The sequence below is a fragment of the Pseudomonas sp. AAC genome (assembly GCF_000725445.1).
GTDB lineage: Bacteria > Pseudomonadota > Gammaproteobacteria > Pseudomonadales > Pseudomonadaceae > Pseudomonas > Pseudomonas citronellolis.
Genome location: NZ_KL647096.1, coordinates 54704 through 111463, shown reverse-complemented (window position 1 = coordinate 111463; position 56760 = coordinate 54704). Strand labels below are relative to the sequence as shown.

51 protein-coding genes and 1 tRNA gene (2 of these 52 only partly in view) are annotated in these 56760 nt (G+C 63.6%); 17 read left to right on the top strand and 35 right to left on the bottom strand.

Features of this window, described 5'->3' with window-relative positions; all coding sequences use genetic code 11:
- The 5 genes from FG99_RS10345 to FG99_RS10325 all read left to right on the top strand — a co-directional run.
- Window positions 1–89, top strand: the end of a protein-coding gene (locus FG99_RS10345; protein WP_043269352.1) for a phenylacyl-CoA dehydrogenase. It extends 1717 nt beyond the left edge of the window; only the last 89 of its 1806 coding nucleotides appear in the window; the start codon falls outside the window, past its left edge; the stop codon is at window positions 87–89.
- Window positions 90–311: 222 nt separating this feature from the next.
- On the top strand, window positions 312–617 hold the full coding sequence (locus tag FG99_RS10340; protein ID WP_197674184.1) for a type II toxin-antitoxin system RelE/ParE family toxin: 306 nt from the start codon (window positions 312–314) through the stop codon (window positions 615–617).
- Window positions 610–930 (top strand): helix-turn-helix domain-containing protein, encoded by a 321-nt coding sequence (locus tag FG99_RS10335; protein WP_043269347.1) that lies wholly within the window; start codon window positions 610–612, stop codon window positions 928–930. Before FG99_RS10340 ends, FG99_RS10335 begins: the two co-directional genes overlap by 8 nt.
- A 169-nt stretch (window positions 931–1099) precedes the next feature.
- Window positions 1100–2896, top strand: coding sequence for an acyl-CoA dehydrogenase C-terminal domain-containing protein (locus tag FG99_RS10330; RefSeq protein ID WP_043269345.1), 1797 nt, complete (start codon window positions 1100–1102; stop codon window positions 2894–2896).
- 218 nt (window positions 2897–3114) lie between these two features.
- Window positions 3115–4893 (top strand): acyl-CoA dehydrogenase C-terminal domain-containing protein, encoded by a 1779-nt coding sequence (locus FG99_RS10325; RefSeq protein WP_043269343.1) that lies wholly within the window; start codon window positions 3115–3117, stop codon window positions 4891–4893.
- Window positions 4894–5574: 681 nt separating this feature from the next.
- Here FG99_RS10325 and FG99_RS10320 read toward each other — a convergent pair.
- Window positions 5575–6465 (bottom strand): LysR family transcriptional regulator, encoded by an 891-nt coding sequence (locus tag FG99_RS10320; protein ID WP_009615504.1) that lies wholly within the window; start codon window positions 6463–6465, stop codon window positions 5575–5577.
- 100 nt (window positions 6466–6565) lie between these two features.
- Between FG99_RS10320 and FG99_RS10315 the strand changes: the two genes are divergently transcribed.
- Window positions 6566–7267: an MOSC domain-containing protein gene (locus FG99_RS10315; RefSeq protein WP_043269341.1), complete on the top strand. Its 702-nt coding sequence runs from the start codon at window positions 6566–6568 to the stop codon at window positions 7265–7267.
- A gap of 325 nt (window positions 7268–7592) precedes the next feature.
- On the opposite strand, the gene FG99_RS10310 is transcribed toward FG99_RS10315, so the two are convergent.
- Window positions 7593–8294, bottom strand: a complete 702-nt coding sequence (locus FG99_RS10310) for a transcriptional regulator FNR (RefSeq protein ID WP_009615508.1) — start codon at window positions 8292–8294, stop codon at window positions 7593–7595.
- A gap of 227 nt (window positions 8295–8521) precedes the next feature.
- Here FG99_RS10310 and FG99_RS10305 point away from each other — a divergent pair, with 227 nt between their 5' ends.
- From FG99_RS10305 to FG99_RS10295, 3 genes are read left to right on the top strand one after another with little or no spacing between them, the layout of a single operon-like run.
- On the top strand, window positions 8522–9811 hold the full coding sequence (locus FG99_RS10305) for an NAD(P)/FAD-dependent oxidoreductase (RefSeq protein WP_043269338.1): 1290 nt from the start codon (window positions 8522–8524) through the stop codon (window positions 9809–9811).
- A gap of 19 nt (window positions 9812–9830) precedes the next feature.
- A complete protein-coding gene (locus tag FG99_RS10300) occupies window positions 9831–10379 on the top strand; it encodes a helix-turn-helix domain-containing protein (RefSeq protein ID WP_043269336.1) in 549 nt (182 codons plus the stop codon).
- Window positions 10380–10415: 36 nt separating this feature from the next.
- Window positions 10416–11765 carry a glutamine synthetase family protein gene (locus FG99_RS10295; protein WP_043269334.1) on the top strand — a complete coding sequence of 450 codons (1350 nt, stop codon included), beginning with the start codon at window positions 10416–10418 and terminating at the stop codon, window positions 11763–11765.
- 335 nt (window positions 11766–12100) lie between these two features.
- Here the strand turns inward: FG99_RS10295 and putA are convergent, their stop codons facing one another.
- Window positions 12101–16036 carry a trifunctional transcriptional regulator/proline dehydrogenase/L-glutamate gamma-semialdehyde dehydrogenase gene (putA, locus tag FG99_RS10290; protein WP_043269332.1) on the bottom strand — a complete coding sequence of 1312 codons (3936 nt, stop codon included), beginning with the start codon at window positions 16034–16036 and terminating at the stop codon, window positions 12101–12103.
- A 355-nt stretch (window positions 16037–16391) separates the two neighbouring features.
- Between putA and FG99_RS31295 the strand changes: the two genes are divergently transcribed.
- Window positions 16392–16550 (top strand): YqaE/Pmp3 family membrane protein, encoded by a 159-nt coding sequence (locus FG99_RS31295; protein ID WP_009615518.1) that lies wholly within the window; start codon window positions 16392–16394, stop codon window positions 16548–16550.
- A gap of 286 nt (window positions 16551–16836) precedes the next feature.
- Here FG99_RS31295 and FG99_RS33080 read toward each other — a convergent pair whose 3' ends face one another.
- A complete protein-coding gene (locus FG99_RS33080; RefSeq protein WP_009615520.1) occupies window positions 16837–17325 on the bottom strand; it encodes a BRO-N domain-containing protein in 489 nt (162 codons plus the stop codon).
- Window positions 17326–17783: 458 nt separating this feature from the next.
- Between FG99_RS33080 and FG99_RS10275 the strand changes: the two genes are divergently transcribed.
- From FG99_RS10275 to FG99_RS10260, 4 genes are all read left to right on the top strand, one after another.
- The gene (locus tag FG99_RS10275; protein ID WP_043269330.1) at window positions 17784–17966 is read left to right on the top strand and encodes a type II toxin-antitoxin system HicA family toxin; all 183 of its coding nucleotides are present in this window, start codon (window positions 17784–17786) and stop codon (window positions 17964–17966) included.
- Window positions 17967–17998: 32 nt separating this feature from the next.
- Window positions 17999–18403 (top strand): type II toxin-antitoxin system HicB family antitoxin, encoded by a 405-nt coding sequence (locus FG99_RS10270; RefSeq protein WP_009615524.1) that lies wholly within the window; start codon window positions 17999–18001, stop codon window positions 18401–18403.
- Window positions 18404–18497: 94 nt separating this feature from the next.
- On the top strand, window positions 18498–18752 hold the full coding sequence (locus tag FG99_RS10265) for a type II toxin-antitoxin system Phd/YefM family antitoxin (RefSeq protein WP_043270302.1): 255 nt from the start codon (window positions 18498–18500) through the stop codon (window positions 18750–18752).
- Window positions 18752–19177, top strand: a complete 426-nt coding sequence (locus FG99_RS10260) for a type II toxin-antitoxin system VapC family toxin (protein ID WP_043270300.1) — start codon at window positions 18752–18754, stop codon at window positions 19175–19177. Before FG99_RS10265 ends, FG99_RS10260 begins: the two co-directional genes overlap by 1 nt.
- A gap of 4 nt (window positions 19178–19181) precedes the next feature.
- Here the strand turns inward: FG99_RS10260 and FG99_RS10255 are convergent, their stop codons facing one another.
- From FG99_RS10255 to rpsU, 19 genes are all read right to left on the bottom strand, one after another.
- Complete coding sequence (locus tag FG99_RS10255) at window positions 19182–20342, bottom strand: Fic family protein (protein ID WP_043269328.1); 1161 nt, start codon at window positions 20340–20342, stop codon at window positions 19182–19184.
- Window positions 20343–20828: 486 nt separating this feature from the next.
- Window positions 20829–21626, bottom strand: coding sequence for a hypothetical protein (locus FG99_RS32070; protein ID WP_156060068.1), 798 nt, complete (start codon window positions 21624–21626; stop codon window positions 20829–20831).
- Window positions 21627–22057: 431 nt separating this feature from the next.
- Window positions 22058–22264, bottom strand: a complete 207-nt coding sequence (locus tag FG99_RS32065; RefSeq protein WP_156060067.1) for a hypothetical protein — start codon at window positions 22262–22264, stop codon at window positions 22058–22060.
- Window positions 22265–22747 (bottom strand): hypothetical protein, encoded by a 483-nt coding sequence (locus FG99_RS32060; protein ID WP_156060066.1) that lies wholly within the window; start codon window positions 22745–22747, stop codon window positions 22265–22267.
- A 252-nt stretch (window positions 22748–22999) separates the two neighbouring features.
- Window positions 23000–23362 carry a hypothetical protein gene (locus FG99_RS10250; RefSeq protein ID WP_156060065.1) on the bottom strand — a complete coding sequence of 121 codons (363 nt, stop codon included), beginning with the start codon at window positions 23360–23362 and terminating at the stop codon, window positions 23000–23002.
- A 61-nt stretch (window positions 23363–23423) separates the two neighbouring features.
- Window positions 23424–25346, bottom strand: a complete 1923-nt coding sequence (locus FG99_RS32055; RefSeq protein ID WP_156060064.1) for a hypothetical protein — start codon at window positions 25344–25346, stop codon at window positions 23424–23426.
- On the bottom strand, window positions 25343–25603 hold the full coding sequence (locus FG99_RS10245; protein ID WP_043269324.1) for a hypothetical protein: 261 nt from the start codon (window positions 25601–25603) through the stop codon (window positions 25343–25345). Before FG99_RS10245 ends, FG99_RS32055 begins: the two co-directional genes overlap by 4 nt.
- 83 nt (window positions 25604–25686) lie before the next feature.
- Window positions 25687–26631 (bottom strand): phage integrase N-terminal domain-containing protein, encoded by a 945-nt coding sequence (locus FG99_RS31290; protein WP_079386517.1) that lies wholly within the window; start codon window positions 26629–26631, stop codon window positions 25687–25689.
- A 2270-nt stretch (window positions 26632–28901) separates the two neighbouring features.
- Complete coding sequence (locus FG99_RS10230; protein ID WP_043269318.1) at window positions 28902–29822, bottom strand: XamI family restriction endonuclease; 921 nt, start codon at window positions 29820–29822, stop codon at window positions 28902–28904.
- Entirely contained in the window at window positions 29819–31405 is a 1587-nt protein-coding gene (locus FG99_RS31285) for an Eco57I restriction-modification methylase domain-containing protein (RefSeq protein ID WP_081884607.1), read from the bottom strand. The genes FG99_RS10230 and FG99_RS31285 overlap by 4 nt, the downstream gene beginning before the upstream one ends.
- Window positions 31402–31590 carry a plasmid-related protein gene (locus FG99_RS31280; protein ID WP_081884606.1) on the bottom strand — a complete coding sequence of 63 codons (189 nt, stop codon included), beginning with the start codon at window positions 31588–31590 and terminating at the stop codon, window positions 31402–31404. Before FG99_RS31280 ends, FG99_RS31285 begins: the two co-directional genes overlap by 4 nt.
- A 225-nt stretch (window positions 31591–31815) precedes the next feature.
- A complete protein-coding gene (locus tag FG99_RS32050; RefSeq protein ID WP_256204851.1) occupies window positions 31816–32436 on the bottom strand; it encodes a helix-turn-helix domain-containing protein in 621 nt (206 codons plus the stop codon).
- Window positions 32429–32662, bottom strand: coding sequence for a hypothetical protein (locus tag FG99_RS10220; protein ID WP_043269316.1), 234 nt, complete (start codon window positions 32660–32662; stop codon window positions 32429–32431). The genes FG99_RS32050 and FG99_RS10220 overlap by 8 nt, the downstream gene beginning before the upstream one ends.
- A gap of 124 nt (window positions 32663–32786) precedes the next feature.
- Window positions 32787–33848, bottom strand: coding sequence for a tyrosine-type recombinase/integrase (locus FG99_RS10215; protein WP_043269314.1), 1062 nt, complete (start codon window positions 33846–33848; stop codon window positions 32787–32789).
- Window positions 33849–34323: 475 nt separating this feature from the next.
- Window positions 34324–34400, bottom strand: a tRNA-Ile gene (locus FG99_RS10210).
- Between the two features lie 16 nt (window positions 34401–34416).
- Entirely contained in the window at window positions 34417–38151 is a 3735-nt protein-coding gene (locus FG99_RS10205) for a bifunctional diguanylate cyclase/phosphodiesterase (protein ID WP_043269312.1), read from the bottom strand.
- A gap of 119 nt (window positions 38152–38270) precedes the next feature.
- The gene (rpoD, locus tag FG99_RS10200; protein ID WP_009615539.1) at window positions 38271–40121 is read right to left on the bottom strand and encodes an RNA polymerase sigma factor RpoD; all 1851 of its coding nucleotides are present in this window, start codon (window positions 40119–40121) and stop codon (window positions 38271–38273) included.
- A gap of 78 nt (window positions 40122–40199) precedes the next feature.
- Window positions 40200–42218: a DNA primase gene (gene dnaG / locus FG99_RS10195; protein WP_043269310.1), complete on the bottom strand. Its 2019-nt coding sequence runs from the start codon at window positions 42216–42218 to the stop codon at window positions 40200–40202.
- Between the two features lie 189 nt (window positions 42219–42407).
- Complete coding sequence (gene rpsU, locus FG99_RS10190) at window positions 42408–42623, bottom strand: 30S ribosomal protein S21 (protein ID WP_003085057.1); 216 nt, start codon at window positions 42621–42623, stop codon at window positions 42408–42410.
- A gap of 203 nt (window positions 42624–42826) precedes the next feature.
- Here rpsU and tsaD point away from each other — a divergent pair, with 203 nt between their 5' ends.
- The gene (gene tsaD / locus FG99_RS10185) at window positions 42827–43852 is read left to right on the top strand and encodes a tRNA (adenosine(37)-N6)-threonylcarbamoyltransferase complex transferase subunit TsaD (RefSeq protein ID WP_043269309.1); all 1026 of its coding nucleotides are present in this window, start codon (window positions 42827–42829) and stop codon (window positions 43850–43852) included.
- A gap of 93 nt (window positions 43853–43945) precedes the next feature.
- On the opposite strand, the gene plsY is transcribed toward tsaD, so the two are convergent.
- A complete protein-coding gene (gene plsY / locus FG99_RS10180; RefSeq protein ID WP_009615562.1) occupies window positions 43946–44515 on the bottom strand; it encodes a glycerol-3-phosphate 1-O-acyltransferase PlsY in 570 nt (189 codons plus the stop codon).
- An 82-nt stretch (window positions 44516–44597) separates the two neighbouring features.
- Here plsY and folB point away from each other — a divergent pair, with 82 nt between their 5' ends.
- Window positions 44598–44951 (top strand): dihydroneopterin aldolase, encoded by a 354-nt coding sequence (folB, locus tag FG99_RS10175; RefSeq protein WP_043269307.1) that lies wholly within the window; start codon window positions 44598–44600, stop codon window positions 44949–44951.
- Window positions 44942–45478 (top strand): 2-amino-4-hydroxy-6-hydroxymethyldihydropteridine diphosphokinase, encoded by a 537-nt coding sequence (gene folK, locus FG99_RS10170; protein WP_043269305.1) that lies wholly within the window; start codon window positions 44942–44944, stop codon window positions 45476–45478. Before folB ends, folK begins: the two co-directional genes overlap by 10 nt.
- Before the next feature lie 157 nt (window positions 45479–45635).
- On the opposite strand, the gene FG99_RS10165 is transcribed toward folK, so the two are convergent.
- The 11 genes from FG99_RS10165 to surA form a co-directional block, all read right to left on the bottom strand.
- On the bottom strand, window positions 45636–46862 hold the full coding sequence (locus FG99_RS10165; protein WP_043269303.1) for a multifunctional CCA addition/repair protein: 1227 nt from the start codon (window positions 46860–46862) through the stop codon (window positions 45636–45638).
- A 444-nt stretch (window positions 46863–47306) separates the two neighbouring features.
- Window positions 47307–47816 carry a DUF4136 domain-containing protein gene (locus tag FG99_RS10160; protein WP_043269301.1) on the bottom strand — a complete coding sequence of 170 codons (510 nt, stop codon included), beginning with the start codon at window positions 47814–47816 and terminating at the stop codon, window positions 47307–47309.
- Window positions 47817–47874: 58 nt separating this feature from the next.
- Window positions 47875–49428, bottom strand: a complete 1554-nt coding sequence (locus FG99_RS10155) for a SpoVR family protein (protein WP_043269299.1) — start codon at window positions 49426–49428, stop codon at window positions 47875–47877.
- On the bottom strand, window positions 49425–50696 hold the full coding sequence (locus FG99_RS10150) for a YeaH/YhbH family protein (protein WP_043269296.1): 1272 nt from the start codon (window positions 50694–50696) through the stop codon (window positions 49425–49427). The genes FG99_RS10155 and FG99_RS10150 overlap by 4 nt, the downstream gene beginning before the upstream one ends.
- Window positions 50697–50812: 116 nt before the next feature.
- Window positions 50813–52735: a PrkA family serine protein kinase gene (locus tag FG99_RS10145; RefSeq protein WP_009615576.1), complete on the bottom strand. Its 1923-nt coding sequence runs from the start codon at window positions 52733–52735 to the stop codon at window positions 50813–50815.
- Window positions 52736–53010: 275 nt separating this feature from the next.
- A complete protein-coding gene (glpE, locus tag FG99_RS10140; protein ID WP_043269294.1) occupies window positions 53011–53340 on the bottom strand; it encodes a thiosulfate sulfurtransferase GlpE in 330 nt (109 codons plus the stop codon).
- Window positions 53341–53362: 22 nt separating this feature from the next.
- Window positions 53363–54187 (bottom strand): symmetrical bis(5'-nucleosyl)-tetraphosphatase, encoded by an 825-nt coding sequence (locus FG99_RS10135; protein WP_043269293.1) that lies wholly within the window; start codon window positions 54185–54187, stop codon window positions 53363–53365.
- The gene (gene apaG, locus FG99_RS10130; protein WP_009615581.1) at window positions 54187–54567 is read right to left on the bottom strand and encodes a Co2+/Mg2+ efflux protein ApaG; all 381 of its coding nucleotides are present in this window, start codon (window positions 54565–54567) and stop codon (window positions 54187–54189) included. The genes FG99_RS10135 and apaG overlap by 1 nt, the downstream gene beginning before the upstream one ends.
- Window positions 54568–54595: 28 nt before the next feature.
- Window positions 54596–55405 carry a 16S rRNA (adenine(1518)-N(6)/adenine(1519)-N(6))-dimethyltransferase RsmA gene (gene rsmA, locus FG99_RS10125; RefSeq protein ID WP_043269291.1) on the bottom strand — a complete coding sequence of 270 codons (810 nt, stop codon included), beginning with the start codon at window positions 55403–55405 and terminating at the stop codon, window positions 54596–54598.
- Window positions 55406–55575: 170 nt separating this feature from the next.
- Entirely contained in the window at window positions 55576–56574 is a 999-nt protein-coding gene (gene pdxA, locus FG99_RS10120) for a 4-hydroxythreonine-4-phosphate dehydrogenase PdxA (protein WP_043269289.1), read from the bottom strand.
- Between the two features lie 131 nt (window positions 56575–56705).
- Window positions 56706–56760, bottom strand: partial view of a peptidylprolyl isomerase SurA gene (gene surA, locus FG99_RS10115; protein ID WP_009615587.1) — the end only. The gene runs 1238 nt beyond the window's last position; the window shows 55 of its 1293 coding nt (coding positions 1239–1293); its start codon lies beyond the right edge, outside the window; its stop codon occupies window positions 56706–56708.

The following is a 56760-nucleotide window of genomic DNA, read 5'->3' as shown; positions in this document are numbered from 1 at the left end:
CGCGTACCCGCGCCCACGTCGCCGCCATGCTGTCCGGCGCCGGCAACCTGATGGACATGGCCGAGGAAGATTTCTCCCTCGGTTACTGATCCTGCCGCTGCCGTCAGCCCGCTGCATGGCGGGTTGCTCAGAAAGCACCCTGCGAGCCCAGTGCTCGCAGGGTGTTTTCGTTTCCACGCCTGCACTTCTTGGCGCATGGCTTGATCGCTATACCAATATAGGTATAGAGTCGTCCGGCCATTCACAAGGAAGCCGAGCCATCAGTGAAGTCGTTGATCTGGATGGGCAGCAGCAAGAGGGATCTTCTGGATATGCCTGACGATGTCCAGGATGTGTTCGGCTTTGCCCTGCACCAGGCGCAGGAAGGTGGCAAGCATCCCCAGACCAAGCCGATGAAAGGCTTCTCGGGGGCCGGCGTGCTGGAGGTTGTCGAAGACCATGATGGCGACACCTATCGAGCGGTCTATACAGTGAAATTTGCAAGGGCGGTCTATGCTCTGCACTGCTTCCAGAAGAAATCGACCAAGGGCATAGAGACTCCGCAGCACGACCTGGAGCTGATCAGGAAAAGGCTGAAGGATGCGCAAGCCCATGCGAAGAGCGTAGAGAATGATTGAGTTCGAAGAAGGCAGCGGCAACGTCTATGCCGACCTCGGCAGGGCCGATGCAGGCGAGATGCAGGTCAAGGCCAGGCTGGCATCCAAGATCGGTAGCATCATCAAGGCCCGCCACTTGACCCAGACCCAGGCGGCGGAAATCCTCGGGCTCCCTCAACCCAAGGTTTCCGACATGTTGCGTGGGAAATTCAGAGGCATCAGCGAGGCCAAGATGATCGACTGCCTGGCCCGGCTCGGACGTGACGTGCAGATCGTGGTCAAGGCCGCACCCCGTTCACGCCGTGAGGGCCGGGTGGAAGTAGTCTTCGCCTGATCGAGCCCGCCCTCCGGCGGGCTTTTTCGTGTGTGGCCGCAGTGTCGGCCAGGCGCCGGTTATGGCCGCGCATTCATCGCGTGCAGAGTGATTGCCGGGGCTTTCCGGCGCACAGTAGGTTCGGGGTTGATCCGCGCCGCTTTGGCGCCGAACCGACTGGAGAACCGCCATGCCCGAGTACAAGGCACCCCTGCGCGACATGCGCTTCCTGATCGACGAAGTCTTCGATTTCGCCGGCCGCTACCAGGCCCTGGGGGCGACCGATGCCAGCCCGGACATGGTTTCCGCCATCCTCGAGGAGGGCGCCAGGTTCTGCGAGCAGGTGCTGGCCCCGCTGAACCGCTCCGGCGACGAGGAAGGCTGCCACTTCGACAACGGCGTGGTGACCACGCCCAAGGGCTTCAAGGAGGCCTTCGCGCAATACGTCGAGGGTGGCTGGAACGGTGTTTCCTCCGACCCGGCCTACGGCGGCCAGGGCCTGCCGCATTCCCTCGGCCTGCTGGTCAGCGAGATGATCGGCGCGGCCAACTGCTCCTGGGCCATGTACCCCGGGCTGACCAAGGGCGCCATGGCCGCCATCCATGCCCACGGCAGCGCCGAGCAGAAGCAGGCCTACCTGCCGCGCATGACCGCCGGCACCTGGACCGGCACCATGTGCCTGACCGAACCGCACTGCGGCACCGACCTGGGCATCATCAAGACCCGCGCCGTGCCCAATGCCGACGGCAGCTACGCCATCAGTGGCACCAAGATCTTCATCTCCGCCGGCGAGCACGACCTGAGCGAAAACATCATTCACCTGGTACTGGCCAAGCTGCCCGACGCGCCGGCCGGCACCAAGGGCATCTCGCTGTTCATCGTGCCCAAGTTCCTGCTCGACGCCAGCGGCGAGGCCGGGGCGCGCAACGCCGTAGCCTGCGGCTCCATCGAGCACAAGATGGGCATCAAGGCCTCGGCCACCTGCGTGATGAACTTCGACGGCGCCACCGGCTACCTGATCGGCGAGGCCAACAAGGGCCTGGCCTGCATGTTCACCATGATGAATCACGCGCGCCTGGGCACCGGCATGCAGGGCCTGTGTCTCGGCGAAGTGAGCTACCAGGGCGCCGTGAAGTACGCCCAGGAGCGCCTGCAGATGCGCGCCCTGACCGGACCCAAGGCGCCGGACAAGCCGGCCGACCCGATCATCGTCCATCCCGACGTGCGGCGCATGCTGCTGACCATGAAGGCCTTCAACGAGGGCAACCGCGCCCTGGCCTACTTCACCGCGCAGCTGCTGGACATCGAGCACCTGTCCGAGAACGCCGAGGAGCGCGAGCAGGCGGCCAACCTGCTGGCCTTCGTCACCCCGATCTGCAAGGCCTTCATGACCGACACCGGGCTGGAGGTGACCAACCACGGCATGCAGGTGTTCGGCGGCCACGGCTTCATCCGCGAGTGGGGCATGGAGCAACTGGTGCGCGACTGCCGCATCGCCCCGATCTACGAAGGCACCAACGGCATCCAGGCCCTGGACCTGCTGGGCCGCAAGGTGCTGGGCAGCCAGGGCAAGCTGCTGCTGGGCTTCACCAAGCTGGTCCACCAGCTGTGCCAGGCCAATGCCGAGCACCCGCAGCTCAAGGCCCAGGTGGCGCAACTGGCGGCGCTGAACAAGCAGTGGGGCGAGTTGACGCAGAAGGTCGGCATGGCGGCCATGAAGAACCCCGACGAAGTGGGCGCGGCGGCGGTGGACTACCTGATGTTCTCCGGCTACGTCACCCTCGGCTACTTCTGGCTGCGCATGGCCCTGGTGGCCCGGCAGAAGCTGGAGGAGGGCGCCGCCGAGGCGGACTTCTACCAGGCCAAGCTGGCCACCGCGGACTTCTACTTCGCCCGCCTGCTGCCGCGCGCCGCGGCGCACCTGGCGGCGGTGGAAGCCGGCGGCGAGACGCTGATGCGCCTGTCCGCCGAGCAGTTCGCGCTCTGATCGCGGCGCCAGCGGCCCCGGTTGCCCCAGGGTGGCCGGGGCCGCTGGCTGTCCGGTGAATAAATATTGTGACCAATAATTAATTATTCGTTCACAACATGACGCTATGTCTCTGAAGTGTTTGCGGAGTAAGCTCCGCCGGCGTACCCTTGCGTACCTTCTATCCTGAATACCGCTGGCTGCTTGTTCAGCCGTTGTTTCGCTCGAGGATTCCCAACATGGCTGACTACAAAGCACCCCTGCGCGACATGCAATTCGTCCTCAACGAAGTCTTCGAGGTCAGTAAGCTCTGGGCCGAACTGCCCGGCCTGGCCGAGATCGTCGACGTCGATACCGCCGGCGCCATTCTCGAGGAAGCCGGCAAGGTCACCGCGGGCGTGATCGCCCCGCTCAACCGCAGCGGCGACGAGGAAGGCTGCAGCTGGAGCGCCGAGGGCGTGAAGACCCCGGCCGGCTTCCCCGAGGCCTACCGCACCTACGCCGAAGGCGGCTGGGTGGGCGTGGGCGGCTCGCCGGAGTTCGGCGGCATGGGCATGCCCAAGGTGATAGGCGCGCAGGTCGAGGAAATGGTCAACTCGGCCAACCTGTCCTTCGGCCTGTACCCGATGCTTACCGCCGGCGCCTGCCTGTCGCTGCTCAACCACGCCAGCGAAGAGCTCAAGGCCAAGTACCTGCCGAACATGTACGCCGGCACCTGGGCCGGTTCCATGTGCCTGACCGAGCCCCACGCCGGCACCGACCTGGGCATCATCCGCACCAAGGCCGAGCCCCAGGCCGACGGCAGCTACAAGATCAGCGGCACCAAGATCTTCATCACCGGCGGCGAACACGACCTGACCGAGAACATCGTCCACCTGGTGCTGGCCAAGCTGCCCGACGCGCCGGCCGGCTCCAAGGGCATCTCGCTGTTCCTGGTGCCCAAGGTGCTGGTCAACGAGGACGGTTCCCTGGGCGAGCGCAACGCCGTGTCCTGCGGCTCCATCGAGCACAAGATGGGCATCAAGGCCTCGGCCACCTGCGTGATGAACTTCGACGGCGCCACCGGCTGGATCGTCGACGCGCCGAACAAGGGCCTGGCGGCCATGTTCACCATGATGAACTACGAGCGCCTGGGCGTCGGCATCCAGGGCCTGGCCACCGGCGAGCGTTCCTACCAGAGCGCCGTGGAATACGCCCGCGAGCGCATCCAGAGCCGCGCGCCGACCGGCCCGGTGGCCAAGGACAAGGCCGCCGACCCGATCATCGTCCACCCGGACGTGCGCCGCATGCTGCTGACCATGAAGGCGCTGAACGAGGGCGGCCGCGCCTTCTCCAGCTACGTCGCCATGCAGCTGGACACCGCCAAGTACAGCGAAGACACCGCTGTGCGCCAGCGCGCCGAGAGCCTGGTGGCGCTGCTGACCCCGGTGGCCAAGGCCTTCCTCACCGACATGGGCCTGGAAACCACCGTGCACGGCCAGCAGATCTTCGGCGGCCACGGCTTCATCCGCGAGTGGGGCCAGGAGCAACTGGTGCGCGACTGCCGCATCACCCAGATCTACGAAGGCACCAACGGCATCCAGGCGCTGGACCTGATGGGCCGCAAGATCGTCGGCAGCGGTGGCGCCTTCGCCAAGCTGTTCAGCGACGAAATCCGCGCCTTCACCGCCTCGGCCGGCGCCGAGCTGGCCGAGTTCACCGGCCCGCTGAACGCCGCCGTGCAGAACCTGGAAGAACTGACCGCCTGGGTGCTGGACCGCGCCAAGGCCAACCCCAACGAGATCGGCGCGGCCTCGGTCGAATACCTGCACGTGTTCGGCTACACCGCCTACGCCTACATGTGGGCGCTGATGGCCCGCGCGGCGCTGGACAAGGAAGGTCAGGACGACTTCTACGCCAGCAAGCTGGGCACTGCGCGCTTCTACTTCGCCCGCCTGCTGCCGCGCATCCACTCCCTGACCGCCTCGGTGAAAGCCGGCAGCGAGTCGCTGTACCTGCTCGACGCTGCGCAGTTCTGATCGGCGCAACCTGACAAGGCCCCGCTTCGGCGGGGCCTTGTCGTTTCAGGGGTGCAACGGTTTTGTAAGCCTAGGCTTACACGTCGTGGTGTCATTTGGCGTCTATCGGCTCGTCGGCGCGAGGGGTAACCTTCTTCTCAGTCAGGACATTGCGCAGGAAGCGCCGACGACAAAACGGAAAGAAAGGGATTCCACCACGGACGGTGGCCAGCACGGACGTCAGGATATCGGTCTGCAAAACCCCGCTCGCAAGGCGGGGTTTTCTTTTGCCTGCGATTTTTCCTGCCCGGCCAACTGTAGCGCGCCCTGCCCGCGATTCGCGCGCAGGGCGCGCTCCTACAGGGGAATGGCGTGGGTGGGGCAGCGTAGGAGATCTCATCCGCGAAGCGCGCCGATATACCCGGCCATCGCGGACAAGGTCCGCTCCTACGGGGGAGGAATACCGTGCCTCCCGGCAACCTGTAGGAGCGGGTGGAGCGGCGTAGGGGATCTCATCCGCGATCCGCGCCGGGACATCCGGCTATCGCGGACAAGGTCCGCTCCTACGCCCTCCGGCAAACACAACGACCCGTAGGATGGTGTTGAGCGAAGCGATACCCATCGCCACAACCGCATGGGTTTCGCCAAGGCTCAACCCATCCTACGAAGAGCACTCTGGCGCGGCCTGCAAGACCTGTGCGCCTACGAAAAGCTCTGCACCACGCCTTCCAGCAGCGAGCGCAGCAACTCCACGGTGCTGTGCTGGCGTTGCGCATCGCGGTACACCAGCCCCACGCTCAGCGCAATGCGCGGCTCGCTCAACGGTTTCCACAGCAGGTCGCGGTTGCTGTGCAGTTGCCGCGCGCGGCCCGGCAGCACCGTGGCGAAGCGGCTGTGGGGCAGGCTGTCGAGGATGCCGCTCATGTGGTTCAGCTCGGCCTGCACCCGCGGCCGGCGGCCGATGGCGGCCAGTTGTTCCTGCCAGATCTGCCGGGCGCGGAATTCCTCGCCGAGCAGCAGCATCGGCAGCTCCGCGGCCTGGGCCAGGGACACCTTCTTGAATTCGCGCAACGGGTGGTCGGCGGGGATCACCAGTTGCAGCTCGTCCGGGTACAGCTCCACGCCGTGCAGCGCCGGCTGGCGTGGCGGCAGGAAGCCGATGCCGATGTCCAGTTGCCCGGCCAGCAGCCGCCGCTCGATCTCCACCCCGGACAGTTCGTAGATGCGCACCTGCAAATGCGGCTGCGCGGCGTGCAGGCGCTCCACCAGATAGGGCACCAGGCTGGCGTTGACCGTTTGCAGCACGCCGATGGCCAGGCTGCGCGCGGCCTGGCCGCGGAAGCCGCGCAGGGCCTCGTGGGCGCGCTCCAGGCCTTCGAGCAGGGGCACGGCATGGTTGTACAGAGTGTGCGCCGCCACCGTCGGCACCAGGCGCTTGCCGACGCGCTGGAACAGGGCCACGTCCAGGCTCCGCTCCAGCTGGCGGATCTGCTGCGACAGCGCCGGCTGCGACAGGGCCAGGCGCTCGGCGGCGCGGCCGACGTGGCCTTCCTCGTAGAGCGCGACGAAATAGCGGAGCTGGCGGAAATCCATAAGCGCGGCTTATCAACGAAACTGGAAAATCGAAATGGATAGGAGCCTATCCGAGGCTCTAGTCTAGTGCCTGTCCGCTGCTGCAGACGGGTAGACAAAGGTGGAAGGCATCGTCATCCAGGGTGTTTTCATAGGCAAAGTCGAAGAGTGCTGGGGCGGCCTGGTCAGCGCCATCGACAAGCTGGAAAACCGCGAGGAAGTCTGGCTGGGCAGCGAAGGCCTGCCCGGCGACGAACAGGCCGACCTGCGCCACCACGGCGGCCTCGACCGCGCGCTGCACCACTACCCGGCCGAGCACTACCGCCACTGGCGCAAGCAGCACCCGCAACAGCGCTGGCAGCAACCGGCCTTCGGCGAGAACCTCTCGACCTTTGGCGTCAGCGAGGCGGATGTGTGCATCGGCGACCTGTTCCGCTGGGGCGATGCGCTGATCGAAGTCAGCCAGCCGCGCTCGCCGTGCTACCGCCTGGGGCGCCGCTGGAACCTCCCGGAACTGCCGCTGGAGTTGCAGCAGCAGGGCCGCTGCGGCTGGTTCTACCGGGTGCGCCGCGCCGGCATGGTCAGCGCCGCCGCGCCGCTGGAGCTGGTGCAGCGGCACTACCCGCAGCTGAGCGTCGCCAGCCTGTTGCGCTGGTACTTCGGCGAACCGCTGGAGCGTTGCGGCCTGCGCCAGATGATGGCGTGCGACGCGCTCTCGCTGCGCTGGCGCAAGACCGCCGCTCAACGCCTGGCCAGTGGCGTGGTGGAAGACTGGACGGCCCGCCTGCAGGGCCCTGAATGCCTGGGCAGCGGCCCCGCCTGACGCGGCGGCTGCCCACAACCTGCCTCGCGCCCGCCCCCGGACGTCGTTTTGGTCCATCGGGGCGGCTTTTATTCCCGGCCGGGGCCTTGCGCCCCGGGGCCAGAGGCGGCCTGCCGGCCGCATCGCGGATGAATCCGCTCCTACGCTGCATCAGCCATGGCGTATCCCATGTAGGAGCGCGCCCTGCGCGCGAATCGCGGGCAGGGCCCGCTTACACCCTCAGGCGAACACGCACCGTAGGATGGGTTGAGCGGAGCGATACCCATCGCCAATGACCGCATGGGTTTCGCAGGCTCAACCCATCCTACGAGGGAAAGACAGGGCTTCAGAGTTCGATCTCGCCGCCCGCCAGCGCGCACAGCTCGGTGAAGTCGACGATCTCCGTCTCCCGCCCGTTGACCCGCAACAGGCCGTTCTTCTGCAGGCGGGTGAAGCTGCGCGACACGGTCTCCACCGCCAGCCCCAGGTAGTCGCCGATCTCGTGGCGCGACATGCTCAGGCGAAAGCGCAGGGCGGAGAAGCCGCGCTCGCGGAAGTGCGCGGAGATGTTCAGCAGGAAGGCGGCGATCCGCGAGTCGGCGTTGAGCCGCGAGAGCAGCAGCTTCATCTGCTGGTCCTCGCGGATCTTGCGGCTCATCATCAGCAGCAACTGGTGCGACAGCCCGGGAATCTGCTGCGACAGCAGCTCCAGCTGGTCGAAGGGAATCTCGCTGCACAGGGTGCTTTCCAGGGCGATGGCCGACACCGGATAGCGGCCCTCGTCCATGCCGGAGAAGCCGAAGATCTCGTTGGCGTAATAGAAGCCGGTGATCTTCTCCAGGCCCTGCTCGTTGGTGGTCACCGTCTTCAGCGAGCCGGACCGCACCAGGTAGACGTTGTGGAAGGCGTCGCCCTGGCGGAACAGGTGGTCGCCCTTGTGCAGCAGGTGGCCGGGCTTGATGAGGGCTTCCAGCTCCTGGAGCTTGTCGTCGCTGAGGGTGGGCGGTGCCAGTCGGCAATTCTTGCAATAAGGCTGCGGCTTCAGCATCCGATTCATCCGGTTATCCCCTGTACGCCCGACCGAACCGCGTCCGGCGGCCTTTTTATCTCCTAAGAACATAGCAATAGATGGGCGTCTGTCACCCCGCGCGCACGGTCCGGCTTCCCCCTGGCTGGGCTGCCGCGGGTCGCTGTGGATTTGTGCCGGGCTGGCTTCATGAAATTAGTTGTGCTAGTTTTCATGAAAAACAAGCATGACAATTTCACGAGGTCGCCATGTTCCTGCAATCCAGCCAGCCCGTCGGCACTTACTACGCCGCCGCCAACCCGGAGTTGCTGCAGCCCCGCGCGCAGCTGACGGATGCGCTGGAGGTCGAGGTACTGGTGATCGGCGCCGGCTTCAGCGGCCTGCACACCGCGCTGCAACTGGCCGAAGGCGGCCGCCAGGTTTGCGTCATCGAGGCCAGCCGCATCGCCTGGGCGGCTTCCGGGCGCAATGGCGGCCAGGCGCTGCCGGGCTGGTCCAGCGACCTCGGCCCGATCGAAGCCGACCTCGGCCATGAAGGCGCCCTGCGCCTGTGGCAGGGCATGCTCTGGGCCGCCCGCGAGCTGCGCGACCTGCCGCAGCGCCACGGCTTCGACTGCGACTACCGCGTCGGCCACCTGTGGACCGCCGTGCTGCCGCGCCGCGTCGGCATGCTCGAAGAGTGGCAGGGCGAGGCCGCGCGCCGCTGGGGCTACGAAGGCCTGCAGATGGTTTCTCGCGCCGAGCTGCCGCAGTGGATCGGCAGCGAGCGCTACCTGGCCGGCCTGTACGACCCGAATTCCGCGCACCTCAACCCGCTGAAACTGGCCTACGGCCTCGCCGGCGCGCTGGAAAAGGCCGGCGGGCGCATCTTCGAGCAGACCCGCGCGCTGCGCTACAGCGAGCAGGGCAACGGCTATCTCGTCGAGACCGAGCACGGCAGCATCCGCTGCGCCGCCCTGGTGCTGGCCTGCAACGCCTACATCGACGGCCTGGACAAGGAAGTCTCCGCGCGCATCCTGCCGGTGGGCACCTACCAGGTCGCCACCGCGCCGCTGGGCGCCGAGCTTGCGCACTCGCTGCTGCCGAAGAACTGCTGCGTGACCGACAACCAGTTCGTCCTCGACTACTTCCGCCTCACCCCCGACCACCGCCTGCTGTTCGGCGGCGGCTGCACCTACCTGGGCGGAATGCCCTCGGACATCCGCGCCGCCACCCGGCCCTACGTCGAGCGGGTGTTCCCGCAACTGCGCGGGGTGGAGCTGGAATACGCCTGGGGCGGGCACATCGACTGCAGCATGCGGCGTACCCCGGACATCGGCCGCCGCGGCGACCTCTACTGGCTGCAGGGCTATTCCGGGCACGGCGTGCTGCCCAGCCTGGCCGCCGCCCGCGCGGTCAGCCAGGCGATGCTGGGGCGCAGCGAGGAGCTCGACCTGTACCAGCGCCTGAGCAATCCCGGCTTCCCCGGCGGCCAGCGCTTCGCCGCGCCACTGGAAGCCGTCGGCAAAGCCTGGTATCGCTTGCGGGACTTCTTCTGAACCGAGCCGGACAGCGCCTATGCAAGAACACCAGAACGAACACCTCGCGACCCTCATCCGCGACCTGCGCAAGCACAAGAACCTGACCCTCGGCGCCCTGGCCGAGCGCATCGGCCGTTCGGTGGGCTTCCTCTCCCAGGTCGAGCGCGGCCTGTCGCGCCCCACCGTGGCCGACCTCACCGCCATCAGCGAAGCTCTCGGCGTGCCGACCACCTACTTCTACGCCGAAGGGCCGGCGCGCGAGCTGGCCTGGGTGACGCGCCCGGCCGACCGCCGCACGCTGTACTACGCCGGCGGCATCACCGACATCCTCGCCTCGCCGAACATGTCCGGCGGCTTCTCGATGCTCGACAGCATCCTCGCCCCCGGCGCCACCAGCGGCGAGGACCACCTCAACGACAGCTCCGAACAGGGCGGCTTCGTGCTGGAGGGCGAACTGACCCTCTGGTACCAGGAGGAGACCGTCACCCTTTACCCCAACGACAGCTTCCAGCTGCCGCCGCACGCGAAATTCCGCTACGGCAACCTGACAGACAAACCAACGAGGGTGCTCTGGATCTTCACCTGAAGGCATCCGGCTGCGCCCGACACAGGCACCAAGAAGATGAACCGCCAAACCTTCCCCGACCTGCTCAGCGAAGTACGCGCCTTCCGCGCCCAGAACCCGGACGTGCGCTACGTCGACCTGATCTGCCTGGACATCCCCGGGCACTTCTACGGCAAGCGCTACCCGGTGGACATGCTGGAGAAAGTCGCCGCCGGCTCGCCCCTGAAGCTGCCGCAGAACTGCGTGCTGCTGGGCGTGCAGGGTGGCCTGCACCTGATCGGCGACTACTGCTTCAACGACGGCGACCCGGACGCGCCGCGCCGGCTGATCCCCGGCACGCTCAAGCCGGTGCGCTGGGAGAGCCAGCCGCTGGGGCAGATGATCATCAGCTCCGACGGCACCGAGGCGCCCATCGAGTTCGAACCGCGGGAAGTGCTGGCGCGCGTGCTCAAGCGCCTGGAAGGCAAGGGCATCCGCCCGGTGGTGGCCTTCGAGCTGGAGTTCTACCTGTTCGACAGGAAACTCAAGGACGGCCTGCCGCAGTACCCGCGCGACCCGCTGTGCGACGACGAGGACGACCAGCCGAACATGCACATCGAGCGCCTGTCGCGCTTCTCCGACGTGCTGCATGAAATCGTCGAAGCCTCGCGCGAGCAGGGCGTGGACGCCAACGTCATCACCGCCGAGATCGGCCCGGGCCAGTTCGAGATCAACTTCGCCCACTGCGAGGACGGCCTGCACGCCGCCGACCAGGCCGCGCTGTTCACCCGCGCCACCCGTGGCGTGGCGCTCAAGCACGGGTACCGCGCCAGCTTCATGAGCAAGCCCTACCTGCACGCGCCGGGCAGCGGCATGCACGTCCACGTCAGCCTGTACGACCGCGACGGCCGCAACCTGCTCGACGGCGAGGGCCAGCGCCCGCTGCGCCACGCCGTGGCCGGCTGCCTGGAGCTGCTGCCGCACTGCATGCCGATCTTCGCCGCCAACCACAACGCCTACCGCCGCTACGGCTCGCGGGTGAACGCGGCGAGCAAGGCCAGCTGGGGCTTCGAAGACCGCGACGCGTGCATCCGCATCCCCGAGTCCGACGGCCGGAACCTGCGCATCGAGCACCGCCTGGCCGGCGCCGACGCCAACCCGTACCTGGTCCTGGCGGCCATCCTCACCGGCATGGAATACGGCCTGGAGGCGGGCAAGGAGCCCATCGCCCCGCTGAACGAAGACCGCGACAGCGGCATCGACTTCCCCCGCGACATGCTCGGCGCGGTGGCGGCCATGGAGAACCATCCGATAGTGAAGGAAGGGCTCGGCAGCGAGTTCGTCTTCGTCTACTGCGAGAACAAGCGCCACGACCACTTGGAGTTCATGGACGAAGTCAGTGCGCGCGAATACCGCTGGTTCCTGTAGGAACCGGCCCATGGTCGGCTGCGCGTCGGCATAACTGCGTTGGAAACAGGCGAGAGCTTGCTCATTTACCGCGCGTAAACTCCGCGCTCTCGCCTGTTTCCGCCTTGTTCTGCTCTAGCTCGCCGGCCCTGGGCCGGTTCCGGTATTCAAGGAAGCGGCGGGGAGGGTAACCCCGCCGCGGCGTCCGCTGTGTGGGCGGACGCAAGGCATGGAATGCCTGGAGGGAAAGCCGCGCTGCCGGGCGGGTAGCCCCCTCGACGAGGGCGGTAGCGCGGTTCGCGCCGCAAGGGCGCGGGTGTCGCTGGCGGCGGCCGGGTAGGGCCGCCGCCGTCGCATCAGCCGATGGTCATCAGGCTGGCGTTGCCGCCGGCGGCCGCGGTGTTCACGCTCAGGGCGTGCTCCACCAGCAGGCGTTCCAGCGGTACGTCGGTTTCACCCTTGCCCAGGCCGTGCACGCCGACGATCGCGCCCTTGCGCTTGGCGGCCTGTTCGCACACCTCGCGCAGCTGGTCGGAATCGCCGTGGTGCAGGATGGCGTCGAAGGCGGCTTCGGCGGCGGTCCAGTCGTTGACCAGTTCGATACGCTTCTGCACTTCCTTCGGCAGGCTGTCGCGCAGCTCGCGCTGGCTTGCCGGCCAGACCGCCAGGCTGCCCACCGCCAGGGTGGCGGCCAGTTGCACCAGCAGGTCGGCACGCTCCTCGGCAATGTTCAGCACACGCTCGCGCGGCAGCAGGGTGTAGGTGTTGCGCTCGCCAGTCGGGCCGGTCAGCACGTGGCAGGCATAGCTCTGCGCCAGGCTGGCGAACTCGTCCGCCACCTTCGCCAGTTCCGGCTCCTGCTTGGCCGCCCAGTCGCGCAGGGCTTGCAGGGCCTTCTCGCGCTCGGCCGGGCGCGGCAGGGCCTGCACGTTGTCGCCGGCCAGCTGCCTGGCCACCGCATCGCGCGGGCGGGTCGACAGCAGGCGGAACAGGTACAGCGGGCCGCCGGCCTTCGGGCCGGTGCCGGACAGGCCTTCGCCGCCGAAGGGCTGCACGCCGACCACGGCGCCGACGATGTTGCGGTTCACGTACAGGTTGCCGACGTGGGCGTTGCCCACCACCTGGCTGATGGTCTCGTCGATGCGGGTGTGCACGCCGAGGGTCAGGCCGTAGCCGGAGGCGTTGATCTGCGCCAGCAACTGGTCCAGGTCGGAACGCTCGTAGCGCACCAGGTGCAGCACCGGGCCGAAGATTTCGCGCTTGAGCTCGTCGAAGCTGTCCAGCTCGATCAGCGTCGGCACCACGAAGGTGCCGCGCTTGAGCGCGTCGCCGTTGACCCGCGCGGCCTGGAAGACCTTGCGGCCCTTGTCGCGCATGGCCTGGATGTGGCGGTCGATGTTGCCCTTGGCCTCGGCGTCGATCACCGGGCCGATGTCCACGTTCAGGTGCTCCGGCGAGCCAATGGTGTATTCGGCCATGGCGCCCTTGAGCATCTGCACCACGCGGTCGGCCACGTCGGCCTGCACGCACAGCACGCGCAGGGCCGAGCAGCGCTGGCCGGCGCTGTCGAAGGCGGAGTTGATCACGTCCACCACCACCTGCTCGGCCAGCGCCGAGGAGTCGACGATCATCGCGTTCATCCCGCCGGTCTCGGCGATCAGCGGAATGGCGCGGCCCTGGGCGTCCAGGCGGCCGGCGATGTTGCGCTGGAGGATGCCGGCCACCTCGGTGGAGCCGGTGAACATCACGCCGCGCACGCGCTCGTCGCCGACCAGGCGCGCGCCAACGGTTTCGCCACGGCCCGGCAGCAGTTGCAGCACGCCGGCCGGCACGCCGGCTTCGAGCAGGATGCGCACGGCCTGGGCGGCGATCAGCGGGGTCTGCTCGGCCGGCTTGGCCAGCACGGTGTTGCCGGCGGCCAGGGCGGCGGCCACCTGGCCGCTGAAGATCGCCAGCGGGAAGTTCCACGGGCTGATGCACACCACCGGGCCCAGCGGGCGGTGGCTGTCGTTGGAGAAGGTACGGGCCTGGGCCGCGTAGTAGCGCAGGAAGTCCACCGCCTCGCGCACCTCGGCGATGGCGTTGGCGAAGGTCTTGCCGGATTCGCGCACCAGCAGGCCCATCAGCTGCTGCATCTCGCCTTCCATCTGGTCGGCGGCGCGCTCCAGCACGGCGGCGCGCTCTTCCGGCAGGGTGGACTGCCAGATCGGCCCGCTGGCCTGGGCGCTGAGCAGGGCGTTGTTCACGTCCGCCTCGCTGGCCTCGTGTACCTGGCCGACGATGTCGCGGTGGTCGGCCGGGTTCTTCACCGGCTCGGCCGCGGCGGGCGCCGGGGCGTCGCCGCCGAGCACCGGCTGGGCGACGTAGGCCTGGTTGGTGCTGGTCAGCAGCGCCGAGGAGAGCGAGCCCAGGCGGTGTTCGTTGGCCAGGTCCAGGCCGGCGGAGTTGGCCCGGCCTTCGCCATACAGGTCACGCGGCAGCGGGATGCGCGGGTGCGGCAGACCGAGGGTGCCTTCCTGGGCGGCCATCTGCTCGACCTGCTGCACCGGGTCGGTCACCAGGTCCTGCAGCGAGATGCTGTGGTCGGCGATGCGGTTGACGAAGCTGGTGTTGGCGCCGTTTTCCAGCAGGCGGCGCACCAGGTAGGCCAGCAGCGTCTCGTGGCTGCCCACCGGAGCGTAGATGCGGCACGGGCGGTTGAACTTGCCGTCGGCGACCTTGCCCACCACCTGCTCGTACAGCGGCTCGCCCATGCCGTGCAGGCACTGGAACTCGTACTGGCCGGGGTAGTAGTTCTGCCCGGCGATCTGGTAGATGGCCGACAGCGAATGGGCGTTGTGGGTGGCGAACTGCGGGTAGATGGCCTCCGGCACCGCCAGCAGCTTGCGCGCGCAGGCGATGTAGGAAACGTCGGTGTAGGGCTTGCGGGTGTAGACCGGGTAGCCCTCCAGGCCGTTGACCTGGGCCAGCTTGATCTCGCTGTCCCAGTAGGCGCCCTTCACCAGGCGGATCATCAGGCGGTGGCGGCTGCGCTTGGCCAGGTCGATCACGTAGTCGATCACGTAAGGGCAGCGCTTCTGGTAGGCCTGGATGACGAAGCCGATGCCGTTCCAGCCGCTCAGCGACGGCTCGAAGCACAGGCGCTCCAGCAGGTCGAGGGAGATTTCCAGGCGGTCGGCTTCCTCGGCGTCGATGTTGATGCCGATGTCGTACTGCTTGGCCATCTGCGTCAGGCCCAGCAGGGTCGGGTACAGCTCGTCCATCACCCGGTCGTACTGCGCGCGGCTGTAGCGCGGGTGCAGCGCCGAGAGCTTGATGGAGATGCCCGGGCCTTCGTAGATGCCGCGGCCGTGGGAGGCCTTGCCGATGGCGTGGATGGCCTGCTCGTAGGAGGCCAGGTAGCGCTTGGCGTCATCAAAGGTGAGTGCGGCTTCGCCGAGCATGTCGTAGGAATAGCGGAAGCCGCGGCTTTCCATGTTCGCGGCGTTGGCCAGGGCCTCGCCGATGGTCTCGCCGGTGACGAACTGCTCGCCCATCAGGCGCATGGCCATGTCCACGCCCTTGCGGATCAGCGGCTCGCCGCTCTTGCCGATGATGCGGTTGAGCGAGGAGGTCATGCCCGCCTCGGTGTGGGTGGACACCAGCTTGCCGGTGATCAGCAGGCCCCAGGACGCGGCGTTGACGAACATCGACGGGCTCTGGCCCAGGTGCTGGCTCCAGTTGCCGTTGCTGATCTTGTCGCGGATCAGCGCGTCGCGGGTGGCCTTGTCCGGAATGCGCAGCAGCGCCTCGGCCAGGCACATCAGCGCCACGCCCTCCTGGGACGACAGCGAGAACTCCTGCAGCAGGCCCTGCACCAGGCCCTGGCGGCCGCCGGCGCTCTTCTGGTTGCGCAGCTTCTCGGCGATGCCCAGGGCCATCTTGTTGGCGGCCTCGGCTTTGTCCTGCGGCAGGCGGGCCTGCTCCAGCAGCATCGGCAGCGCTTCGGTTTCCGGGCGGCGGTAGGCGGAAGTGATGGCGGCGCGCAGCACCGACTGCGGCAGGATGCTTTCGGCGAAGTCCAGGAACACCTGCAGGCCCTGCTCGTTCAGCGCCTCCAGCGATTCCTCGCCGGCCGCGGCGGCCAGGCCGGACTGCGCGGCGGGGGAAAGGCCACCCTCGATCTGCTCCAGATAGTTGAAGATCGCCTGCTTGATGATCCAGTGCGGCGTGCGCTCGATGGCTTGTGCGGCTTGCTTCAGACGTTCACGGGTGGCGTCGTCCAGCTTCACGCCAAGGGTGGTGGTGGCCATGGTTGTACCTGTTATTGAAAGTGGGCACGGCGGAAATGTGGCGAGAATTTAAACGCCGGACGACAAAGGTGCAACCAGGTGCAACCAGCCATTGGTCGAAGCCGACGGACTGTGTAGAAAGGTGACCATGCTGGCGGATGCAGCGGATGCCCGGCGATCGCTGCAAGAAGCGGACCTTGCCTTGCATTTTAGGAGAGCGGGCATCTGCGCGCTGGGGCGGGAGCGGGGTTGCACCTTTTCGGTACGCAGCGGCCTGGCCCTGCCCGCAACCATGGCCCGCAAAAGGATTGAACGCCAGCGAAGCGGCCGTGGTCGATGCTGGTGTCAGTAGCCACAGTTACAAGGAGCGCCCGCCATGGACCTGATCCGCATCCTCATCGCCATCATTCTCCCGCCCCTGGGCGTGTTCCTCCAGGTCGGCTTCGGCGGGGCGTTCTGGCTGAACATCCTGCTGACGCTGCTGGGGTACATCCCGGGCATCGTGCATGCGGTTTACATCATTGCGAAGCGGTGAGGCGGGGCTCGGTCAAGGCTGTCGGCGCTAGAGCGAGGCCCGGCAGCCCTCTCCCTGAAGGGAGAGGGGACCGTTGGGCAGAGCGGGCGTTTTGGAGTTAGTCGGTTAGCCAGGTAGGTTCCGGCTGAAACCATTATCTCTCTCGGCACGGACAAGCCCCCTCTCCCTTCAGGGAGAGGGCTGGGGAGAGGGAGCCCAAGTCAAAGACCACACCAGAGCCAACCCTGGCGCCCCGTAGGATGGCGTTGAGCGCAGCGATACCCATCACCATGCATACCGCCCAACCCTACGACTCCCGCCGAACCTCCCGCTCCATCAACCCCACCGCATCCCCAAACCGCACCCACAACTTCCCCTGCCAATCCAGCACGCTCAACTGCTGCCCCTGCACCCGCTTCACCCTTCGCCGCGGCAAATCCGGATCACTCTGCCGCGCATCCCGCAACGCCGGCACCACCTCATTGCTCAACCACTGCCGCAAGCCCCGGTTCTCCGGGTGATAGAAATGCACCATCAGCAGCGCATACACGCCGCTCTCGCTGACCAGCCACTCACGCGTCACCTCGCCGCCAGCCACCTGCAGACACTCGAACCGCTGCTGGTCGGCATCCAGTTTGTGGATAACCCGCGTGGACACATGGCTGTTGGTCAGCCGCGCCAGGTCGCGCCCGACGAACCACGCCTGGTTTTCGATCAGCACCGCCCGCAGGGGCCGGCGATGGCGCAGGAAAACCGAAGGGACGAGGACGGAATCGGAAGTAGAAGAAAGGCTCATGCTGTCGCTCCTTGCTGCATCGAAGAAGCCGCCACCCAGGCAATCCGGAGAAGGGAGGCGGACCGTGCAAGGGTGGAAAACCGGATAACGAGTAAGCCGGCCGGGCAAACGCCCGCCTCGCACGGTCCGCCAAAAGCGTACAGGGCACTACCGGCACGTCGTGCCTACTTCGCCCTGAAAGAGTGGACCGCTCGTTAATCAGGTTTCCACACCTGGCCACGTCTGATCCGTGGCAGGTGGAACGCTACGCAGCCGTCTTGTAAGACGGCAACGCCAATGCCTCGCAGGAAACTTCCCTGTTTTCAGCTCCCGCCAACCCCCTCGCACCGCCCAAAGCCTCGGCACTCTTCAATTGCGGCGGAGCGCCTGACGGCAAGATCGAAATTCGGGTGTGTAGTGTGTGTAGATAATCACGGTCTTGGTGTGTAGCATACACACCAAGGCTGGGCGGAGGGACGATGCGCAGTCGAGAAATCATGGAGTTGATCCGGGCGGATGGCGGGTTCCTGGTGGAGGTGAAAGGCAGTCATCACCAGTTCCGGCATTTCACCAAAAAGGGGCGGGTGACGGTTCCCCACCCCAGGAGCAGCCTGCCGATCGGGACCGTGAACAGCATTCTGCGCCAGGCCGGCCTGCGATGAGTCGGCCGTCAGCCCAGGAGGAGGGCATCAACATGAAATTCCCCGTGGTTCTGCACAAGGACGCCGACTCGGATTACGGCGTGACCATCCCTGACGTGCCTGGCTGCTTCTCCGCCGGCGGCACCGTCAGCCAGGCGCTGGAAAACGTCCAGGAAGCCCTGGCCCTGCACTTCGAAGGCCTGGTGGCCGACGGCGAGACGCTCCCGCAAGCCCAGGAAGTGGACACCCACATGGGCAACCCCGACTACGCCGGCGGTGTCTGGGCGGTGGTCGACTTCGACGTCACCCCCTACCTGGGCAAGGCCGTGCGCTTCAACGCCAGCCTCCCGGAAAACCTCCTGCAACGCATCGACGAACGCGTGAAGCGCGACCATCGCTACGCCTCTCGCTCCGGCTTCCTGGCTACCGCCGCGCTGCGTGAGCTGTCTTCGAACTGAGCCAGACGCTGTGCAATCAGGCGGCTTTTCATGGACAGCTTGCTATTCATGTAGGAACATACCTACATTGGTGATTCATATGGGAGGTGCCGCCATGACCATCACAACCCTATCCAGTCGAGAACTTAACCAGGATGTTACCCGCGCAAAGAAGGCGGCCAAGCAGGGGCCGGTGTTCATCACGGATCGCGGCAAGCCCGCTCATGTGTTGTTGAGCATCGAGGAATACCAGCGGCTTACGAAGCAGCGCCGCAACATTGCCGACTCTCTGGCTATGCCGGACGTTGCGGATATCGAGTTTGAAGCACCACGTGTGACCATCGGCACCCAACCGGCTGACTTCTCATGATGTTCGTTCTCGACACCAATGTGGTGTCTGAACTGCGAAAGGTTCGGGCCGGCAGAGCTGACCCGAACGTTGCGGCCTGGAGTGAAAGCGTCGATGCCGCCGAGTTGTTCGTGTCTGCCATAACCATCATGGAGCTGGAGCTCGGTGTTCTGTCGATTGAGCGAAAAGACGCCACTCAAGGGGCCTTGCTGCGCTCGTGGCTGGAGCAACATGTGTTGCCGGAGTTCTCTGGACGAACATTGCCAATCGATACAGCGGTGGCGCAACGCTGCGCCCGGTTGCACGTACCCGACAAGCGAGGCGAGCGTGACGCGCTCATTGCCGCGACGGCCCTCGTTCATGGCATGACGGTAGTCACTCGCAATGTGGCTGATTTCGAAGCGACAGGAGTGCCTATCCTCAATCCGTGGGAAGCGATGCAATAGAGGTTTATTTTCTTACAGGCAAGGACGAGGCAGGCCAATTGATCTGGTAGCGAGTGCTGCGCCCGCCGCCTGGCAGGCGGACCAGGCAGCCCTTGTCGAGCAGGTCGCCCAGATGGCGGGTTGCGGTTGCCTTGGAAACCTTCGCCACGGCCTGGTACTGGGCGGCGCTGATGCCTTGCTCGAACCCACCGCGTTCGCCCAGCAGGTCGCCATCGAGCAGGCGGTTGAGCACCTTCAGCTGTTCGGCTGAAAGCACCTGCTCGCGGTGCGCCTGCCAGAAGCGCGCCTTGCCCAGAACCCGGTCGATACGTGCCAGCGCCTGCTCCAGGCTTTTCAGCAGGGTGGCCAGGAACCACTCCAGCCAGGCGGTGATATCGAGCGAAGCCTTCTGGCTGCTTTCCAGTATCCGGTAGTAGCCGCGCCGATCCTCGAGAATGCTGGCGGACATGGCATAGAAGCGGATGGCCAACTGCTCGCCCTGAGCCAGGGCCAGGTCGGTGACGGCGCGAGTCAACCGCCCATTACCATCATCGAAGGGATGCAGGGTCACGAACCAGAAGTGCGCGATGCCGGCTCGCAGCAGTGGGTCCAAAGCAACATCGGCACGGCTGCTGGCGAACCAGTCGAGAAAGTCCTGAAGCTGCACTTCCAGCCCCGCGCGTGGCGGTGCCTCGAAATGCACCGTGGGCCGGTCGAGCCGGCCAGAGACCACCTGCATTGGCTCGTCGCCCCGCAGATCGCCGACGTGGATTCGAGCGTGCGGAGACGTGTCGCCCATTGGAAAAAGCAGGCGGTGCCAATGCAGCAGGCGCTCCAGCGTCAGTGGCTGCGCATGGCCGCGCGTGGCATCCAGCATCAGCTCGGCCAAGCCCTCGGAGCGCGGCGTACTGCGCCCGCCACTCTCCAGGCCCAGCCGCCGCGCCAGGGAGGAGCGCACCGACTCGACATTCAACTGCTCGCCCTCGATGGCGGAACTGGTGACGATATTCTGCAGCAACGCATCCAGCGCATTCTCCGCATCACTGCCGGCATCGATCGTCCCAGCCATGCCCAGCAGGCGCCCCTGGGCCTGGGCACAACTGCGCAGCAGCGGGGCGAGACGCTCGGCCTGCCAGCGGAAATCCGGCCAGTCAGGCTGCTGCCAGATCCAGAGGGGCTCGTTCATGGCAAGTCTTCCAGGGGCGGTGAGCCGAATAAATGGATTATTCGGCTCATTGAATGAGCCGATTGTGCGAGCTATTCGGCTCGGCGTCCATCTACCCGTGGAGTGGATGTGGACGCCTTGTGGACACTTTGGCGGGTTCTGAAGGGAACGGAAGGGCCTGAAAAGCCTCTCCCAGAAATGCCAAAGCCGCGCAATGCGCGGCTTTGAAGGTGGTGGGCCCACACGGACTCGAACCGTGGACCAAAGGATTATGAGTTGTGACTTAATGCCGCAAGCCTAGGAAAGTTTAGGATAGGGGAGGCGAGGTTACAATAGGTCTAAGTACATGATTACAGGTAGTTTTTAATAGTTCTCGTCAGGTCCGCATAGCTGAGTACTGTACCTCTGCTGTACCTCGCCACCGAAGATTCAGATAGCAAGAAAGCCGCATAGATTCCCGCAGATGCCGCCCCCGACGCACTCGGAACGGAGGCGACTTGGATCGCGTTACTGGCGGACTTCTTGTGGGTTCCCGGCGAGCGCGCGGGTGTAGCTCAGATCGTTAACCTTGATGGGATCAGCTTTGAGCCAATAATTCTCCTCAGAATTGCAATTAGTGCACATTAGCTTTTTACCGTCTTCGCTGAGTGCGTACTTTGTCGACGAGTCAGTTGAGAGAAGCGCGAGTTCATCACCATCGACTTCAAATTTACGGTCTACTGCGATCAGCTTGGCTGCACTGCTGTAGTTGAATGCCCAGTGCTTTACACCTTTCTCAGGGCTTATCGACATGATGAGGAGCGAGTCATCTTTATAGTTACGTTTAGCCACCCAGTCACCATTGAACTTAACCAGCTTTGCAGCCTCGGCTCTACGTTTCTCTTCTTCTCTTGCAGCCGCTTGACGCTTTTCTTCTTGCTCTTTCAGCATTGAGTCCACATCGTAAGGCTCAGAGCTAACCTGTGCCCACTTGGTGGGTAGTCGAATTGAGCGCTCATCGCAATTCAGACATTCCAGCCCACGTTCGTCTGCGGCACGTTTAAAGGTCAAGTGGACATTCTCTTTGGAGGAGTCCAGCAGGAGCTTCTCGTTCTTAGAATCCACTGCGAAATTGGTTACTCCGCTAATTTCTGCTGTGGATTTATTAACAAGGAAAATTTTGGCGTCGTCGCCAGCGATGTTCAGTACTACTTGTTTTCCATAGGGGCCATCTGTTCTGTAGGCGCCGCTGAAATCCTCTCCCCCGCATCCTGCCAGAGTTCCAAAGGCTACGAGTGCGGCTGCAAATTTCATCATGTGGTTCACAGATTAAGTCCTTTCATTGAGAGCTAAACGAATTAGAGCCCGGCCTGAAGGAGCGGCCAGATTGGTAACCCTAATTCCGCACTACGTGTGCCAGAAGCCGACCAGCACGCAGGGCGAGGCAGCTCTTGTAGAGCTTGCGATGGCATTTTGACATCAAAAAACTGACTAGTGCTAGCCGGTAGAACGAACGACTAGGGATAGGAAGGAAAAGTAGGGGGCTGAAGCGAAAAGAGGAGCCTGGGGCTCCTCATTCTTTACTCCCTATGGATAGGGAGAACGGGGCTCTGAGGCCCCTTGCTAAAGGGAGGAGATCGTCTGTATTCAGATCGAACCGCCTCTCAGTACCTGCCACACGCAGCGACTACGCCGGATTTACCCCTCCGCCTCGTACGCTGGACCGGCCAAGCGAATAGAATCATAACGGCTACTTCTCAGGTTTCCAACCCAAATTGTGCAGCCAACTGCCGGCGTTGAATTTCCTGGTCGGTATGCAGGTCTTCTCCCCAGCAGGATTCAGTCAGATGCTGGCGCGCCTCGTCGCGGGTCTCTCCCAGGATGGCCAAAAGGGCAGCCCTAGCGATTTCGTCGGTGCTGAGAAGGGCGATCGCACGCAGTTGGTAACGTTCGGGATCTGTCATTTAGGTATTCTCCGAAAGACGTTCCAGGCGTCTCGCTTCTTGCTGTAGGAATGTCAGCTCCGCTATCTCTGGATCGTTTGTCAGTGGGGGGTAGTGACGTTCGCCGAATAGCCCCTTCTTCGTGTAGGCCTTCATGTGTCCAGCCCAGTCCTCTCTATTTACGGGGGGAAGTCCCAAAGAGTCCCTTTTCACTGCAACGTAGTAGCGGAGTTCCTTCAGGGCAAAACGGATTTCGTAATGATTAGGGAGTGAGAAAAATCCAGACAGTCCATAGAACCTCTCTAGTCGATCTAGATAGCTCTCCTTTTTGATCCAGCAGTACCAGACGCAAACGCTACCTAGTTTGATGCGAGGATCTGACTTGTAGGTGCCATTTGGCTCTGCTCCTGGTGGACTACAAGCACAGAGTGCTGCAGCTAAGCAGGTTGCTGATGCTAACTGAATAAATTTCCTCATAATTATTTCTGTTTCCTTCTTGCTCATGTCTTTATCAAAGAGATCGAAACTCCAATCGGTAGGCCGATCATCACGCATATAAATATCTTTGCTGCCTCACGTTGCCCGATAAGCCAGCAAAACAATGCGAGGCATGCTGTATGTACCCAGGACATTGCCGCCCAGAACAAAACTGGTGGATATGGTAGAGGAATGTATGAGTTTGCCATGTTGATCAAAACAATTGTCGGAATGACCAAGCAAAGCCAAGCGGCTACTATCAAGAGCCGAATCTTCATCCTAGGCCCTCCCCAGGTAGTCAACTGTTGGAGCAGGTAGTGAACTCATGCGTCGTTCCAGCTCGCGCTCATGCAACCGCTGAACTTCAATTCCGATTCCTAGGCGCGAATTCACCTCGCCTAGCAGCAACTCAAGTTCCAAGTCGTCCAGATCCGGAGCTGCAGGGCGAACGCCGGATAGACCTTGGCAGAAATACAGGGAGTAGCCGATTAACTGCGGTCGGAGGTATCTAGGGTCATCGTCCAGGGTCCAGTAGCGATGGCTGAGTCTCAACATGGCATCAAGTAGAAAACGCAAATCTCGCGGCGGGCTGTCTGCCAAGTCATGCTGTTGCTCTAGGAAATCGCTGTAAGTGGTACTCATGGTCAGGCTCCATTGGTTGGGAAGCCTGACCATCCCCCTGTTTGCGATGTGCCAGAAGCTATCAGTCGTCATTTTTTTTCGGACGTTTTTTCTGGCTACGTGGAGTTCTCCCGGTGCTGAAACGCCCCTCGTTTGCTGCCACTCCTGGAACCAAAGGGGGGATAGACGAACGTGCTGAAGTGTTGCCTGTCGAGGACCACCCTCCGCCGGAACTGACCTCCTGCGCGGTTCGTACTTTCTGTTGTGTCCCCTGGTCAGCCACGGAAATCCCTCCGCCGTCGCCTCCTCCCGAAGGGCCGCCAGGCTGTTTATTGTCGCTCTCCATTGCTGCGGACCAGCCTCGGGAAATGACGCGCATCGCGATCCCTGCCACTACGGAGGCCGCTTCGGGAATTGTGGTTGCTGCATTCTGGGCGGCAGCGCCCAGAGGCCCAACGACAACGCCTGTGATCTTCATCGCCATGAAGGCGCTCACAGGAAGGATTAGCGCGAATACCAGCAGCAAAGATCCTCGTACTAGATCTTGATCTGCACTGGCCCCTTGCCAACCGGCAACAGCAGCAGCCTGAGTTACAGCCACGCTGCCTATAGAGATCGACGCGGCGACTGTTACCAACTGGGCCATGATCACAAGTAAGACAGGGAACACCAGGAGGGACAGCCAATTGGTTAGGCTGGTAATGCCTCGGATGAGGGCCATCATTAGATAGATCGGCATTGTGGTGAGCACAAGCCAGAGGAGGGCGGCACAACCGGCGACGTACAGAGGTATGAGCGTATACAGGTCGATGTAGCTGGACATCGATTTGATCAGTTGCATGCCTGCAACTGAGCCAGAGACCAAGTTCGACCACCAACTACCTTCTGCTTTTCCGCCATTGAGGCTACGGTCGATGGTCCTTTGCAGAGCTCGCGCAGCCCCTACTACGCCGCTATTGGTATTTGCTAGCTGTCCGCCGGACGCCTTGCTTCCAGTCTCTACGAGGGCGTAATACGCCTGCTCGGCACCGAGTTGCGCAACTTGGTACGCCTCATAGCAGTTGCTTGGCGAGAATCCCTGCGAGGCTGTTTTCCCCTCGGACTCTTTCCATGCGTGGGCTTGCTTCTCCATTGCCGATGCTAGTGCACCAGGCGCATCTCCAATCGAGAGATAGCTGGGTGTGGTCCCTTCTTCGCCACGATATGCGCCGAGCCAATACGCCTTTGTTGGCAGTTGATATGGAGACTGACTTACGAACGGATCATTTTTTGCCTTTAGAGCTGCAACGCCTGCGGCTCGACGTCTCTGGATCGTGTTCAGATCGAGAACGCCCAACCACTGAGAGGGGGTAAATCGGATCTGCCAGGCTTTGGATAACTGCGCCATTAGGCCGATGTCGGCGTCTGGAATTCCTAGTCCCCCACCTCCCATGAGGCCAACCGAGTGATAGGCCTCAATAGGTACCGCGTCCTCTGCCTTTTTGAACATTTCAGGGGCCGGGTTGCACTGCGCGTTGTAGTCCCGAATGAGCCTCGCCAGATCAGTATTGGAGAATTGCGATGCGGTGCGCTCAACAGCCGAGTCGGTCACACTTTGCGCCGGCAGAAACTGTCCCGCGTCGTTGAATCGTTCGTCTAGGGCGCGCTGCATGGCAGTGCTGAAAATCTTCTGTATGGAGAACGCCAGTGTTGCGCCGTGAGCGGTTAGGTTGACTGAGTCCACAACCGTTCCCGAGGGCAGCGTCAGCTTTTGAGGCTGCAGCCCCCAGCCAACTGCTAACAGCACCAGAGCACCAGACAGAACGCCTTGCCGCATGGTGTTCTGACCGAGCACTCCAATCATCGCCATGATGAGCATAATTGCGGCGCCACTGACAAACAGAGAGGCAGTGGCGTGACCTATGGCGATCATCAGCGGGCTAGTGGCAACGATTAGCTGTTCTACGACGCCGCTGAATGTGGAGAAGATCCAGTCGAAATTTCGGAGTGACTCAGCGTCCATCATAGGGCCCTCCACTGCTCGGGTAGCAGCCAGCAGATCAGCGCCACGCCGAGCACGAAGGGGGCTACGACGCCTACAGTGCCCCAGGCTTCATATCCGAGCAGGGTTCCGGGCGCGAGGCCAAATGTGATCAGGTGTGCGATGCGCGTGCGGTTACGCCGCGAGAGCAGGCGGTCGGCGTGGATGCCAGGCTTGGTGCTAACACGATAAAGGCCCAGAGCGATCAGGGGCACTAGGATCAGTATTTGGAAATTGTCCATTGAGAATTCCTGCGAGGTTTGCGCGACCAGCAAAACGCAGGTGGAAGTTGGATTCCAGCCAAAGTGGCTGGCTGGAATTCCGGTTAGTCTCGGCTTGAGCCGAGGTATGAGTTGGTAATACCGATACGGTCATGGCCCAACTCTTCTGTGAGGATCTGTCGGGCCTCCCGATCGCTGAGCCCGGCATGCTGAACGTCCGGAGCAAGGGCGGGGATAGGCCTAATGACTTGACCAAACCATCCTCCCTCGGTGCTGCCGACGAGACGTGCCTGCTCTGCCAGTGTTCGCTGTACTGCAGGGCACTGTTTGCCAGTCAGTTCCAGGTAGCGCTGCTGTGCGTATAGATGGCGCAGTCCATGGTTTTTGCGCAGACCTGCTGCCCTAGTCTGATTGTCATATTTTTTTTGCTGCTGCTTGTATGAGAGGTGGGCTGGGATGAGACTCCCGCTTCCACAATAGGTGTGCAGCTCATCAAGTAGGCTTCGCTGTTCCGGAGTTCTAATAAGCACCTCACGGAAACGTCCGCCTTTGCACCAGGTATCAGTTAGCGCTATTCGGTCGCCCCTGTCGGCCGCGGACACACGAAACTTGATTGCCTCTTCGCGTCGAAGACCGAAATGAGCTTGCAGGCGAAGTGAAAATCGAATGTTCGGATCTGCAATCCTCTCAAGGTTCCCGGTTAGCGCTGTAGCCCGAGACTCCCGAGAGACATATTGTCGGCGTTCAATGCCGAGATCGTCGTTTTTAATGCCCGCGACGCCAGGCCTGCCGGCCTTTTCACAGGCCCAGCGCAGGTGGGCCATCCGGTTCTTAATCGTAGCGGGGCTCAGGCCGTCGCCTTTCCATTTCCCCACCAGAGCGCGCAAATGCTTTTGAGCGATACGATCAGCACGCAGGTTCCGATAGCCAAGTTCACGGAGCTGTCGTGCCGAGAGGCTTAGCGTGGCCCGTCGTGCTGCTTGGGTGGAAAACGAACCATCGCGATTGTGTTTCTGGCGCTGGACCCAATCCCATTCGAGTTTATCCATATTTTCTCCTCGCAGTTTTCAACTGCGAGGAGATCACCACAGTAGATCGGTCGCTTCCAGCCAAACAGCAGTGCTGAAAACCTTGTCACTAGATGCATCGATAAGCGTGCAAACCAGAGCGCTGAAATTCCGTCCCGGATACCGGAAACGGCCGCAACGTCGAGAGTGGGTGGTAAGTGTTGGTTCCTGTCCCACACCGCTGAGCGGGGGGAGCTGGCCAGGGCCAGGGGCGGAACGACGTTGCTAATGACCTAAGGAGGTCGCCGTAACGAGCGGACTCGGAGAGTCGCGGTTACGGAAATGGTGCGCTCAATCCCGGGGACGAGCTGCAGCCAATTGCACGCTGAGCCGGTGCAATGTCGTGTCCACGACGACGGCCTGACCGAGGTCAGTTGGAGGGGCACCCTACGGTGGACCACGTAGAGGCGGCTCGTCTGAGCCGATGTAGTTTTCGCGCCTACAACGACTCAGTTTTACGTCCAGAGCTGGACGACCCTCAATTTCACGAACAACAGCCGAGGGCTCTGTTGATCGCCTGGCGTGACGCCACCAGGAGTCGGGCGATGAATCATCGCTACCAGGTCGCCAACCCCGGAGCGTTTGCCGCCTCTGACGAGTGAATACACAGATCAGAGGCGGCGACGATGCAGCACCAGAATTGCTGGCTGGCTGCATCATCCCCCGCAAGCGGAATCGAGAATTTCCGATCCTGCTTACGGTGAGAATTAGGGCCATCACTTGGCCGTCACCAGAAAAACATATCCAATAAGTCGAAGCAAGCCAAAAGACTGCTCTGGAAATAAAATTGGCTGTAAGCCCCGTGTAGCGGGGCTTACAGCCTGAAAGGCAAGCCTCAGCGGGTGCATTATGCACCCGCGTTTGGGCCCGCTTTGCGGGCCTACGCTCTGCGTCACTACCTAATGGTAGTGACGCAGAGCTATCCCACCTCACTGCCAGACCCATGCAAAAAGCACCCAAAGCCCCCCAGGAATGCCCAAGAGATCCCCTTTCCTACCCTTTTGCGCCGTTGATCGTCTCAAAAAGGCTCGGTGAAAAATCCCCTTCTACGCCTTTTCCCGTCACTTGTTGCCTTAGAAAACACCCAAATATCCCTTTTCCCGCCCTAATCCGCCCTGAGCCAAATCGGCGCTCTTAGGCTCTTCAAGGGATTTCAGCTACCGGTTTTGGCTTGGATGTTGACCCATTCCCTTGCAGATTCCCTTTTCGGGTTAATTAATGGGAAGTCAGATTCATGAAACCACTATGGCTAATGGCCGTATGCACTGTGCTAACCCTCGCAGGATGCATTGACACTCGACCGACAGAAGGCTTGTTCGCGAGTACTCCTGTATGGCGAGCAGGCTACGTTTTACTCGAGCTAGCTAATGGTCATGCCGTTATGCGGTGGTTCGATGACCAAGGACGGGAGAACCGACGTCAGGAGTTCACAGTTGAGTTGTGGAGTGGGAGAGGAGGGCTCCAATTGACTGGAGCAGATCAATTTGTGCTGAGATGGGATGGTACTGGAGGTTTTGGTTGTCTGGGATGCGCAAAGCATATCCCTTCAGAATGGGACCCTGTCAGTCAGTGATTGCATGATGGCGAATTGATGCTATTTTCTGGCGCCGTATTTTCGACGTACAGGAGAATAGATCGATGGAACATGTTGGATACACCCTGGCCCTCTGTGCCCTTGTCACTGGCGTAATGTCGGGCCTCTACCGGCAGTACGCTCTCATGCTTGTCAATGCCTGCGCACTTGCGTTCTTGGCCGAACGCGGAGAGGCCGCCCACCACTGGGTGTATAGTTTCGGCAGTGGGTTGATTGGACTCCTCATCTGTAGCCTAGTTGCTGCCCATGTTGGGTTCCTCGCGTCACGTTGGATTCCGTGGGCGCTGAAAGCTATGGGCGCAAAGAAAGCTGAGAGCCAAGAGACCTGACTTGCTTCGTTTTTCAGACTGGCTGCGCTACGGTGGCCTCTTTCGCTAAGCGCGTCTCATCTCGTGATAGGTTGCTTGTCTCACCTGGAAATGGACGACGTTACCGCGCTCATCGGAACTACGTTTGCGAATAGGGGCCGTCCGGCATTTCAGTTGGATGGCGATCGAGTTCCTGTCAACTTATCGAAGAAGAGCACGTCTAGCCCGTCATCATCGGCAAGAGGTTGGAAGGGCGACAGGCGCCCTTAACTAGCCTTCATTACAGCATTAACTAGCAGATTCTCGCCGATTGTGCCGATTTGTGTTGAGGATGACGACATCTTCGGCGCTCACTGCTCGGTGGATTGAATGAACGCACCAAGCTTGTCGAGATCATGTGACCAGAACAGGGAAAGCCCCCGAGTTTGGGCCTGTTCAAGGTTCAAGACTTTGAACACACCTGCCAGCGCTGCTGCAGGTACAACTTGTGCTGTTCCGAATTGCTTGATCCAGTACTCGGCCTTAACTGCAGCATCGTTGTTCAGGCGTTTCACGCTGTTGGTTGCGCTGTTTGACACCTTGCATTCGATTGCCATAAGCCGGGTGTCATGCAGGCGCACCACAACGTCGGCCTTGCGTTCGCCGAGCAGGCATTCTGCACAAAACTGCATGGCCTGTGGCCCTTTGACGATAGTATTGATCGCAACGGCTGGAACTTCGGTGAACCCTAAGCTACGAAGGTACTCTTTCACCTTTGTTTCTTGGTTTTCTTTGCCTTCGTTTCGTCTCTCAGTTGCGATGCGCTGAGCAGCCAATAGTACTGACGACGCAAGCAAAGCTGCCTCGCGCTGCTGATCAGTTGGAGAGCTACCGGCCTCCATCCACGGAAAACGATGCGGATCGATGACGCGCTCAATAACTGCAAACACCTTGCGGAGCGCTTCGGGATTCTTTTTGAGAATCCCCGGTGCAATGGAGTCGACATCGGCGATGACTTGGAGGTCATCATCGGAAATCGGAGGCCCGGCTAGATATCGCAGAGCTTCACCTAAGCCAAGGCCATACGCTTCAGCGAGATTTGCGTCGGTTATTGCCCCGGGGTTGAGGTCGCTCAGCTTCCCAAAAAGAAGCTCGAATTTACCCCTGGCTTGGTTGTAATGCGTTTCCCAAGAGCCAGAAACGGCGAGGCGTTCAGCCCGAAACTGCGCAGCAGAGGTTGATGCGTCTTCGGCAAGTTCATCTGCTGTCCATCGTGGTGGTGCGCTTGTCATGCAAGAAGTGCTTCCAGGCTTGGGATGCGCAGGCGCTCAATTTCCTTGGGCTCGAATTTGGTCAAGCCTCCGGCATAGGTTCTGCCGCTCCCTGTGTTGATATTTGTATTGAGCCACGTCACGAGGCGAGCCATAACGCCGTCATCCAATTGCTGGCGCGGATAGAGACCGTGTGCAATGTTGATGTGCCGCGCATCGCATGCATTAAGCGTGAACTGCGGTGGGCGACGTGCCATGTATGTACACAGAATCGGGGCGGGAGCTTTGAGGCCGACTGACCACCAGGCTTTACGATGTTGTGCGATATAACTTTGATCCGCCCCGTTGAGTTTTGCCCAAGTCAGGAAGGCATTGATGCGCTGGCGCTCATCCTTAGTGAAGTCGTCGAGTTCGGCAGGTAGGTCGATAACGCGACGCAGATCCTTAGCCGAGTGTAGATGCGCGCCTGCCTGGATTAAGTCCTTGGCTTTGGTAACAGCCGGCAGTTTGACTCGATCGGGCAGAGTCTTTGCGTGCTCGCCGGCAATCCATATGTCATTTGCGCCCGTTACCTGACCCCGATGTACGCGAAATAGTTCGCCAAGCTCAATGTCCCCGCTTGTGATCGGCTCTGATGGCCGGACAATAATGGACCATCGTGGCGTGGCATGCAGGTGCTCTCGGGGGATGTCGACTCCCTTGCTCAAGCCGTTAAGGCGTTGAAGTTTGTCGACTGCTCGCACCCGCACTGGACCGGTTGTTTCTCCGACACGGAAGCATGTGATTGCGGCTGTGGTTGCTGTGCCGGGAAACGCTTCAATTGTCGGCTCAAGCACATGTAAGGCGGTTCCTCCCAGTTCATCAAGCAAGAGCCGGCGAAGCGCTGAACCGTAGTTCACATCCATCCACTCGGCCGATGTAATGAATGCACCTATGTCGCCCGCTTTGGCGAGCAAGCGCGTTTTTAGGAAAAAATGCAGGTGCAGGCCGGCAAGAGCGCTTGCCTTAATGCCTAGGTCGGCGAAGTTAGAGGCGTACCATGATTTCCAGTCCTCGGCGATGTCGTGGTGTCGCACGTAGGGGGGGTTGCCGATGAAGGCGGTCATGCCAGAGCAACGTGGCAGTTTGACCTCCCGATAGTCCTTGACTAGCACTGTGACCCGATCGGTCCAGCCACGAGCACTCAAATTGGCTCTCAACATCAGTGCGGCAAGTGGGTCCATCTCTACGGCCACAAGCTGGGCGTTAGGAAAGGCGTCTCCTGCAGCCATGATGAAGCGGCCTGAGCCTGCGCCTGGATCGACTATGCGAGCCGGCGTACCTTGGCTGGACAACCAAGTCATCATTGAGCGAACGATTGGCGCAGGTGTATAGACCGCCCCGGCTGCACGACGATCAGTTGCAGAGCGGATCGATGAGAACGCTTCGCCAAGGGGGTCGCACCCGCGCAAGATTGCCTTACGAGTGGCCTCGATATCCCGAGAATTGAACGCCAACGTCGGAGCGGTCTTCACAAGCTTACGTTCAGCCACAGACATGCGCCCCTGCTCCTCAATGAGGGCAAGGCACAAGGCCACGAGCTCCAATTCCGTCTGCACTTTCATTTTCGTTTTCTCTTGGGCCCTGCGAACAGGTCGGCCTGGCCTTGTAGCTGCTTTTCCGTAAAGGCGCGCATGAAATCACGCAGCACATCAGAGGCGTGTCGGTCTTGGGCGCGGCAAGCCTGCACGAATGCTTCGCGCAACGCTTTTTCCACCCTGATGCGCATTCCGGAGTCTTTGAGAGTCATCTTGGTATGCTAGCAAGCGGATACACATTTGTGTATCCAAATCGACCTACCGCTCAGCCTAGCGCTTGTGAGGCCAGGGCATCGTTATCCACACATATCAAAAGCTATTTCTAGAATTTATCTCTAACGGGGTGACACCTATGGCACTTGTCAAGGTGTCTCATAGGACATGGGTGGCACCTTTCACATCTTGAGATGCGTCAGCTATGACATGTGTCACTGATGTCAGGTGTCATGAGTGTCATCTGTTCTGTAGATACGCTCAACCCGCCGTGCGAGAGATCCAAACTGGGGCGGGAGTTTTGCTGCTTCCTTCAACGCAGCAGTGGAGGGTATTGGGGCCGGCTCAAAAGTAAGTTTCTCGCTGTTAACCTCATAGGTAATTTCCACCCGCTCCGTGCGCTCCACCGTAACGCTCAGGCGTCTCAGGCCGCCCTCTTGCCTAAATAGATCCATCAATTGGCGTACGCCGCTGGGGGCGTACGGCCATTTCGCGATCATTTCCCCGGCGTCGTCGATTCGGAACTGCTCCTGCACCTGGTAGTGGTTTTTCCGTCCTGTGCGCCCCCGAGTTATCCATCCTTGCTTCTCTAAGGCGTCCAGGTCACGCATCACCTGCCGAGGGCTTCGACCAGAGAGTTGAGATAGTCGATCAATTCCTACATTGCATAGTCCGGTGTGGTGATGAGAGTGCGCTTTTACGCATAGGAGCGTGGCGACTGCTCCACTGGGAAGTTTTGCAAGGTCCCCCCTGTGGATACGTGATTTGAATACATGGAACCACCCTGGCGAGTCCCCGGTGGGCGAGATATTAGCGCTCAATTGTTCAGGGCGATCATCAACCATCATGACGGCTCCCCGCCATGATCGTGGCCATATCGCAGGTACGGAAATATACCCGACGCCCGAGCCGGACCTTCGTGGCATTGATCTGGCGAGCGAACGCCGATTGGGTTGTCAGCGAGAATCTCAGACCACCAGGGCTGCGATGGAGCAGTTGCGCCAACTGCTCCAAAGTCAGCAGGGGACCATAGGTTTCGAGGAGGTGTTGTTCGAGGCAGTCAGGTGTCATGGGGCATATCCAGTTGATGGGTATGCCCTAACAGTGGAAAGTGAGTGCCCTCTTTTACGGGGTCCACCAGCCCCGCAATGCAGTTGAAGGTAGTTTCGCATGCGAAACTGGCAGGCAACGGTAGTTACTGTTTGTTCATGCTATCCAGCCTGCCAACCAGATCCTCGGCGCGTAGATGCGTATAGCGCCGGAGCATCTGCATCGATTTGTGGCCGCTGATGGCTGAAACCTCCTGGTCGGATAGTCCGCCCTCAACCAGGCGACTAACAGCCTCGTGCCGCAAATCGTGAAAGCGTAAATCGGCTAGACCCAATCGCTTCTTGATCAAGCCCCAGGTTTTGGTGAACGCATAAGGACGACGCTTTTGGTCCTTGCCAGGCTCACCGAAGAACACCAGGTTGCAGTCCTTTGGCCGGAGCGGATTGTCTAGAGCCAAGCTGAAAGCCGCAGTGGCGAGCCTGGTCAGTGGAACAGTGCGGGCGCTGTTGTTTTTGGTGTCGGAAAGGCGCGCCACGCGCCTTTTCAGATCGACCTGATGGCAAAGCAGGCCGGTGATTTCTGAGGAGCGCATACCGGTTTCCAGGGCGATGCACACGATCCAGCCCAGCATGGGGTTGCTGTGATTGTTCACTGCAGTCAGAAGTCGCCGCTCTTCGTCCTGGGATAGGCGGCGATCTCTGCCTTCCCCAGGGCTCGGTTTGCGAATGTTTAGGACGGGGTTGAAGGTGAGGCCGAGTCCCCATTCCTGAATTGCTACCGTGAAAAGATGGCTGAGCAGGGCCAGTTCGAGCCTTACAGTATTGTTGCTGGTTGGACGACCACGTTTGGTGATGGATGAAAGGCGAGTGTCGCGGTAGTCGGCAATGATGTCGGCAGAGAGAGCTGCCAGAGAGTACTTGCCCAGATGCTGGATCAATTGCTGAGCCTTGGTGGCCTCGGCCTTCTGCGTGGATGCCTTCTTCGTTGGGGTGACCTCACGAAGGTAGCGTCCCAAGGCTTTCTCAAGTGTCATGCGCTCGGAGCCACTGCGCTGGATGTAGACACCGCGCACCATTTCATCCTCGGTGCGGCGCGCCCAGTCCTCGGCGTCGCGCTTGGTTCGGAAACTCTTTGCAGTGGTGGGCCAGCCGGTTTTGCGGATAACCGCTTTCCACGTGCCGGCATTAGTTTTGACGATGGTGGCCATCAGAATACGGTTCCAAAGTTAGGTTGGGGTAGCGGCTGCGCTGAGTAGCGGTATCGATGTTTCCGCTAAACGAGGTTCAGTGCTGCGTACGTCCTAACAGTGGAAAACGAGTGCCCCTTACAGAGGCTCTGCGGGTTCTGTGAGGCCAACTGACGATGGGGAAAGGAACACCTCGACCCAATCTCGAAGCAAGACGAGTCGGTGCAGCTGTACTGAGCCGGACCATTTCGTCTTTGAAGTGATGCGTCCAGGCAATGGGTTCGGAAGGCTTTGAAGGAGGTTGGACGGCCTTCTTTGGAGAGGAAGGCTTTCCGGATGCAGGGGAGGGTTTTGACGATCGTGGCCATCTGAGAAGGACTCCAAAGGTAGGCTGGCGTGCCAGCGCTGTACCGTTTTCGTACCTTTGGACCAAAGGACTGATCCGAGGGCCACTACCGTAAAAAGCATAAAGCCGCGCTGTGCGCGGCTTTGAAGGTGGTGGGCCCACACGGACTCGAACCGTGGACCAAAGGATTATGAGTCCTCTGCTCTAACCGACTGAGCTATAGGCCCCCAGAAGGCCGGCGGATTATACCGGCGTCCCTTGCGCGGTGCCAATCGGATGCAGTGGGGTGAGGAAGCGGGCTGCGAACTGTTCCGCAGGCAGGGGCGGGCTGAGGGCGTAGCCCTGGACCTGGTCGCAGCCTTCTTCGGCGAGGAAGCGTTCCTGTTCTTCGCGTTCCACGCCTTCGGCGATGATGGTCAGGTTCATGCTGCGGCCCAGGGCGATGATGGCGCGGGCGATGGCGGCGTCGTGCGGGTCGTCCGGCAGGCCGTGGACGAAGGACTGGTCGATCTTGAGGATGTCCAGCGGCAGCTGCTTGAGGTAGCTGAGCGAGGAGTAGCCGGTGCCGAAGTCGTCGATGGCCAGTTGTACGCCCAGGCGTTTCAGGGCGTGCAGGGTGGTCAGGGCCTCGTCGGTCTGGTGCATCAGGAAGTTCTCGGTGATCTCCAGTTGCAGCCTGGGGGCGTGCAGGTTGTAGCGCTGCAGCAGTTCGCGCACCTGGTCGACCACGTCGTGCTGGTACAGCTGGGCGCCGGCGAGGTTCACCGACAGCGGGCCGAAGGCGGCGTGGCTCTGTTGCCAGCGGCTCATCTGCCGGCAGGCTTCTTCCAGTACCCAGGTGCCCAGGGGCAGGATCAGCCCTGTTTCCTCGGCCAGGGGGATGAAGCGGTCCGGCGGGATGGCGCCGTACTTGGGGTGGCTCCAGCGGATCAGCGCTTCGGCGCCGACCAGCGCGCCGGTGTCCAGGGCCTGCTTGGGCTGGTAGTACAGCTGCAGCTGATGGGTTTCCAGGGCGCGGCGCAGTTCGTGCTCCAGGGCCACGCGTTCGTTGGCCTGGAAGGTCAGCTCGCGGGTGTAGAACTCGACGCGGTTGCGGCCTTGGGCCTTGGCCCGGTACATGGCGGCGTCGGCGTTCTTCACCAGGGTGGCGACGTCCTTGCCGTCCACCGGGAACAGGCTGATGCCGATGCTGGCGCTGACGAAGAATTCCTTGTCGTCGGCGACGAAGGCATGGCTGAAGCAGTTCAGCAGTTTTTTCGCCACGTGTTCGGCGTCGGCGCTCTGGTGCAGGCCGGGCAGCAGGATGATGAATTCGTCGCCGCCCTGGCGGGCTACGGTGTCGATGTCGCGCAGCTGTTCGCGCAGGCGCCGGGCGATGGATTTCAGCAACTGGTCGCCGACCGGGTGGCCGAGGCTGTCGTTGATGTGCTTGAAGCGGTCCAGGTCGAGGAACAGCACGGCGCCCAGCTGCTGTTCTTCCTGGCTTTCCTTCAGGGCGGAGGTCAGGCGCGATTCGAACAGCAGGCGGTTGGGCAGGCCGGTGAGCGGGTCGTGGTGGGCCTGGTAGTCGAGGCGGGCCTGGGCGTACTTGAGCGTGGAGATGTCGGCGAAGACGCCGACGAAGTGGCTGGTTTCGCCGTTGTTGCCCCGCACGGCGCTGATGGTCAGCCACTCCGGGTAGAGTTCGCCGCTCTTGCGCCGGTTCCAGATCTCGCCCTGCCAGTGGCCTTCGGCGTTGAGGTGGTGCCACATGGCGACGTAGAAGCTGCTGTCGTGCTGCCCCGAGGCCAGCAGGCGCGGCGACTGGCCCAGCACTTCGTCCTCGCCGTAGCCGGTGATTTCGCTGAAGGCGCGGTTGACCGCGATCATGCGCTGGCTGGCGTCGGTGATCATCACGCCTTCGGCGGTGCTTTCGAACACGGTGGCGGCCAGGGTGAGCTTTTCCTGCATCTGCTGGCGTTCGGTGATGTCGCGGGCGATGGTCAGCAGGCAGTCTTCGCCGCTGATGACGATGTGGTGCGCCGAGAGTTCGCAGAGCCGGGCGGCGCCTTCGCGGGTGCGGATGAAGGCGGTGAAGTCCTGCACCGTCGAGCGTTCGCGGATCATCTGCAGCAGGCGCTCGCGGTCCTGCGGGTCGGCCCACAGGCCCAGTTCCAGTGTCGAGCGTTCGCTGGCGCTCTCGCGGCCGTAGCCGGTGATGCGGGTGAAGCCTTCGTTGGCCTCCAGCAGCAGGCCGTCGCGGATGCGGGTGATGAGCATGCCGTCGGGGGAGGCGTGGAAGGCCTTGGCGAATTTTTCCTCGGAGGCGCGCAGTTGCTCCTGGGTCTGCTTGAGCTGGGAGATGTTGCGCGCCACCACCACCAGGGCGGGCGTGTCGTCCAGGGCCACGCGCTGGGCCGAGAGCAGGGCGGTGAAGCGGCTGCCGTCGCGGCGATGCAGGCTGATCTCGATGTTGTTGAGGTTCTCGCCCTGCAGGCGTTCGAGCATGCGCGGGCCCATGCCCGGTTCGCTCCAGATGTTCAGCTCGGTGGCGGTCTTGCCCAGGGCTTCGCTGGCGGGGATGCCGACCTGCTGCTCGAAGGTGCTGTTCACCGCCAGCAGGCGCCCGTCGATGCGCCGGGCCAGGACGATGATGTCCGGGCAGTGGTGGAACACCGAGGCGAACTTCTGCTCGGACAGGCGCAGCGCCTGCTCGGTGCGCTTGGCCTCGGTGATGTCGATCATCAGGCCGCGCAGGATGAGTTCGTCGCCGTGGCGGATGAGGGTGACGATGTCGCGTATCCACACCACGCGGCCGTCGGCGGCGAGCATCCGGTAGTCCAGGCTGTGGTTGCGCCCGGCGCGGCTTTCCGAGAAGCAGAAGCTCACCGCCTGTTCGGCGTCGGCCGGGTGCAGGGTGCGCTGCCAGAAGCCCGGCTGCAGCCATTCGTGCTGCGGGTAGCCCAGCAGTTCCTGGGCGTGGGGCGAGACGTAGGTGAAGCGGTTTTCCGACAGGCGCATTTCCCAGGCGATGGCGGCCATGCTCTCGACCAGGCCGCGGAAATGCTGCTCGCTGTCGCGCAGGGCCTGTTCGAGCCTCACTCGCCGCGCCACTTCGCCGCGCAGGCGGCGGTTCATCGCTACCAGGGTGGCGACGATCGCCAGGCTCACCAGCAGGGCCGGCAGGCCGATGCTCAGCAGGTGGTGCGACCAGGCCGGGCGGTTGTCCAGCAGGCCGCCGACCCAGGGTGTCTGCAGGGCTTCGACTTCGTCGCTGCTGAGTTCGGCGAAGAGCTTGTCGAGGATGCCGGCGAGCATCGCGTCGCTGCGCGGCACCGCCATGGCCAGTTGGTAGCGATAGGGCGTTTCGCCGCTGATCTGGATGCCTTCGAGCTTGAGCTGGCGCAGGCTCCAGACGCTGGAGGCGAAGTCGCCGACGAAGGCGTCGACCTGCCCGGTGGCCAGGGCCTGCAGGGCCGCCGCGACGCTCGGCAGGGGCAGCAGGTTGAGGTCCGGGTGCTTGGCGATCAGCAGTTCATGGGGCGCGTAGTGGTCGACCACGCCGACCTTCAGGCCGTACAGCTCGCGCAGGTTCTCCGGGTTGGGGCCATCTTTGCGGGCGAGGATGACGATGGGGAAGTCCAGGTAGGGGCGGGTGAAGGTCAGGTATTCGCTGCGTTCGGGCGTGGCCATGATGCCTGGCAGCAGGTCGACCTGGCCGTTGCGCGCCTGCTGCAGGACTTCGTTCCAGCTGCTCGGTTCGCTGGGCTGCATGCCGACCTGCAGGCGGTCGCTGATCAGTTGCACGTAGCTGGCGGCGAGCCCCTGGTAGCGGCCCTGGTCGTCGCGGAACTCGAAGGGTGGCCAGGAGGCGTCCACGCCCAGGCGCAGCTGCGGATGCTGGCGCAGCCAGGCCTGTTCTTCCGGCGTTAGGGTGAGCGCCTGCGCCTGGAGGACCCAGCATGCCAAGCACAACAGAAGAGCCTGCAGACGCGGCATGGGAGCCTCGGACCCGGGGAGTGGATATGCCGAAGTGTAGTCGGGCCCCGGCCGCTCCAGTAGCCCCCTGCCAGTATCCCTGAAAGAAAAACCCCCGGGCTGTGCCGGGGGTTTTTCGATCACTCGTCGAGGAAGGAGCGCAGGTGCTCGCTTCGCGACGGGTGGCGCAGCTTGCGCAGCGCCTTGGCTTCGATCTGGCGGATACGCTCGCGGGTCACATCGAACTGCTTGCCGACTTCCTCGAGGGTGTGGTCGGTGTTCATGTCGATGCCGAAGCGCATGCGCAGCACCTTGGCTTCCCGCGCGGTGAGGCCGGCGAGGACTTCGCGGGTGGCTTCCTTGAGGCTCTCGCTGGTCGCCACTTCGATGGGCGACTGCATGGTGGAGTCCTCGATGAAGTCGCCCAGGTGCGAGTCTTCGTCGTCACCGATCGGGGTTTCCATGGAGATCGGTTCCTTGGCGATCTTCAGGACCTTGCGGATCTTGTCTTCCGGCATGTCCATGCGTTCGCCCAGCTCTTCCGGGGTCGGTTCGCGGCCCATTTCCTGCAGCATCTGGCGGGAAATACGGTTGAGCTTGTTGATGGTCTCGATCATGTGCACCGGGATACGGATGGTGCGCGCCTGGTCGGCGATCGAGCGGGTGATCGCCTGGCGGATCCACCAGGTGGCGTAGGTCGAGAACTTGTAGCCGCGGCGGTATTCGAACTTGTCCACCGCCTTCATCAGGCCGATGTTGCCTTCCTGGATCAGGTCGAGGAACTGCAGGCCGCGGTTGGTGTACTTCTTGGCGATGGAGATCACCAGACGCAGGTTCGCCTCGACCATTTCCTTCTTGGCGCGGCGGGCCTTGGCCTCGCCGATGGACATGGCGCGGTTGACGTCCTTGATTTCCGAGACCTTGAGGTCGACGTTGCTTTCCAGCGCGGACAGCTTCTGCTGGTTGCGGATGACGTCGTCCTTCACGCGCTCCAGGGCTTCGGCGTACTTCGGCTTGGCCTTGAGCACGCTGTCGACCCAGGCTTCGTCGGTTTCCCGGCCGGGGAACAGGCGCAGGAAATCGGCGCGCGGCATGCGGGCGTCACGCACGCACAGTTGCATGATGGCGCGTTCCTGGCGGCGCACCTGGTCCAGGGCGTCGCGCACGCGGGTGACCAGGGCGTCGAACTGCTTGGGCACCAGCTTGATCGGCATGAACAGTTCGGCCAGGGCGAGCATTTCCGCATCGGCCTGCTTGCTGCCGCGGCCGTGCTTCTTCAGCGCCTTCTTGGTCTTGTCCAACTGGTCGGCGACCAGGCCGAAGCGGCGCGCGGCCTCTTCCGGGTCCGGACCGCCGTCGCCTTCGTCTTCGCTGTCGTCGTCGGACTCCTCGTCCTCTTCCTCGTCATCCTTGGCCTTGGCGTCGCCGCCCTTGTCCTTGAGGTCGAGTTCGACTTCCTCGGCGGGAACCGAGCCGTCGTCCGGGTCGATGTAGCCGCTGAGGATGTCGGACAGGCGGCCGCCTTCGCTGACCACCCGCTGGTATTCGTCGAGGATGCCGTCCACCGCGCCAGGGAACTGGGCGATGGCGCTCATGACTTCGCGGATGCCTTCCTCGATGCGTTTGGCGATTTCGATCTCGCCTTCGCGGGTCAGCAGTTCCACGGTGCCCATTTCGCGCATGTACATGCGCACCGGGTCAGTGGTGCGGCCGACGTCGCTCTCCACCGCGGCCAGGGCAGCGGCGGCCTCTTCGGCTGCGGCTTCGTCGGTATCGGTTTCGGCCAGCAACAGGGCATCCGCATCCGGGGCTGTCTCGAATACGTTGATCCCCATGTCGTTGATCATGCGGATGATGTCTTCCACCTGTTCCGGATCGGAAATATCCTCCGGCAGGTGGTCGTTGACCTCCGCGTAAGTCAGGTAGCCCTGCTCACGACCACGGCTGATCAACTCTTTGAGACGAGATTGCTGTTGCGCTTTTCCGGACATAACACCCTATCCACTGAAGGTCTTGGCGGGCTGAAATAAGCCGAGGATTATACCAGCTTCGAGGCTTCAGGCGCCAGTTCAGCTCTGGGGGCCTGGTGAAGAGGCATTGCTGAAGTGTTCCCTCAATAGAGCTTTCTCTTCGTCAGTCAGTTCACTGGGGCTCTTCTGCATCACGCTGCGCAGCCGCGCCTCGCGGCTGTTGTGCAGTTGACTGTGTGCAAGTGTAGTAATGGTGTCGCAGAACTGCTTTTCAAGATTGCCCTGGTCGATCAGCCATTCCTTTTCCGCCAGGGCCTGCAGCAGGCGTCCTTGCGGGGTGCCGTGCCAGCGCGCGATCAGTTGCATCGAGCGCTGCTTCGGGTTCTTCTGCAGCGCTTCGACGAGCGCTGCCAGCAGCTGCGAGTAGGTCTGCCCTTCGTTGGCGAAATGGCTGGCGTCCTCGACCTTCTGCGCCAGCTGCGGGTGATGCAGCAGGGTGCGCAGCGCGGTCAGGGTGGGCGATTCGACGCTGATCTCGGTGCGCGGCTGGCGCGGGGCGAAGTCGCCGCGCTTGCCGCCCTTGCCACCTTTGCCGTCCCATTTGCGCTCGCCCTTCCAGGGCTTCTTGCCCGCTTTGCCGCCAGCGAAATCCGACGGCGCCTCGAAATAGCTGGCGCTGTCCTGGTAGCTGGGCTCGCCGTGATCGGCGAAGTGGCCTACATCGTAGTCGCTGTATTCATGCGCGTGGCTGTCCGGGGCGACGCTTGGCGTGGCCTGGCCGTGCCCTTGGGCATGGCTCTGGCCGCCGCTTGAGCGTGGCGCGTTCAGGTGGTTGAGCGCCTCGCCGCTCAGTCCGGTGAGCTGGCCCAGGCGCTGGCGCATCAGCAGGCGCAGGGTGTTGCCGGGGATCTTCTCCAGCAGCGGGCCGGCCAGGGTCGCCAGGTGCGCCTTGCCTTCCAGGGTGCTGGGGTCGGCTTCCTGCATCAGTTGCTGGAAGAAGTAGTCGGCCAGCGGCTGGGCCTGCTGCACCAGGCGCGCACGGAAGGCGTCGGGGCCTTCGGCGCGGACCAGGCTGTCCGGGTCCTCGCCCTCGGGGAGGAACAGGAAGCGGATCTTGCGGCCGTCCTGCAGGTTCGGCAGGGCCGATTCCAGGGCGCGCCAGGCGGCCTTGCGTCCGGCCTGGTCGCCGTCGAAGCAGAACAGGATGTTCGGCACCAGGCGGAACAGGCGCTTGATGTGTTCCTCGCTGGTGGCGGTGCCGAGGGTGGCCACGGCGTTGCGGATGCCCTGTTGCGCCAGGGCGATCACGTCCATGTAGCCTTCCACCACCATGATTTCGTCGAGGTCGCGGTTGTTCTTGCGCGCCTCGAACAGCCCGTAGAGTTCCTGGCCCTTGTGGAATACCGGGGTTTCCGGGGAGTTCAGGTACTTGGGCTTGTCGTCGCCCAGCACCCGGCCGCCGAAGGCGATCACCCGCCCGCGGCTGTCGCGGATGGGGAAGATCACCCGGTCGCGGAAGCGGTCGTAGCGCTTGCCGCTGTCGGGGTTCTCCACCAGCAGGCCGGCGTCGAGCATGGCCTTGAGCTGCAGGTTGTCGCCGCCCAGGTGCTTGAGCAGGTTGTCCCAGCCCGGCGGGGCGAAGCCGAGGCCGAAGTCGCGGGCGATCTCGCCGGTCAGGCCGCGGCCCTTGAGGTATTCCACCGCGGCCTTGCGCGCCGGGTGGCTTTTCAGTGCCTGGCGGTAGTAGTCGGCGGCGGCGCTCAGCAGCGGGTACAGCGGCGAGTCGGTCGGCTGCCGCGGCTTGCCGCGCCGGCCCTCCTCGCGGGGGATGTCCATGCCGGCGCGCTTGGCCAGGTCCTCGACGGCCTGGACGAAGTCCAGGTTGTCGTGGTCCATGATGAAGCCCAGCGCGTTGCCGCCGGCGCCGCAGCCGAAGCAGTAGTAGAACTGCTTGTCGGGGCTGACGGTGAAGGAGGGCGTCTTCTCCTTGTGGAACGGGCAGCAGGCGCTGTAGTTCTTGCCGGTCTTCTTCAGCTGGATGCGCGAACTCACCACATCGAGGATGTCGGTGCGGTTGAGCAGGTCATCGATGAAGGATTGCGGAATCAGGCCGGCCATAGACTCGTCGGGACGCAGGATGGACCCAGGCATACACTCAAGGCTGGCTTGGAGTATGGCATTTCATGGGGCGTGAAAAGCAAAAAACTCCGAGCTTCGCCAGGTGCGAATCGGAGTGCGGTGTAGCTTTTCAGGCACTCGCCCGGCGAGTGGGCCGGGCGATGTGCAGAGCGTGCGGCTGAGTCGAACTCAGTACAGACGCTCGCGGCGACGCTGTTCGCGCTGCACTTTCTTGGCGTGACGCTTGACGGCGGCAGCGGCCTTGCGCTTGCGCTCGGCGGTGGGCTTCTCGTAGAACTCGCGGCTACGGACTTCAGCCAGTACACCGGCTTTTTCGCAGGAGCGCTTGAAACGACGCAGGGCTACGTCGAAGGGTTCGTTCTCTTTAACTTTGACGGCGGGCATCCAGGTCGTACCTTCAATGATTACCGGGGATTTATCGCGCTCCTGGCAGTAGGCACTGGAGACGGCGGTTTTCAAGGGTTGCGGATATTAACGGTTCGGGCTCAGGAATGCAAAGCCTCCGATCGAAAAACGCTGGTCGGTACCCGCAGCGGGCGATTATCATGCGCCGCTTCCCATTTGCCCAGAGTTGAAGGCTCGAACCCATGCGTGTGCTGGGGTTGGAAACCTCCTGCGACGAAACCGGCGTCGCCCTCTACGACAGCGAGCGCGGCCTGCTGGCCGATGCGCTGTTCAGTCAGATAGACCTGCATCGCGTCTACGGCGGGGTCGTGCCCGAGCTGGCCTCGCGCGACCACGTCAAGCGCATGCTGCCGCTCATCCGCCAGGTGCTCGACGAGGCCGGCTGCCAGAGCGGCGACATCGACGCCATCGCCTACACCGCCGGCCCCGGCCTGGTGGGCGCGCTGCTGGTCGGCGCCTCCTGCGCCCAGGCCCTGGCGTTCGCCTGGGGCATACCGGCGGTCGGCGTGCACCACATGGAAGGCCACCTGCTGGCGCCCATGCTGGAAGAGCAGCCGCCGCAGTTCCCGTTCGTCGCCCTGCTGGTCTCCGGCGGCCACACCCAACTGGTGCGGGTGGACGGCATCGGCCGCTACCAGCTGCTCGGCGAGTCCCTGGACGACGCCGCCGGCGAGGCCTTCGACAAGACCGCCAAGCTGCTCGGCCTGGGCTACCCCGGTGGCCCGGAGATCGCCCGCCTGGCGGAACAAGGCACGCCGGGGCGCTTCGTCTTCCCGCGGCCGATGACCGACCGTCCGGGCCTGGACTTCAGCTTCAGCGGCCTGAAGACCTTCGCCCTGAACACCTGGCAGCGTTGCCGGGAGGCGGGCGACGACGGCGAGCAGACGCGCTGCGATATCGCCCTGGCGTTCCAGCAGGCGGTGGTCGAGACGCTGACCATCAAGTGCCGCCGCGCCCTCAAGCAGACCGGCCTGAAGAACCTGGTGATCGCCGGCGGGGTGAGCGCCAACCGCGCCCTGCGCGAGCACCTGCAGAAGATGCTCGGCGAACTCCGCGGCCAGGTGTTCTATGCCCGCCCGCGGTTCTGCACCGACAACGGCGCGATGATCGCCTACGCCGGCTGCCAGCGCCTGCTGGCCGGCCAGCATGACGGCCCGGCGATCGACGTGCGCGCGCGCTGGCCGATGGAGTCGCTGCCGGCGGTATAAAAAGATGGCTGCAAGCGACAGGCGGCAAGCTGCCAGCGGCGTGCCGCCACTTTTCGCTTGCAGCTTGTCGCTGGTGGCTTGAAGCTCCCTGCCCTAGAAATGCCGTTCGCGCCCGGCCACGAGGTCGCGCAGGTTGCCGCGGTGGCGCCAGACGATGAGCCCGGTCAGCACCGTCATCGGCAGCAGCGCCGCCGGCAGTTGCCAGGCCAGCAGCGGCAGGGTGAGCGGGGTGGCGACCAGCGAGGCGAGCGAACTGGTGCGCGAGAGCTTGAAGGTGAGCAGCCAGGCCACCGCGGCGAGCAGCGCGGCCGGCGGGTAGAGCGCCAGGAGCATGCCGGCGGCGGTGGCCACGCCCTTGCCGCCGCGGAAGTTGAAGTACAGCGGGTAGAGGTGGCCGATCACTGCCGCCACGCCGACCCAGGCCTCCTGCATCGCGCCCAGGCCGAACAGGCGGGCGACGAGCACCGGCACCAGGCCCTTGGCCAGGTCGCCGACGAGGGTGAGGATGGCGGCCTTCTTCCCGGCCAGGCGCAGCATGTTGGTGGCGCCGGGGTTGCCGGAGCCGCCGGCGCGCGGGTCGGCGGTGCCGAAGAGGCGACTGAGGAGTACCGCGAAGGACAGCGAGCCGAGCAGGTAGGCGAGGATCGCCAAGAGCCAGACCATGGTTTCCACCGGGGACGAGACTGTCCCCGATTCTAGCGGGGTGGCGTACGCTTGTCGTGCACTGGCCTTGGAGCAGCAGTAAGTGGACAAAGTTTTTATCGAGGGCCTGGAAGTGGACACCGTGATCGGCGTCTACGACTGGGAACGGGGGATACGCCAGTGCCTGCGTCTGGACCTGGACCTGGGCTGGGACATCCGCCCGGCGGCGGCCGACGACGACATCGCCAAGGCGCTGGACTATGCGGTGCTCTCCGAGCGCATCGGCGAGTTCGCCCGTGACGCGCATTTCCAGCTGGTGGAAACCTTCGCCGAGCGCCTGGCCGCGCTGCTGATGGGCGAATTCGGCATCCGCTGGCTGCGCCTGCGGGTGACCAAGCCGGGGGCGGTCGCCGCTGCCGCCGGCGTTGGCGTGGAGATCGAACGCGGATGCCGCTGACCACCGTTTTCCTCGGCCTGGGGAGCAACATCGAGCGCGAGCGCCATCTGCACGCCGGGCTCGAGGCGCTCACCGGCTTCGTCCGCAACCTGCGCTGCTCGCCGGTGTTCGAAAGCGAGCCGGTGGGCATCCGCAGCGGCCCCTTCATCAATCTGGTGGTGACCGGCGAGACCGAGCTGCCGCTGGCCGAGCTGAGCCTGCGCCTGAAGCACATCGAGGCCGACAACGGCCGCTATGCGCCGGAGCGCAAGGGCCTGCCGCTGGACATCGACGTGCTGCTCTATGGCGACCTGCACGGCGAGTTCGACGGCCTGGTGCTGCCGCGTGCCGAGGTGCTGAAGAACGCCTTCGTGCTCTGGCCGCTGGCGCTGCTGGCGCCCGATGTGCGTCATCCGGGCGCCGGGCGTGATTTCGCCAGCCTCTGGGCCGAGGCGGACATCGACCAGCGCCTGTGGCCGGTGCCCTTCCAGTGGCGCGGCGCCGAGCTGACGCCGGCCGCGCTGATCGAGGCGCATCCGGCGGCCTGATTCCGTCTGCTCGCGCCTGCAAGAGGGCGGGGCGTAGGGCGGATAACGTTCGACGTTATCCGCCGTTTGACCTGGGCTCCAGGTCACTCCGGGTTCAGCTTTGGAGTTGGCGGTGGTTTGGGGTGTGGCGGCGTATAACCGCGAACGGTTATACGCCCTACGGGTGAGCTTCCTTGTAGGCTTTGAGCGCCTTCAGGCGTTCGCGCTTGAGGGCTTCGCCCAGTTCTGCGCCCTTGAAGCCCTTTTCCAGCAATGGCTGTACCGCTACTTCGCGGGCTGCCCTGGCGGCGCCGCGCAGGTAGTCGGCTTGTGGATAAGCGCGGTTTTCCAGTCCGTGGCGGCCGCGGGCGTCCATTTCGCTGGCGGCGATGAATTCCTCGAAACGCTGCGGCCGGCGGTAGACGTCGAAGGCCTGCAACAGCTCCAGCAGGGTGCTGGGCCGCAGCTCCAGGGCGCGGTGGGCGTGGGTGTGGTACTCGCCGACCAGGCGCGCCAGTTCCTGGCAGTCGCGCGGCGCCTTGAAGCGGGCGTTGACCGCATCGATCAACGGCAGGCCCAGGTGTTCGTGGGCGATGTGCCGGGGCCATTCCTCGCGGCGGGTGCGCGCCTTGCCCAGGTCGTGGAGCAGGCAGGCCCAGCGCACGGTCAGCGGCTGGCGGTGCTCGGCGCACTGGCGCAGCACGGCCAGCAGGTGTTCGCCGGTGTCGATTTCCGGGTGGTGCTGCGCCGGTTGTGGCACGCCGAACAGGGCGTCTACCTCGGGCATCAGCACGGCCAGGGCGCCGCAGTCGCGCAGCACCTGGACGAACACGTCGGGGCGGGCTTCCATCAGGGCGCGGGCGATTTCCTTCCAGCTGCGTTCGGGCGTCAGGGCTTCCAGCTCGCCGGATTCGGACAGCTCGCGCATCAGCGTCAGGGTTTCGTCGGCGACCTTGAAGCCCAGTGGGGCAAAGCGCGCGGCGAAGCGGGCCACGCGCAGCACGCGCAGCGGGTCTTCGACGAAGGCCGGGGAGACGTGGCGCAGCAGGCGGGCTTCGAGGTCGCGCTGGCCGCCGTAGGGGTCGATCAGTCGGCCGCTGTCGTCCTCGGCCATGGCGTTGATGGTGAGGTCGCGGCGCACCAGGTCTTCTTCCAGGCTCACGTCGGGGCTGGCATAGAAGGTGAAGCCGCCGTAGCCGCGGCCGCTCTTGCGTTCGGTGCGGGCCAGGGCGTATTCCTCGCCAGTCTTGGGATGGAGGAATACCGGAAAGTCCGCGCCCACCGGGCGGTAGCCCTTCTCGAGCATGTCTTCGGCGCTGGCGCCGACCACCACCCAGTCGGTATCGCTGACCGTTTGGCCGAGCAGACGGTCGCGCACGGCGCCGCCTACCTTGTAGATCTGCATGAAGCTTTCTCCTGTCAGGGGGATAGCTTCGGGCTTCGGAGAGCGGGGGGCAAGCCTGTAGGCGCGCGCCCTGCGCGCGAATCGCGGGCAGGGCCCGCTCCTACAAGGAGTTGCGTGGGTGGGGCGGCGTAGGAGCGGATCTCATCCGCGAATCGCGCCGGAACCTCCAGCTATCGCGGACAAGGTCCGCTCCTACGAGGAAACTCCATACCTCACAGCAAATTGTAGGAGCGGGCCCTGCCCGCGAAATCGCGCGCAGGGCGCGCTCCTACAGGGGAATGGTACGGGTGGGGCAGTGTAGGAGCGGATCTCATCCGCGAATCGCGCCGGAACCTCCGGCTATCGCGGACAAGGTCCGCTACGGCAAACACGCACCGTAGGATGGGTTGAGCTTGCGAAACCCATGCGGTTGCGGTGATGGGTATCGCTTCGCTCAACACCATCCTACGGGGTGGCTTGGGGAATCTGGCTTACCAGTGCTTCGACTGCGTGCTGCAGCAGTTCGCTGCTGGCGTGGGCCGGGCTCAAGCAGGTGCTGACGGTGCCTTCCCAGAGCACCCGGTCCTGCAGGTCGGTCAGGCGCACGCGCAGGGTGCCGGTTTCGTCGCGCAGGCGGTGGATGGCCAGGTAGGGGCCGAGGGATTGCGGCGGCGGCACGTCGACCTTGAATTCCAGCGGCGCGTCGCGCAGGGCCAGCCAGTAGTAGACGCGCAGTTGCGCAGCGCCGGCCTCGTGGTAGCCGCGCTGCTCCAGGCCCTGGCGCAGCCAGGCGTTGATCAGCGGGTAGCGGCTGGCGTAGGGCAGGGCGTCGACGGCGTTTTCCGGGGGCATCAGCTGGAAGGCTTGCAGGCCGGCCAGGCGGCTGTCCGCCGCCTGGGTCACGCGGGCCAGGGGGACCTGCGTGGTGCAGGTCGCGAGAGCGAGGCAGAGCAGGAGGATGGCGAAAAGACGCATGGCGACCTCGGCTGGGCTTGGCGTCATGCTCGATCCTGCCCCGGGTAGGGTCAACCGATCAAATGGGCGGGATGATCAGGTCCAGCCGCGGGTAGCCGTCCTCGTTCTCGCGTTCACCCTTTGGGGGCATGTGGTGGGTCTGCACGACCTGCTCGCCGTTGAGGGTTTCCAGGTGGATGTCGAAGCCCCACAGGCGGTGCAGGTGCTTCATCACGTCCTCGGTGGATTCGCCCAGCGGCTGGCGGTCGTGCTGCTGGTGGCGCAGGGTCAGGGAGCGGTCGCCGCGGCGGTCGACGTTCCAGATCTGCACGTTGGGCTCGCGGTTGCCCAGGTTGTACTGCGCGGCGAGGGTCTCGCGGATCTTGCGGTAGCCGTCGTCGTCGTGGATGGCGTCGACCAGCAGGTCGTCCTTCTGGTCGTCGTCGAGGATGCTGAACAGCTTGAACTCGCGGATCACCTTGGGCGAGAGGAACTGCAGCACGAAGCTCTCGTCCTTGAAGCTCTTCATGGCGAACTTGAGGGTGGCCAGCCAGTCGCTGCCGGCGATGTCCGGGAACCAGCGGCGGTCTTCCTCGGTGGGCTCCTCGCAGATGCGGCGGATGTCGCGGTACATGGCGAAGCCCAGGGCGTAGGGGTTGATGCCGCTGTAGTAGGGGCTGTCGAAGCCGGGCTGGTAGACCACGCTGGTGTGGTACTGGAGGAACTCCATCATGAAGCCGTCGGTGACCAGGCCCTCGTCGTAGAGGTCGTTGATCAGGGTGTAGTGCCAGAAGGTCGCCCAGCCTTCGTTCATCACCTGGGTCTGGCGCTGCGGGTAGAAGTACTGCGCCACCTTGCGCACGATGCGCACCACCTCGCGCTGCCAGGGCTCCAGCAGCGGGGCGTTCTTCTCGATGAAGTAGAGGATGTTCTCCTGCGGCTCGCTGGGGTAGCGCGCCAGTTCCTGTTCCTTGTCCTTGCCGGCGGCGCGCGGGATGGTCCGCCACAGGTCGTTGACCTGGCGCTGGATGAGTTCCTCGCGTTCCTTCTGGCGCTGCCGCTCTTCCTCGGCGGAGATGGGGTAGGGCCGCTTGTAGCGGTCGACGCCGTAGTTCATCAGGGCGTGGCAGGAGTCCAGCAGGTCTTCCACCGCGTCGATGCCGTAGCGCTCCTCGCACTGCATGATGTACTGCTTGGCGAACACCAGGTAATCGATGATCGAGCTGGCGTCGGTCCAGGTGCGGAACAGGTAGTTGCCCTTGAAGAAGCTGTTGTGCCCGTAGCAGGCGTGGGCGATCACCAGCGCCTGCATGCACTGGGTGTTCTCCTCCATCAGGTAGGCGATGCAGGGGTCGGAGTTGATGACGATCTCGTAGGCCAGGCCCATCTGCCCGCGCTTGTAGTTCTTTTCCGTGCTGAGGAAATGCTTGCCGTAGGACCAGTGGTTATAACCGATGGGCATGCCAACCGAGGCGTAGGCGTCCATCATCTGCTCGGCGGTGATGACCTCGATCTGGTTCGGGTAGGTGTCCAGCGCGTAGCGCTCGGCGATACGGCTGATCTCCCGGTCGTACTGGCGGATCAGCTCGAAGGTCCATTCCGACCCGGTGGCGATGGGCTGGCGCTTGCTCATGCGACTAGCCTCCTCTGGAACAGTTCGCGGAACACCGGGTAGATGTCCGCGGCGGAGACGATCTGCTGCTGGGCGAAGCTGTCTTCGAAGGCTTCGCGCACCCGTTCGTACTCGAACCACAGCGCCTGGTGCTCGCGCGGGGTGATCTCGACGTAGGTGTAGTACTGCACGAACGGCATGATCTGCTTCATCAGGATATCGCGGCAAACGGGCGAATCGTCATTCCAGTTGTCGCCGTCGGAGGCCTGGGCCGCGTAGATGTTCCACTCGTGGGTGGGATAACGCTCGGCCATGATCTCCTGCATCATCTTCAGCGCGCTGGAGACGATGGTGCCGCCGGTCTCCCGGGAATAGAAGAATTCTTCCTCGTCCACCTCGCGGGCGCTGGTGTGGTGGCGGATGAACACCACTTCGATCTTCTCGTAGTTCCGCTTGAGGAACAGGTACAGGAGGATGAAGAAGCGCTTGGCGATGTCCTTGGTCGCCTGGGTCATGGAGCCGGAGACGTCCATCAGGCAGAACATCACCGCCTGGGAGGTGGGGTTGGGCTGCTTGATCAGCAGGTTGTACTTGAGGTCGAAGGTATCCAGGAAGGGCACGCGGTCGATGCGCGCGCGCATGCGGTCGATTTCCTGTTCCAGCGCCTGGATGTCGCCGAGGTTGTCCGGCTCCTCGCGCTTGAGCCGTTCCAGTTCGGCCACGGCGGCGCGCAGCTTGCCGCGGGTGGAACCGGTCAGGGCGATGCGCCGGGCGTGGGCCGAGCGCAGGGTGCGGACGATGTTGATGCGCGAGGGGTTGCCGTCGTTGCTGATGCCGGCGCGCACGGTCTTGAAGGTGTCGCTGCCGGTGATGTGGCGCTTGACCAGGTTGGGCAGCTCCAGGTCCTCGAACATGAAGTCGAGGAATTCCTCCTGGGTGATCTGGAAGACGAAGTCGTCCATCCCCTCGCCCTGGTTGCTGGCCTTGCCGGCGCCACGGCCACCGCCGCCGCCCTGGGGCCGGGCGATGTGCTCGCCGGTGGTGAATTCCTTGTTGCCCGGGTGGACGATGGTCTGCCGCCCGCCACGGCCGTGGTGGAGGATGGGTTCGTCGATGTCGCGGCCGGGGATGCTGATCTGCTCGCCGTGCTCCATGTCGGTGATCGAGCGCCGGCTGACGGCCTCCTCGACCGCCTTCTTGATGTGCTCACGGTAACGCCGCAGGAAGCGCTGACGGTTCACCGTGCTTTTGTTCTTGCCGTTCAGACGCCGGTCGATGACGTAGCTCATACAGGCCCTCCGGGCTGAGCTGGAAGCTGGAAGCGGTAAGCTGGAAGCAGGCCGCAACCGGGGGTTACGGTATGCCTCTGGCTTCCGGCTTCCAGCATCCGGCTTTCAACTGCTTTTTACTGCGACTTACGTACGCGCAGATACCATTCCGACAGCAGGCGCACCTGCTTCTCGGTGTAGCCGCGCTCGACCATGCGCCGGACGAAGTCGTTGTGTTTCTGCTGGTCCTCCTTGCTGGCCTTGGCGTTGAAGCTGATGACCGGCAGCAGGTCCTCGGTGTTGGAGAACATTTTCTTCTCGATCACCACGCGCAGCTTCTCGTAGGACAGCCAGCTGGGGTTCTTGCCGTTGTTGCCGGCGCGGGCGCGCAGCACGAAGTTGACGATTTCGTTGCGGAAATCCTTCGGGTTGCTGATGCCGGCCGGTTTCTCGATCTTCTCCAGCTCCTCGTTGAGGGCGGCGCGGTTGAGGATTTCGCCGGTTTCCGGGTCGCGGTATTCCTGGTCCTGGATCCAGAAGTCGGCGTAGAGCACGTAGCGGTCGAAGATGTTCTGGCCGTATTCGCTGTAGGACTCAAGGTACGCGGTCTGGATTTCCTTGCCGATGAATTCCACGTAGCGCGGCGCCAGGTATTCCTTGATGAAGCGCAGGTAGCGCTCGCGGGTTTCCGGCGGGAACTGTTCCTGCTCGATCTGCTGCTCCAGCACGTAGAGCAGGTGCACCGGGTTGGCCGCCACTTCGTGCGGGTCGAAGTTGAACACCTTGGAGAGGATCTTGAAGGCGAAGCGGGTGGAAAGCCCGGCCATACCCTCGTCGACCCCGGCGGCATCGCGGTATTCCTGGATCGACTTGGCCTTGGGATCGGTGTCCTTGAGGTTCTCGCCGTCGTAGACGCGCATCTTCGAGTAGATGTTGGAGTTGTCCGGCTCCTTCAGGCGCGACAGCACGGAGAACTGCGAGAGCATCTTCAGGGTGTCCGGGGCGCAGTGCGCGTGGGCCAGCGAGCTGTTGATCAAAAGCTTGTCGTAGATCTTGATCTCGTCGGTGACGCGCAGGCAGTACGGGACCTTGACGATGTAGATACGGTCGATGAAGGCCTCGTTGTTCTTGTTGTTGCGGAAGCTGTGCCACTCCGATTCGTTGGAGTGGGCGAGGATGATGCCGCTGTAGGGCAGCCCGCCCAGGCCCTCGGTGCTGTTGTAGTTGCCCTCCTGGGTGGCGGTCAGCAGCGGGTGCAGGACCTTGATCGGCGCCTTGAACATCTCGACGAATTCCATCAGGCCCTGGTTGGCCCGGCACAGCGCGCCCGAGTAGCTGTAGGCGTCGGCGTCGTTCTGCGGGTACTCCTCGAGCTTGCGGATGTCCACCTTGCCCACCAGGGCGGAGATGTCCTGGTTGTTCTCGTCCCCCGGCTCGGTCTTGGCGATGGCGATCTGGTTGAGGATCGAGGGGTGCAGCTTGACCACGCGGAACTGGCTGATGTCGCCGCCGAACTCGTTGAGCCGCTTGGTCGCCCACGGCGACATGATCGAGCGCAGGTAGCGCCGCGGGATGCCGTAGTCTTCCTCGAGGATGGCGCCGTCCTCATCGGGGTTGAACAGCCCCAGGGGCGATTCGAACACCGGCGAGCCCTTGATGGCGTAGAAGGGCACCTTCTCCATCAGCTGCTTGAGCTTTTCCGCCAGGGACGACTTGCCGCCGCCCACCGGGCCGAGCAGGTAGATGATCTGTTTCTTTTCTTCCAGGCCCTGGGCCGCGTGGCGGAAGAAGGCGACGATCTGGTCGATGCATTCTTCCATGCCGTGGAAGTCGGCGAACGCCGGGTAGCGGCGGATCACCTTGTTGGAAAAGATTCGCGACAGCCGTGGGTCGGTGGAGGTATCCAGCAGTTCCGGCTCGCCGATGGCCATCAGCATGCGCTCGGCCGCGGTGGCATAGGCGGTCTTGTCCTGCTTGCAGATATCCAGGTACTCCTGCAGGGAGTATTCCTCCTGGCGGGTCGCTTCGAAGCGTTCCTGGAAGTGACTGAAAATACTCATGACGTCTCCTCGCTCGATGCATGGAGCCGGCACGGGATCGGTGTGAGTGGGTGCGGGCGGGCTGCCAGCGTGGCCGGCGAATTTCCCCCAGAACTCCAACGGTACCTGGCTTGCGCCCTGAACCGCCCCAAATGGTCACTGCCGATTCCCGGAAGCCGGTGGGCCGGCTCTCCCCTTTTGGATGGCCTGAGGAAAAGGATAGTTCGTTATCCGGCCTGTAAAGGGGAATCGGGTGAGAAGTTACAGATTTATTTGTGGAACCTCGGCCGGGCCCCTCAGTCCGCCTGGCCGCTGCTGGTATCCGCGGGATAGACGCTGCGCCACAGTTCGAAGCCGCCGTCGACGCTGTACACGTCGGTGAAGCCCTGCTGGACGAAGTAGGCGGCCGCGCTCTGGCTGGAGTTGCCGTGGTAGCAGAACACCAGCAGCGGGGCGTCGAGGTCGGCCTGGCGGATGAAATCGGCCACCGAGTAGTTGTCGATGTGGCGGGAACCGGTGACGTGGCCCATCGCGTAGCTCTGCGGGTCGCGGATGTCCACCACCTGGGCGCCGGCCTGGCGCAGCTGGTGGGCCTGTTCGGGGGCGATGCGCTTGAATTCGCTCATGTTCTCTGCTCTGTGGGTGGGCTCAGCCGGCGTTGCCGGCGCAGCTGCAGGCGATGCGTTCGCCGCTGTCGACGTTCAGCAGGGTCATGCTACCGCCCCATACGCAGCCGGTGTCCAGTGCGTAGAGGCCGGGCACGTCGCACTGGCCTTCCAGCGCCGCCCAGTGGCCGAAGATGATCTTGCGCCCGGCGGCCTTGCGCTCGGGGTAGCTGAACCAGGGGGCGTAGCCGGCCGGCGCGGTATCCAGGCCTTCCTTGCTCTTGAGGTCGAGCTTGCCGTCGGGGGTGCAGAAGCGCATGCGGGTGAAGTAGTTGGTGATCACCCGCAGGCGGTCGATGCCGTGCAGCTTCTTGTCCCACTTGGCCGGCTCGTTGCCGTACATGCCTTCGAGGAACAGCGGCAGGCGCTGGTCGTCGCGCAGGGCTTCCTCCACTTCGGCGGCGCGCTGCAGGGATTTCTCGATGCTCCACTGCGGCGGGATGCCAGCGTGCACCAGGGTGACGTCGCGCTGGGCGTCGTGGTGCACCAGGGGCATGTTGCGCAGCCAGTCGAGCAGGTCGTCGCGCTCCGGCGCCTCGAGGATCTCGCGCAGGGTGTCGGCCTTCTTCAGGCGTTCGGCGTTGTAGGCCACGGCCAGCAGGTGCAGGTCGTGGTTGCCCAGCACGCAGACCACCGAATCGCGCATGGCGTAGAGGAAGCGCAGGGTTTCCAGCGACTGCGGGCCGCGGTTGACCAGGTCGCCCACCAGCCACAGCTTGTCGCGGGCGGGGTCGAAGGCAACCCGCTGCAGCAGTTGTTTCAGTGGCTCCAGGCAACCCTGCAGGTCGCCCACGGCGTAGGTGGCCATCAGTGCAGCGCCCCAGGCACGGCGAGGCGGAACACCGGGATCTCGGCGTCGAAATGGTGGCCATCGGCGGCGACCATCTGGTAACTGCCGGACATGCTGCCGACCTTGGTAGCCAGCACGGTGCCGCTGGTGTAGGTATGGCTGGTGCCCGGCTCGATCAGCGGCTTCTCGCCCACCACGCCGGCGCCGCGCACTTCCTGCACGTGGCCGTCGCCGTCGGTGATGATCCAGTGGCGGCTGAGCAGCTTGGCCGCCTGCTCGCCCTGGTTGTGGATGGTCACCGTATAGGCGAAGACGTAGCGCTGCTGCTCCGGCTGCGATTGCTCGGGCAGGTGGCGGGTGGTGACGCTGACGGAAATCTGGTATCGGGGATCGCTCATGCTCGGCTCGGGCGTCTCGTCGAGGGTTTCACTGCTCGGGGGCCAGTTCCGCCAGGCGGTTGGCCAGGCGCACGAAGTCGGCCACGTCCAGCTGTTCCGGGCGCAGGCTGGGGTCGACGCCGGCGGCCTCGATGTCTTCGATGGACATCAGGCTGCGCAGGGTGTTGCGCAGGGTCTTGCGGCGCTGGTTGAAGGCTTCGCGGACGATGCGTTCGAGCAGGCGGTGGTCCTTGGCCGGGTGCGGCGGCTCGGCGTAGGGCGCCAGGCGGACGATGGCCGACTCCACTTTGGGCGGCGGGTTGAAGGCGCCGGGGCCGACGGTGAACAGGTAGTCCACCTTGCAGAAGTACTGGACCATGATCGACAGCCGGCCCCAGTCGCCGCCGCCGGGCTCGGCGGCCAGGCGCTCGACCACTTCCTTCTGCAGCATGAAGTGCATGTCCTGGATGATCCCGGCGTGCTCCAGCAGGTGGAAGATCAGCGGCGTGGAGATGTTGTAGGGCAGGTTGCCGACCACCCGCAGCTTCTCGCCGGCCTGGGGCAGGGTGGCGAAGTCGAACTTCAGGGCGTCGCCCTGGTGCAGGCGGAAGTTCGGCTTGAGGCCGAAGCGCCACTTCAGCTGCGGGATCAGGTCGAGGTCGAGCTCGATCACGTCCAGCTGCGCGCCGCTGTCCACCAGGCCTTCGGTCAGGGCGCCCTGGCCCGGGCCGATCTCCAGCAGGTGCTGGCCTTCCTTGGGCGTGATGGCGCGCAGGATGCGGTGGATCACCCCGGCGTCGTGCAGGAAGTTCTGGCCGAAGCGCTTGCGCGCGCGATGTTGGAAAAGCTCGGAAGACATAGGGAGTTCCAGGGAGCAGCTAGAAGCCTGAAGCTAGAAGCTGGAAGAGAAAGACGCGTACGCCGATGTTACCAGCCTGGCGCTGGTACGAAAAATGCGCTTTCGTCCTGGCTTCCAGCTTCCAGCTTCCAGCTTCCAGCTTCCAGCTTCCAGCTTCCAGCTTCCAGCCTTCAACTATCAATCCGACTAGCCGCCATCTGGTAAGCCGTCTCCAGCGCCACCTGCAGGCTGCCGCCGTCGATGCGGCCGGTGCCGGCCAGGTCCAGGGCGGTGCCGTGGTCCACCGAGGTGCGGATGATCGGCAGGCCCAGGGTGACGTTCACCGCCGCGCCGAAGCCCTTGTACTTGAGCACCGGCAGGCCCTGGTCGTGGTACATGGCCAGCACCGCGTCGCAGTGCTCCAGGTGCTTGGGGGTGAACAGGGTGTCGGCCGGCAGCGGGCCGATCAGCTGCATGCCTTCGCCGCGAAGGCGCTCCAGGGTGGGCTCGATGACGTCGATTTCCTCGTGGCCCAGGTGGCCGCCCTCGCCGGCGTGGGGGTTGAGGCCGCAGACCAGGATGCGCGGCTCGACCAGGCCGAACTTGTCGCGCAGGTCGGCATGCAGGATGCGGGTGACGCGCGCCAGGCGCTCGGGCGTGATGGCGTCGGCCACCTCGCGCAGCGGCAGGTGGGTGGTCACCAGCGCCACGCGCAGGCCGCGGGTGGCGAGCATCATCACCACCTGCGGGGTGTGGGTCAGCTCGGCGAGGAACTCGGTGTGCCCGGAGAAGGCCACGCCGCCTTCGTTGATCACGCCCTTGTGCACCGGCGCGGTGATCATCCCGGCGAAGCTGCCGTCCAGGCAGCCCTGGCCGGCGCGGGTCAGTGTCTGCAGCACGTAGCCGGCATTGGCCGGGTCGAGCTGGCCGGCTTCTACCGGCGCGCCCAGCGGGGTGTCCCAGACATAGAGCGAGCCTGCCGGGGCGGGCGCCTGCGGCCACTGGCCTGGGCCGGTTTCCAGCAGCTGGATGTCCAGGCCCAGCAGGGTGGCGCGCTCGGCCAGCATCTGCCGGCTGGCGATGGCCACCAGCGGCTGGGGCTGGGCCTGGCGGGACAGCAGCAGGCACAGGTCCGGGCCGATGCCGGCCGGCTCTCCGGGGGTGAGGGCGAATGGCTTGGAGGCTTGCATGGCGGGTGTCTCTAAGCATCGGCCGCGCCGGCGGCCGGGGTTGTTCGGGATGGGCCCACTCTACGCCCAAGTGGGGCGCGGATAAAAAGAAACCCGGCCGCGGGGCCGGGTTCCTGTGTCGCGCGGGGCGCTTATAGCTTGATCTCGACGTAGGCTTCGTCGCGGATCTGCCGCAGCCAGGCCTGC

Coding starts and splice junctions, on each gene's coding strand:
- FG99_RS10340 (WP_197674184.1), top strand. CDS start 312: ATGCCTGACGATGTCCAGGATGTGTTCGGCTTTGCCCTGCACCAGGCG.
- FG99_RS10335 (WP_043269347.1), top strand. CDS start 610: ATGATTGAGTTCGAAGAAGGCAGCGGCAACGTCTATGCCGACCTCGGC.
- FG99_RS10330 (WP_043269345.1), top strand. CDS start 1,100: ATGCCCGAGTACAAGGCACCCCTGCGCGACATGCGCTTCCTGATCGAC.
- FG99_RS10325 (WP_043269343.1), top strand. CDS start 3,115: ATGGCTGACTACAAAGCACCCCTGCGCGACATGCAATTCGTCCTCAAC.
- FG99_RS10320 (WP_009615504.1), bottom strand. CDS start 6,465: ATGGATTTCCGCCAGCTCCGCTATTTCGTCGCGCTCTACGAGGAAGGC.
- FG99_RS10310 (WP_009615508.1), bottom strand. CDS start 8,294: ATGCTGAAGCCGCAGCCTTATTGCAAGAATTGCCGACTGGCACCGCCC.
- FG99_RS10305 (WP_043269338.1), top strand. CDS start 8,522: ATGTTCCTGCAATCCAGCCAGCCCGTCGGCACTTACTACGCCGCCGCC.
- FG99_RS10300 (WP_043269336.1), top strand. CDS start 9,831: ATGCAAGAACACCAGAACGAACACCTCGCGACCCTCATCCGCGACCTG.
- FG99_RS10295 (WP_043269334.1), top strand. CDS start 10,416: ATGAACCGCCAAACCTTCCCCGACCTGCTCAGCGAAGTACGCGCCTTC.
- putA (WP_043269332.1), bottom strand. CDS start 16,036: ATGGCCACCACCACCCTTGGCGTGAAGCTGGACGACGCCACCCGTGAA.
- FG99_RS31295 (WP_009615518.1), top strand. CDS start 16,392: ATGGACCTGATCCGCATCCTCATCGCCATCATTCTCCCGCCCCTGGGC.
- FG99_RS33080 (WP_009615520.1), bottom strand. CDS start 17,325: ATGAGCCTTTCTTCTACTTCCGATTCCGTCCTCGTCCCTTCGGTTTTC.
- FG99_RS10275 (WP_043269330.1), top strand. CDS start 17,784: ATGCGCAGTCGAGAAATCATGGAGTTGATCCGGGCGGATGGCGGGTTC.
- FG99_RS10270 (WP_009615524.1), top strand. CDS start 17,999: ATGAAATTCCCCGTGGTTCTGCACAAGGACGCCGACTCGGATTACGGC.
- FG99_RS10265 (WP_043270302.1), top strand. CDS start 18,498: ATGACCATCACAACCCTATCCAGTCGAGAACTTAACCAGGATGTTACC.
- FG99_RS10260 (WP_043270300.1), top strand. CDS start 18,752: ATGTTCGTTCTCGACACCAATGTGGTGTCTGAACTGCGAAAGGTTCGG.
- FG99_RS10255 (WP_043269328.1), bottom strand. CDS start 20,342: ATGAACGAGCCCCTCTGGATCTGGCAGCAGCCTGACTGGCCGGATTTC.
- FG99_RS32065 (WP_156060067.1), bottom strand. CDS start 22,264: ATGACAGATCCCGAACGTTACCAACTGCGTGCGATCGCCCTTCTCAGC.
- FG99_RS32060 (WP_156060066.1), bottom strand. CDS start 22,747: ATGAGCAAGAAGGAAACAGAAATAATTATGAGGAAATTTATTCAGTTA.
- FG99_RS10250 (WP_156060065.1), bottom strand. CDS start 23,362: ATGAGTACCACTTACAGCGATTTCCTAGAGCAACAGCATGACTTGGCA.
- FG99_RS32055 (WP_156060064.1), bottom strand. CDS start 25,346: ATGATGGACGCTGAGTCACTCCGAAATTTCGACTGGATCTTCTCCACA.
- FG99_RS10245 (WP_043269324.1), bottom strand. CDS start 25,603: ATGGACAATTTCCAAATACTGATCCTAGTGCCCCTGATCGCTCTGGGC.
- FG99_RS31290 (WP_079386517.1), bottom strand. CDS start 26,631: ATGGATAAACTCGAATGGGATTGGGTCCAGCGCCAGAAACACAATCGC.
- FG99_RS10230 (WP_043269318.1), bottom strand. CDS start 29,822: ATGACAAGCGCACCACCACGATGGACAGCAGATGAACTTGCCGAAGAC.
- FG99_RS31285 (WP_081884607.1), bottom strand. CDS start 31,405: ATGAAAGTGCAGACGGAATTGGAGCTCGTGGCCTTGTGCCTTGCCCTC.
- FG99_RS31280 (WP_081884606.1), bottom strand. CDS start 31,590: ATGACTCTCAAAGACTCCGGAATGCGCATCAGGGTGGAAAAAGCGTTG.
- FG99_RS32050 (WP_256204851.1), bottom strand. CDS start 32,436: ATGGTTGATGATCGCCCTGAACAATTGAGCGCTAATATCTCGCCCACC.
- FG99_RS10220 (WP_043269316.1), bottom strand. CDS start 32,662: ATGACACCTGACTGCCTCGAACAACACCTCCTCGAAACCTATGGTCCC.
- FG99_RS10215 (WP_043269314.1), bottom strand. CDS start 33,848: ATGGCCACCATCGTCAAAACTAATGCCGGCACGTGGAAAGCGGTTATC.
- FG99_RS10205 (WP_043269312.1), bottom strand. CDS start 38,151: ATGCCGCGTCTGCAGGCTCTTCTGTTGTGCTTGGCATGCTGGGTCCTC.
- rpoD (WP_009615539.1), bottom strand. CDS start 40,121: ATGTCCGGAAAAGCGCAACAGCAATCTCGTCTCAAAGAGTTGATCAGC.
- dnaG (WP_043269310.1), bottom strand. CDS start 42,218: ATGGCCGGCCTGATTCCGCAATCCTTCATCGATGACCTGCTCAACCGC.
- rpsU (WP_003085057.1), bottom strand. CDS start 42,623: ATGCCCGCCGTCAAAGTTAAAGAGAACGAACCCTTCGACGTAGCCCTG.
- tsaD (WP_043269309.1), top strand. CDS start 42,827: ATGCGTGTGCTGGGGTTGGAAACCTCCTGCGACGAAACCGGCGTCGCC.
- plsY (WP_009615562.1), bottom strand. CDS start 44,515: ATGGTCTGGCTCTTGGCGATCCTCGCCTACCTGCTCGGCTCGCTGTCC.
- folK (WP_043269305.1), top strand. CDS start 44,942: ATGCCGCTGACCACCGTTTTCCTCGGCCTGGGGAGCAACATCGAGCGC.
- FG99_RS10165 (WP_043269303.1), bottom strand. CDS start 46,862: ATGCAGATCTACAAGGTAGGCGGCGCCGTGCGCGACCGTCTGCTCGGC.
- FG99_RS10160 (WP_043269301.1), bottom strand. CDS start 47,816: ATGCGTCTTTTCGCCATCCTCCTGCTCTGCCTCGCTCTCGCGACCTGC.
- FG99_RS10155 (WP_043269299.1), bottom strand. CDS start 49,428: ATGAGCAAGCGCCAGCCCATCGCCACCGGGTCGGAATGGACCTTCGAG.
- FG99_RS10150 (WP_043269296.1), bottom strand. CDS start 50,696: ATGAGCTACGTCATCGACCGGCGTCTGAACGGCAAGAACAAAAGCACG.
- FG99_RS10145 (WP_009615576.1), bottom strand. CDS start 52,735: ATGAGTATTTTCAGTCACTTCCAGGAACGCTTCGAAGCGACCCGCCAG.
- glpE (WP_043269294.1), bottom strand. CDS start 53,340: ATGAGCGAATTCAAGCGCATCGCCCCCGAACAGGCCCACCAGCTGCGC.
- FG99_RS10135 (WP_043269293.1), bottom strand. CDS start 54,187: ATGGCCACCTACGCCGTGGGCGACCTGCAGGGTTGCCTGGAGCCACTG.
- apaG (WP_009615581.1), bottom strand. CDS start 54,567: ATGAGCGATCCCCGATACCAGATTTCCGTCAGCGTCACCACCCGCCAC.
- rsmA (WP_043269291.1), bottom strand. CDS start 55,405: ATGTCTTCCGAGCTTTTCCAACATCGCGCGCGCAAGCGCTTCGGCCAG.
- pdxA (WP_043269289.1), bottom strand. CDS start 56,574: ATGCAAGCCTCCAAGCCATTCGCCCTCACCCCCGGAGAGCCGGCCGGC.